The sequence below is a fragment of the Polaromonas sp. genome (assembly GCF_013817205.1).
Lineage (GTDB): Bacteria > Pseudomonadota > Gammaproteobacteria > Burkholderiales > Burkholderiaceae_C > Polaromonas.
The window spans coordinates 1-56,123 of the sequence record NZ_JACDDD010000012.1; the positions used below are offsets into that span (position 1 = coordinate 1).

The following is a 56,123-nucleotide window of genomic DNA, read 5'->3' on the forward strand; positions in this document are numbered from 1 at the left end:
GCCCTGCACCACGCCGCGCATGATCATGAACGCAATTGGCGTGAAGGCAAAGGTTTGCGCAACCCAGACACCGAACCAGCCGTAAAACCAGCGGGATGGCTCAATGCCAAACGCGTACTCCAGAAACTGGTTCACTACCCCCGCGCGGCCAAACAGCAAAATCAAGCCGAGGCCCACCACAAAAGGAGGGGTGATGATGGGCAGCATCGCCAGGATATTTAACGGCTTGGTAAAGCGTTTGCTGGCACGCTCAGACATCAATGCCATCATCGTGCCGAGCAGCACGGTACTGGTGGCTGTCATCAAGCCCAAGAACAAGGTGTTCCAGGCCACCCCGCAGCTTTGCCCATCAGCGAGGCAGCCAAACCCGAAGTTGCGCGCAGTCGCTACGCGATTCCATAACGCCAACGGCGACCAGGTGCCGTCTTCCAGGTAAAAAGCGCCGCTTAACGCCTTGAGAACCGGAAACAAAATAAACAAAGCCAACATCGTGCCGCAGCCCACAACGGCAGCCGACACGAACAAATCCCCTTTGAAATAGCCTCGGCGAGCCACTCCAAAAGCCATCACAACCACCAATGACGCCAACGCAACAAAGCCGCCCCAACCGATGCCAAACTGGCCCTTGCCCAACGCGCCAAATGCATTGCTGAGCGCTTCAAATGACCAGCCTTTGGCGCCTATCGCAAACCCCGACAGCATCAAACCCACAACACCCAGAGCGCCTGCCGCCAGCAGCACCGTACCTTGCTTTTTAGTTGGCAACATACTCGCGCCCAAAGCCGCAAAAGCCAATGCAACGAGGCCTACCCAAAGCCACGGCCGCTGGTATTCGGCTGCCTGCATCAACCCGTTACCGGCTTGCTCGTTTGAAAACACCTGCGGAATCGACAACAGGCCGTTGGTGTCCTGAATGGCATACCAGGGAAAAGCCAAATAGCCTAAAAAACCCAATGCTATGCATGACCAAATACCTGAGTTGAGCCACTGACGGTCTGCTTGTTGGGCCATGTGCGAAGTGGATTTACTTGGCACTGTTAAAAACTTCTTTTTCCCACTTTTCAATGAGCCGGCGACGCTCTGCGCTGGCACCGTACTTTGCCAAGTCGTAATTAATGAACTTCGCCCCTTTGACTTTAGGTGCGCCCTCTGGATCTGGCGTGTTGCGATTCGACGGGAATTGGTAAGAGCGCGACGTTGCCGCAACGCGCTGGCCTGCGGGCGACAATGCCCAATCGTAGAATTTTTTGGCTTCGTTCAAATGAGGCGCGCCTTTGACAATACTCATGGCGCCCACGCTGTAGCCTGTGCCTTCGCAGGGGGCAACATAGGCAACCGGGAACTTTTGTTCGGCTTCTTGCGCCGCGTTGTGTAAAAAGCTGATGGACACTGCGCTTTCACCCTTGGCAACCGCCTTGATCGGGCCCAATCCCTGACGTGAGTATGCGTTCATGTTTTTATGCATGGCCTGCATGAATTTAAAGGCTGCATCTTCACCCATGACCTGTACAAAGGTAGCAATGGCGACATAGCTCGTGCCGCTGGATTGCGCATTGGCCATTTGCAACTCTCCTTTATAAACAGGGTTGACCAAGTCCTTCCAGCACTTGGGGGCTGGCAGCTTCTTTTTGGCCAACAGTTCGGTGTTGTAGGCAATACCCAGCACTTCTGAATACAAACCCACAGTCTTGTAGCCTGATGCCTTGGCCGTGTCTTGCGCCCACGGGTGCAATTGACCAAGCAAAGGCGAGCGGTACTCATCAACCAGTCCGAGCTCTGCCGCCTGAAAATGCGGGTCAGACGTGCCGCCAAACCACACGTCCATTTTCGGCCTCTCTTTTTCGGCCATGAGCTGCGCAAAAGACTCGCCAGTGGGCTTGTTGACAACATTGACTTTGACGTTATTCAAACGCTCGTACACCACTGCCGCATTGCGGCACCACTCGGGGTTCATGCTGCACACCACGTTGACCTGCGCAGCCTGAGCCACGCCCGCAAACGCCAAGCACAGAAACAAACCCGAACGAACGACCTTAAGAAACTTCATCATCTGCCCACAACTTTCAAATAAACAGGACAACCCAAGCACTGAGCGCAGTGTTCAAGCAGTCTACTTTTGTTGATTGAATACTTCTTTCTCCCACTTTGCGATCAGGCGACGTCGCTCAGCACTGGCGCCGTACTTGGCGTAGTCATAGTTGATCAGTTTGATCTTGCTGGGGTTCGTCATGCGCGGGTCAACTGGCACTTTGGCGTTGCTGGGCAACTGGAACTGCTTGGCCGCCAAACCAAACTGTTGCCCGCCAGGGGTTAATGCCCACTCATAAAACTTCTTTGCGGCCTCGGTGTTGGGACCGTCTTTCACAATGCTCATGGAGCCCACCTCGGCACCCGTGCCTTCTATCGGGGTCACTGAAGCAGCCGGAAAACCCTGCGCTGCTTCAGTCGTCACGTCATGCACAAAGCTGATCGACACCGCGGTTTCGCCACGAGCCACAGCTTTAGCCGGGGCCACGCCCGAACGCGTGTAGGTGCTGACGTTTTTGTGCAGCTGCTTCATGTACTCAAACGCCTTGTCTTCACCCATCAATTGCACCAGCGTGGCAATAACGGTGTATGACGTGCCGCTGGACGCGGCATTGGCCATCTGGATTTCGCCCTTGTACTCAGGCCTGAGCAAATCGGCCCAGGATTTGGGAGCTGCGATTTTCTTTTTTGCCAGCAATTCGGTGTTGTAGCCAAAGCCCAAGGGGCCAAGGTACACGCCGACCGTGCGGAATTTTGAGTCCGCAGCCTGCTTTTGCGCCCATGGGTAAAGCGCGCCAAGCTGGGGAGACTTGTACTCAAGCGTCAGGTTTTGCTCTGCTGCCTGCAAGTGGGGGTCCCCCGTGCCGCCAAACCAGATGTCGGTTTTAGGGTTGGCTTTTTCAGCGTTGATTTGCGCCAGCGCCTCACCCGAACCCTTGGCCACCATGTTGACCTTGACGCCGGTTGTTTTGGCATAGACGGTGGACATCAAATTGCACCATTCGGCCTGGACCGAGCAAATGATATTGACCTGGCCCTGAGCAGCCACGCCACCGGACAAACCGGCGAGGAGCACGGCGGTTAAATAAATCTTCATAAGACCTCTGAAATGAGTAACTGGATTACATCGCGAGCATAGCCGACGGGCACACATCGGCCTTTGGGGGAAACACCAACATCTGTCAAAGCGCACCAACGAGAAGATCCTGACACCAGCAAATGATGAAACCAAGTTACAGTTACAACATCCACTTTGTACCTGACCTTGACCCTCAGGATTTCCATGAGCTTTGACCTCGTCTTATTCGGTGGCACGGGTGATCTGACCTGGCGCAAATTGATGCCCGCACTATTTCAAGCTTTCCGGCACGGCTCGCTGCCGCCCGAGGGCCGCATCATCGGCGTGGGGCGTGACAGCATGAGCGATGACCAATACCGCGCCCTGATCCACTCGCGTTTTGACCAGGTGGAGCTGGCCAAGCGTCCCAGCGCCGGCGAGTTCGAGCAGTTTGCCGCCCTGTTGCACTACTTGCGCATGGATCTGTCGCAAGCCGCCGACTATGCACAGCTGGCGGACATCCTGAAAGCCCGCCAGGCCAACACCGTGGTGATGTACCTGGCGACCGCGCCGGCCCTGTTCACCGGCATCTGCGAAAACATGGCGGCCGTGGGACTCAATGGCCCGCAGACCCGGGTGGTGCTGGAAAAGCCGCTGGGCCATGATCTGGCCTCGAATCGCGCCATCAACGAAGCGGTGCTGCGGGTGCTGCCGGAAAGGCAGATCTTCCGGATTGACCACTACCTGGGCAAACCATCGGTGCAAAACCTGTTTGCCATGCGTTTCGGTAATTCGCTGTTCGAGCCGCTCTGGCGCCGCGAAACGATTGCCAACATCCAGATCACGATTGCCGAAGAGCTGGGCGTTGAAAAGCGCGGAGCTTTCTATGACAACACCGGCGCGTTGCGCGACATGGTGCAAAACCATGCACTGCAGCTGCTCTGCGCCATCGGCATGGAGCCACCCATCAACGCCCATGCCGACGCCATCCGCGACGAAAAACTGAAGGTGCTGCGTTCGCTCAAGCCCTGGACACCGGAAACCCTGAAGCAACACGCCATTCGCGGCCAGTACGCCGCAGGCAACATCAACGGCGAAGCGGTGCCCGGCTACCTGCAGGAAAGCGGTGTCCACCCGGACAGCCGGACCGAAACCTTTGTATCGCTGCGTGCCGAGATTGCCAACTGGCGCTGGGCAGGCGTGCCGTTTTACATACGCACCGGCAAACGCCTGGCGGACCGCGATGCACACATCGAGGTCAACTTCAGGCCTACGCCGCACGCCATCTTCAAGTCGCCGCAAGGCGCCGGCAACCGGCTGGTGATCAACCTGCAACCCAAGGACGGGCTGGAGTTGCACCTGTTCGCGCAGGGCCAGGACAACCGCGCAGGTGGACGTGCGGCGGGCCAGACGCTGGCGCCGGTGCAGCTCGACCTTGATTTTGACAAGCGCTTCGGGACCGAACGCGTGGGCGCGTACGAACGCCTGCTACTCGATGTGATCAATGGGCGGCTGAATCTGTTTGTGCGCAGTGACGAGCAGGAAGAAGCCTGGCGCTGGGTCGAACCCATCCTCGACGCATGGAAGCATGACGCAGACGGCCCGCGCCCCTACACGGCCGGCACCTGGGGGCCCAGCGCATCGAGCGCCATGATTGCGCGGGATGACTATTGCTGGAGCGAGGAGTGTTAGCCCCCACGCTTGTCGCTTCGCGTACTGCGCTGCCCCCCGGGGGGGCCGCTGCGCCTGCGGGCTGGCAGAGCCAGACCCGCGGCCCCTGCTTGCAATACGCAATCGGGGATGTGGTGCGCGACGTTTCCGGGGCATCCAGTGCTTGACCGTATAAAGGCTTGTTTACCCTCGCTGGCGCCGGCGGAGCAGCGGGTTGCGCACCTGGTGCTGGGCGACCCGCGGGCATTTGCCAACCTGCCGGTGACGGAGCTGGCCTCGCGCGCGCATGTGAGCAAACCCACGGTGATCCGCTTTTGCCGCAGCGTGGGTTACGACGGCCTGTCGGACTTCAAGCTCAAGCTGGCCGGCAGCGTCAGCGAAGGTGTGCCGTTTATTCACCGCAGCGTGGACGTGGACGACAAGACCAGTGACGTGCTGGTCAAGGTGATTGACAACACCGTGGCGGCTTTCCTGAAATACCGCAATGACGCCAGCTCGGCAGCCATCGAAAAAGCCGCGCTCGCGCTGGCCGCCACTTACAAGACCGGGCAACGCATCGAGTTTTTCGGTGCCGGAAACTCCGGCATCGTCGCGCAGGATGCACAACACAAGTTTTTCCGCCTCGGCGTGCACGCCATCGCTTACAGCGACGGCCACATGCAGGTGATGAGTGCCTCGATGCTCGGGCCGGGGGACTGTGTGGTGATCATCTCCAATTCCGGCCGCACCCGTGACCTGATGGACGCGGAAAGCATCGCTCGAAAGAACGGCGCAACCACCATCGTGATCACTGCAAGTGGTTCACCCCTGGCCTCGGCCGCTCACATCCACCTGGCGGCCGACCACCCGGAAGGTTACGACCGCTACAGTCCCATGGTCTCTCGCCTGCTGCACCTGATGATCATCGACATCCTGGCGACCTGCGTGGCGCTGCGCATCGGTGGCGACAAACTGCAGCCTCTGCTCAGGGAGATGAAGAACAATTTGCGGAACAAGCGCTACGCTTGAGTTTTCCCGTGCTGTGAAGCCTGTAAAAGCCGGGGTTGCCCGGAGGCAACTCTTCCGTGTTGCATCGCCACAAGGAAAGTACGCAAAGAAGAGGCGACCCTGTGGTCCAGGTCCTTCCTCGTCGCTTCAGGCAAGTTCTGGTGCTTGCCGAAAATGTGGAACCTCAGCCAATCGCTCACCCTCTCGCCTTGGGTGAATTGCCGCAAAATACGCCGATGACCTCATCCAGCTCCTTCCCCCGCTTCTGGGCCGACCTCACAAGCCCCGACTTCACGCGCCTCGACGCTGCGGCGACGATTGCCGTATTGCCGGTTGCGGCGATCGAACAGCATGGGCCGCATCTACCGCTCAGTGTGGACACCGACCTGGTCAACGGGGTGATCGCGCACTGCCTGCCGCATCTGCAAAACGTTCCGGTGCTGTTCTTGCCGACCCAAACCACGGGCCGCAGCATTGAGCACATCGCCTTTGCGGGCACGCTGACCCTGGGCGCAGCGACGCTGATTCAGGGCTGGGTAGACATTGGCGAATGTGTGGCACGCACCGGCATCAAAAAACTGGTGCTGCTCAATTCGCATGGCGGCAATGTCTCGACGCTGGACATCGTCGGACGCGAGTTGCGCGCGCGTTTCGGCCTGACGGTGTTCACGGTCAACACCTTCAGCCTGCCCATGCCGGCCGAGGTCAAACAACTGTTTGGCCCTGACGAGGAGCGTTTCGGCGTGCATGGCGGCGATGCGGAAACCTCGATGATGCTGGCGCTGCACCCGCACAAGGTGGACATGGCGCAGGCGCAGAACTTTCATTCGAGCAGCCAGGACCGCGCGCGCCAGCACGTCATCCTTGGCAATGGCAGCAGCGCCAAACTGGCCTGGGCCGCGCAGGACCTGAACCCGCAGGGCGCGGCCGGCAACGCGGCGGCCGCCACTGCGGAAAAAGGGCGGGTCGTGCTGCAGGCCAGCGGGCTGGCCCTGGCGCAGTTGCTGAACGAGGTGGGGCAGCTTGCAACTCTGCCTTGAAGCGCATCTCGCAGCTCTCACAAAAACTGGGGGCATCGGCTGACAAACCCCCATGGGGCAACGGGTGAACAATCGGGCGGATGCGCGCCGACGGCGCGGCCTGAAAACTATTCAAGGACTGATGACCATGCGAGCCCTGCATTTTTCCGTCCCCGCGCCCCGCTGTGCCCTGCTGCCGCTGTGCGCGGTGTTAACCATCGGCCTGGCCGCTTGCGGCGACACCTCCAAGCTGCCACCGGGGGCCGATGTCGGTGCCGCCCCGACTCTTCCGGAGCCGGTTAAATCGCTGATCCCCACGGTGAACATTGCACCGGCCCAGGGCTGGCCCGAAGGCGTGATACCGCAACCGATGGCCGGCATGACGGTCACCGCGCTGGCCTCCGGGCTGGACCACCCGCGCTGGGTTTATACCCTGCCCAATGGTGATGTGCTGGTGGCTGAAAGCAACAAGCCACCCAAGCCCGATGCGGCGTTCAGCATCAAGGGCTGGATCATGGGCAAGGTCATGAAACGTGCCGGTGCCGGCGTACCGAGCGCCAACCGCATCACGCTGTTGCGCGATGTCGATGGCGACGGCAAGGCAGAAATTCGCACGGTGTTCATGCAGGGCCTGTTCTCGCCCTTTGGCATGGCGTTGGTGGGCAAGGAGTTGTTCATTGCCAATGCCGACGCGCTGGTCAAGGTGCCTTATGAAGAGGGCCAGACCACGATCAGCGCCACGCCGGTCAAGGTGGTGGACCTGCCGGCCGGCATCAACCACCACTGGACCAAAAACGTGATTGCCAGCCGCGACGGCAGCAAGCTGTATGTGACCGTGGGCTCCAACAGCAACGTCGGTGAAAACGGTATGGCCGTTGAGGTTGATCGCGCGGCGGTCCACGAGGTCGATCCCAAGGCCGGCACGCGGCGCCTGTTTGCTTCGGGCCTGCGCAACCCTAACGGCATGGGTTGGGCCGCCGATGGCACGCTTTGGACCGTGGTCAACGAGCGCGACGAGATCGGCAGCGACCTGGTGCCCGACTACCTGACCTCGGTCAGAGACGGGGCCTTTTACGGCTGGCCCTACAGCTACTACGGCCAGAACGTCGATGTGCGCGTCACGCCGCCGCGGCCCGACCTGGTGGCCAAGGCCGTCTCACCCGACTATGCGCTGGGCTCGCATGTCGCACCGCTCGGCATGGCGTTTGCCGAGGGCAACAGCTTGCCCCCGTCGCTGGGCAGCGGCGTATTTGTTGGCCTGCATGGCTCCTGGAACCGCAAGCCGCTCAGCGGCTACAAGGTGGTGTTTGTGCCCTTTGCAGGCAGCAAGCCGGTGGGCAAACCCCTCGATGTGTTGACCGGGTTTCTCAGTCCGGACGGCAAGGCCTACGGACGGCCGGTCGGCGTGACCATCGACAAACGCGGCGCGCTGCTGGTGGCCGACGACGTGGGCAATGTGATCTGGCGAGTGGCCGGTGCCCCAGTGCGCCCGTGACTCTGAATCAAATCAGTCTCCAGCCCTCGTCGTTTTTGCGTTAGCAGCTATGAATTTAATAGCAACTTGCGGCGGAGCCAAGTCAGGAATAGGTGATCCAGCTCGCGTGTTCAGGCGCGTCCAGGTGCGGCAGCGTGTTGTAGGTCACCAGCATGTGGCGCTTGGGCGTGAAGGCAAATTCGGTCAGCGAGCAGTTGCGTATGCGCAGGTTCAGTTCTATGGTGGTCTCGGGCGCGGTGCCCAGCACATGGCCGACGGCCGTGGCAATCGGCCCGCCGCTGGAGACCAGCAACACATTGCCGCTGTGATGGCTACGGATGTGGTCCAGCACACCGGTGATGCCGGCCACAAAATCGGTGTAGCTGGGCATACCCTGCGGGCTGACGACGCCGGCCATCCACTGCGCCAGGCCGTCTTTCAGCATGCGGAAGTGGCTGCGGTACATCTCGGGTGAGGTCGGCTTTTCCAGCTTGTGCGGATGGATCGCGCCTATCACCGCTTCGCTGTCGTATTCGTTCAAACCGCGCTGAGCCACCGCTTGCATCAGTGTGCCCATGCCCTCGCAGATGCCCGCAAAGGTTTTCAGCTGCCGCTGCAGCGTGCCGGTGAAAGCCGCGTCAAAGGTGATGCCTTTGTACTTGAGGTATTCACCCAGGCGCACGCTTTGCCGGTAGCCCATCTCGCTGAGCACGTCGTAGTCGTCGGCGCCAAACGAGGCCTGGCCGTGGCGCACGAGGTAAAGGGTTCCCATGCGCAAATTGTGACCAGGCACCGGGCGACGGCCAGTCGCACGGGCGACCGGCACGGTGCGACACTTGAGGGGCTGCGCCGCCAGAGTGGGCCGGAGATACGCGCTCCGACCCGCCCAGAATCCCATTACTCGACCAGCAAGCCGCCATCGACCTGAAGGTCGACGCCGTTGACATAAGACGCTGCCGCAGAGGCAAGAAAGGCAATGGCGTGGGCAACTTCATCAGCGGTCCCGAATCTTTTCAGCGGGTTCGCCTCAAGCTTGGCTTTGCCCACGGCCGCCACGACATCCGCCGGCAGCCCGGTTTTCTCCCAGGCGGGAGTAGCAATCGTGCCTGGACTGACCGTGTTGACACGGATACCCCGGCCGGCCAGTGTCGGCACCAGGCCTTTCGCCATGAGTGTGAGCGCGGCCTTGGTGCCGGCATAAACGGCTGTCGCGGCGCCGCCACGGTGCGCCAGAAAAGAACTCACCATGGTGATACTGCCGCCGTCAGCCAGGCGCTTGCTGAGCGCCTGCACCATGAACCAGGGGCCGCGCGCGTTCACTGCGAAGGCTTCGTCAAACGCCTGCGCTGTCCAGCTGCCGAGTGGTGTGAAAGGCACGATGCCAGCGCTCAGCACGAGTGCATCGATAGGCGGAATTTTCTTGTCGGCCAAGGCGCCGTCCAGCGCCTTGATATCGGTAATCGATGCCGCATCGCTGCGCAGCGCGATAAACCCATGCGCATGGGCGGCTTCGTTGAGCCTTGTGGTGTCTCGCCCTGTAATGATCACCTGCGCGCCGCGCGCCGCCAGCAGCCTGGCGGTTGCCAGCCCAATGCCAGACGAGCCCCCTGTTACCAGCGCTGTTTTACCCTTGAAATCCAAATCCCGACTGACCATGACTTTCTCCTGAGTGTTGACATCGGTACCGGGCCGCCCTGAATGGGCAACCATCTTGTATCGATTGGTCCATGATAGTTTGTTAGACTGCTCAGTGCAAGATAAATTTTTCAGGATGGGGAAATTCCATGAGTGGAGCCAAGCAGTTTGATGAGGCGGCAGCAGTGCTCAGTGCGGCGCACGCCTTCTGGGAAAAGGGTTTTGCGGGCACCTCGCTGTCAGACCTCGAGGCCGCTACCGGCCTGGGCCGGTCCAGCTTGTACAACGCCTTTGGCTCAAAAGAGGCTCTCTATGAACGCGCTCTCAAAAGCTATGCGGACACTTATGCCCGCCCCATCCTGCAGGCGCTGGAGCAAACGGACATCCGCACAGGGATAGGCGAGTTCTTTTCGCTGGCAGTTCAAGCCCTGCTGGACGCCTCCACGCCACCGGGATGTCTGGCTGCCATGGCCTGCCTTGAGACCGGTGGCTCAGAGGGGCCCGGTGCCAAGTTCACGGCGTTTCAGCTGAAGGTGATTGGCTCCTCACTTCGCGCAGCGCTGGACCGGGGTGTTGCCTCTGGGCAGCTCGCCAACAAGACCGACACCGCTTCGCTTGCGCTCACCTATACCGCCTTGCTGCGGGGGCTGGCCTCGCTGCACAAAGGGGGGCAGAGCGCCAAAGAGCTGCAGGCCATCGTGCGGGTCAGTGTTGGCATGTTGCCCCCCGCAGAAAAGAGCAGACAAAAATCCGCCTAAGCGGCGTGGACTTGCGGTGCTACCGGCCCGCTGCCAGCAAGTCGGCAAAAACCATGGCGTCCACATTGCCGCCGCACAGCGTGGTGCCCACCACCTGTCCGCGCAGTTGCTCACGCTCCTGCATCGCAGCTGCAAAACTCGCGGCGCCTGCGCCTTCGGCGACATTGTGTGTGTCGGCATACAAGTCGCGCATGGCCTGCGCCACTTCGCTGTCGGTCACCTGCACGATGTGGTCCAGGTGCGGCGCCAGGATGTCCAGCGCCTTCTGGTCCGCGATGCGGCAGGCCATGCCGTCGGCCAGCTGCGTTGTCACCGGTGCTTCGACCACGCGGCCAGCCGCCAGGGACTCTGCATAGGTGATGGCATGAGCGCTGACCACGCCCACAATGCGCAGCTTGCGTTTTAGCGCCAGCTTGGCGGCAATCGCCGAGCACGCGCCCGAGCCTTGGCCGATCGGCACATACACCACGTCAAGCTGCGGCACAGCCAGCATGAATTCCCACCAGTAGGTGCTGACGCCGCTCAGCAAGTCGGCGTGGAAACTTGGCACCATGTGTGCGCCGCTTTCGCCGGACAGCTGAAGAGCATGCTCGCGGCTTTCCTGGAAGTCTTCGCCGTGTTCCACCAGCGTCACGCCGAGTGCGCGCATGGCGGCATTTTTTTCCAGCGAGTTGCCTCGCGGCACGACGATGGTGCAGGCCACTCCATGCGCGCGCGCGGCCCAGCCCATGCTTTGGCCGTGGTTGCCGCGTGTGGCGCTCACCACCGCAGCTGGCAACTGTCCTCGCGTCTTGAGTGCGTCAAAGTAGGTCAGCCCGCCGCGAATTTTGAACGCGCCAACCGGTGTGTGGTTCTCGTGCTTGATCCAGCAATCGGTGCCCAGCCGCCGGCTCGACAGGCCCCAGCGGTATTGCGGTGTCGCCTGAAACTCGCGATAGACAACACGTGCGGCGTGTTCAATGTCCTGAAGCCCGGGCAGCCCCCTTGGTCGGGTGGCCAATGCAGGTGCTTCTTCTCTTAACACAGCGCTCATGATGCAGTCCTTTTTTCAGTCAGCAGGCGCAGCGCCAGCAGGCCCATGACGGTACCCATGACATAACGCTGAACACGCATCCAGCCGACGTTGCGGTTCAGAAAAACAGACATGGTCGCGGCAAAGAAAATCAGCAAGGTGTTGACAGCCACACTCACGCCGATCTGCACTGCGCCCAGGGTCAGGCTTTGCAGAAACAATCCACCGCGTTCAGGGTGCAGAAACTGAGGGAAGAACGAGAGGTAAAACATGGCCACTTTCGGGTTGAGCAGGTTGGTCAGGAAACCCATCAGAAACAGCTTGCGCGGCGGGTCGTGCGGCAGCGCGCGGGTTTCGAACGGTGAGAGGCCTCCGGGCTTGACAGCCTGCCACGCCAGCCACAAGAGATAGACGGCCCCCGTCACTTTGATGGCAGTAAAAGCCAGAGGTGCTGCCAGCAGCAACGCCGTCAGGCCGAGCGAGGCGCCGAGCAGGTGCACGACAAACCCCAGCGCCACGCCGCCCAGCGACACCATGCCCGCACTGCGGCCCTGGCACAGGGTGCGCGAGATGCAATAAATCATGTTGGGCCCGGGCGTGAGCACCAGTGCCAGCGCGACGAAGGCAAACCAGCCGAGTTCGGAAGTTGTGAGCATCTAGATTCCTTTTGATTCGAGCAAAACCCGCCCGCGCGGTGTGTTCAGCGTGGCGATGAGATTGGGTGGGCCCGGGATGACATCGACGCTGCTCAGGCCGATGGCGGCATAGGCGGTCTGCAGTTGTTCGGGGCGCGGATGGCGCGCCTGCAGCGCCTCCAGCGTCACGCCGGAGGCAGGCATGGCGTCCAGCGGATGCGCGGCACGCGCCGGATCTTCGCCAGCCTCGCCCCACTGGATCAGCGTGGGCAGCGCGCCGTAGAACAGGCGCTGGCCGTCGTCACGCACGGTCATGCGCCAGCTCAGTAAGCCGCCGGCAGTCTGGCGCGAGGCGGGCACCACGGTCCCGCGGTCCAACCCTTGGGTGGCCAGGGCCTTGGCGGCAGAAACCACGCCAGGCACGCTGGCCACAAAATGAACCAGCTGCGGTCCGTCGCTGGCCACGCGTGCCTGGAGCATGGCGTCATCCATGTCGAACCAGCGGTGTTTGCCGCCACCGCGCGCCGGTGTCACGCCGGGCTGGATCGCGATGATCTCGAAATAGGCCCGTGGAAAGGCGGCACTGGCGACACTGAACAGCCGGTTGTGCGTGCCCATCAGCGGGTGTTCGCCGCCCGGTCCGGGGGGGATGCCCAGGGCGCCTTGGCACCACTGGACACCCTGCTCCAGGCTCGTAGCCACCACAACCAGATGATCAACGTGAGCGCTGATCACAGCGTGACCGTCCCGGCTATGCAGGTAACCGATTCGCCGCCCACCCAGACGATGCTTGTGCCGCCCGCGCTTTCGCGCGACAGGTGAACCCGCCCGGCCCGGCCCAGGCAGGTGCCCTGCGCCACGACGTAGTGGTCGGGCGCATGGCCCTCCGCCATCAGCCACTGCGCCAGGCTGGCGTTCAGGCTGCCGGTGACCGGGTCTTCGTTGATGCCTATGGGTGCGGCGAAAGCGCGCACCTCAAAGTCTGCTGTGGGCGTTTCTGCGCGGCCGGCGTGTGTGCTGCCGGAAAAAGCGCGTGCTTCGCGGTTGGCGCGTGCTATCAAAAGAGGAGCTGTTTGCGCTTGATGGGCGCCGGCTACACCCACTTTCAAGTCATACTTTTTGAGTGCGGCGTGATCCGGTTGCAGCTGCAGCACGGTGTCGGCGCTGTCGAGCAGCAAGCCCAGCCACACCGGCCCGTTGTCGAGAAGTTGTGCGGCAAGAATCTGTTGCGCCTTCAGACCGAGAGCGCCGGCCACCTGCGCAAGCGCGACAGGGCCAGGCGCAGAGCGCTTGAGCGGGGGCGCGGCAAAAGCCTGGCGCGGGCCTTCGCGGCGTATGTTCACCAGTCCGACCTGGCACTGTTGCACGATGAGGTCTGTGCGCTTTGGCTTGCCCCCAGCCTGCAGCCAGGCATGGCAGGTGCCCAGAGTCGGGTGACCGGCAAAAGGCAGCTCGCCGCCAGGCGTAAAGATGCGCACGCGGTAGTCGGCCGATGGCTCGGTAGGTGGCAGCACAAAGGTGGTTTCCGACAGATTGGTCCATTGCGCGAAGCGCTGCATGGTCGCGTCGTCCAGGCCACCGCCGTCCAGCACCACGGCCAGCGGGTTGCCGAAATAGGGCAGATCGGTGAACACATCGACTTGTTTGAAAGGTCTGGTTTTCATGGCGTATGGGTTCTTTGGAAAGTGTTCAGGACAGTGGCAAGTCCAGCACGCCGCGTGTTGCTGGGCGCGCAAGTATGGCTTGGTACCAGCGGTCCAGATGTGGACGTGCAAGCCGCGGCTGCGGCAAACCCTGCCAGCGGTGAATCTCGCAGGCCAGTGGAATGTCTGCCATGGTGAACCGGTCTCCACCGGCAAAGGCTTGGCGGGCCAGGTGCGCGTCCAGCAAGGCCAGCAAGGGTTCTGTGGCGGCATTGGATTGCGCAATCAGCGTCGGATCGCGCTGATCGGCCGGTGTACGAATCCACTGAATAAAAGCGTTGCGGCCGGCAGGGTTGAAGGTGGTCTGCTGCCAGTCCATCCACTGCTCGGCGGCAAAGCGCTCAGGCAAGCCGGCGGGGTAAAAATCGCCATGCGAATATTTTGCGCAGAGATAACGCACGATGACATTGGACTCCCAGATACGCACTTCGCCGTCTTCAATCAGCGGCACAAGTGCATTGGGATTTTTCCGCAGGTAGTCCAATTCCTTCACGATGCCAAACTGGCCGCCCGCATCGGTGCGCTGCATGGTCAGGCCAAGCTCTTGCGCAGCCCACACGACTTTGCGTACATTGATGGAGCTGAGGCGTCCCCAGAGATGAAGCATGGGTCAGACTCCTTTGGACGGGCGGTCAAGCAGCAAGAGGCGCAATGCCAACCCGGCCATCACAAATGCCAAAAAACCGGCCTGAAATTTCGCGACACGGGGCCGGGCCTGGAGGCGGCGCCCGATCTGCCCGCTGAAGGCACCCAGAACGGTGTTGAACACCAGCGCCATCACCGACAAAATGGCACCCAGGGCCAGTAGCTGCAGCGTGACGTGGCCGCGCGCCGGCTCAACGAACTGTGGCAGGAACACCATGAAAAAAAGCAGCGCCTTGGGGTTGACCAGATTGTTGAGCAAGGCCATGCGCATGATGCGGGCAAAGCCAGCAGGCTGCGTGTCGGCAGCGCCGCGTGCATCTGCGGGGCGCAGAGCCTGCCAGGCGAGCCAGAGCAGGTACAGCGCGCCCGCATAACGCAGGATGTCGAAAGACGGCGGCCAGGCTGCGATCAGCGCAGTGACGCCGGTCGCGGCACACAGCGTATGCACCAGGTCGGCTGCGGAGATGCCAAGCGCCGCAGCAAAACCACCGCGCACGCCGTGCGCCAGCCCGTGTGACATCACAAATGCCATGTTCGGCCCGGGCGACGCAAACAGTGCCAGCACCGCCAACGCGAACAGCGACAGCGTGCCCGCATCCATCATGCGGCCCGCAGTTCTTCGGCAACGCCGGTCGGCAGCTGCTCACGTATGGCCGCGGCCAGCGCAGTGATGCCGATATTGATCTGTTCAACGCTCGAGGTCACAAATGACAGTCGCAGCGTGCGGGCGTCAGCATGGTCAGCGTAAAACGCCCAACCGGGGACAAATGCCACGTTGCGCTCAACTGCTTTGGGCAGCAAGTCGATGGCGTTCATGCCTTCGGGCAGGCGCACCCACAAAAACATGCCGCCGGCGGGTGTGTTCCAGCTCACGCCTTCTGGCATATCGCGCTGCATGGCGGTCAGCATCGCGTCGCGCTGCGACTTGTAGAGCGCACGTATCGTGGGCACGTGTCGGTCGAGAAAATTGTCCTTCATGGTCTCCACCACCATGCGCTGGTTAAAGCCGGGCGTGTGCAAATCGGCGGCCTGCTTGGCCTGCAGCAGCTTGGGGTAAAGCGCCTTGGGCGCGACCAGAAATCCCAGGCGCAAACCGGGCGCCAGAATTTTGGAGAACGAGCCCATGTACATGCAACCCTCGGGGTTGCGCGCCGTGAGCGGCAGCGGCGGCGGGTTGTCAAACCAGAGGTCGCCGTAGGGGTTGTCCTCAACGATGGGCAAGCCCAGGCGCATCGCTTCGGCACTCAATGCAGCGCGGCGCTCTTCAGACATGGTGCGGCCGGTCGGGTTCTGGAAGTTGGGCAGCACGTAGAAAAAGCGCGCGCCGGCGGCCTTGGAAGCCAGATCGCTGATATCAACACCTTCCTCGTCGCTGGCCACGCCCACCACCTCAGGCTCCATCGGTGTGAAGGCCTGCAGCGCACCCAGATAAGTCGGAGTTTCTACCAGCACCTTGCTGCCAGCGTCGATCAGAATCTTGGCAATCAAGTCCAGCCCCTGCTGCGAGCCGGTGGTGATCAGCACCTGCGCCGGGTCAACCTCCCAGGGCAGCATGGCGGCAACCATCTCGCGCAGCGGGGCGTAGCCTTCGCTGGCGGCGTACTGCAGCGCGGCACTCCCGTCTTCACGCAGCACCTTGTCGCAGGCTTCGCGAAAGGCGGCGACAGGAAAAGTTTTGGGCGAGGGCAGGCCGCCAGCAAAGCTGATGATGCCGGGCTTTTCCGTGACCTTCAGGATCTCGCGGATCACCGAAGGGTTCATTTTCTCGGCGCGTTTGGCCATGGTCCAGTTCATTACTTCTCTCCTCCTTGTGGGCCGTAAAACACAACCCATGTCACAAAATCATTGCTGAAATTTTCAAAGCGGTGCTGCGCTCCCGCCGCTACAAAAAATGCATCGCCGGCAACCGCATCAAAACCTTGTCCGTTGATGATGATCTCACCCCGGCCGCTGTGCACAAAATAGAGTTCATCCTGTGTGTGCGGCTGCTGGCGGTCACGCCTATCCTGGTTGCTGCCGGGTGCGAACACTTCCACGCTCATGCTGCCATGGGCCAGAACCTGTGCAAAGGGCACGCCCTCCGGATAGACGCCGGCCGGCGCGCCGGGCAGGCGTTTCAGGGTTTGGTCAATGGAGGCCTTCAAGCGCTTGCTCCCCGAGTCTGCATGCCATGGATGATCTGGATCGCCTGGGCCGCGACGCCGCGCGGAATTCCCCAGTAGTCAAAGATGCCGCCATCGGCAGAGTTTTGTCCGCAGACCACAAACACGCCTGTGCCCAACTGCTGCTTGAGCTCGCTGGCGAGCCAGCCTACAAAGCCGCTGTTCGGAATATCGGGCGCAAAGTGAACACACACCACCGCGCAACAGTCTTGTGCAGGGGTTTGCGCCGGGGCCGGCAGTAGGGCACTCCAGACGTCCTGGTCGCGTACCAAAGCCAGCGCGCTGCTGGCGAGGCTGGAGGCCAAATGCGCCGGAAACTGCGCCATGGGAAACTCCGCGAAGGTATGGTCACCCGGCAAGACGTCCACACGTGCGTGCGCCATCACGCGCAACAGCCGGCGGCGTGTTTGTTCGGGTGTTTCTGGCGAAATGTCCATGGGGTTCAGTCGTTGGCCCGGCAGGTTCAGGTGGCGCTGGAAGTTTCCAGCGCCACCGCTTGTTCTGGCAAATGCGGGGTGATGTGTGACAGTGCCCGTGCCACGTAGTCTTCTTTCTCACCGACTGGTGCGAAGTAATGCAGCACTTCTGTAGCCTGGGCAATGCCCTTCAGCCGCGCGATCATCCAGCCCGAAATGTATTGGGCCGACAAACAACCGCCGGCCGTTGCCAGGTTGCCGTTTGCAAAAAAAGCCTGGTTCAAAATTTTGACACCCGCCGCTTGCACCCAGGGTTTGCTGGTGGTGTCGGTACATGCCGGTGTTTGGCCAATGAGCCCCAGCTTGGCGAGCAGAAAGGTTCCGGAACACTGCGCCGCAATGAGCTGGCGCTGCGGGTCTAGCTGCAGTTGGCCGAGGATGGACGGGTCGTTGGCGACTTCACGCGTTTTCATTCCGCTGCCTATCAGTACGGCGTCGGCCTGGTTGGCCTCCTTCAGGCCGATGTGGGCGTCGATGGTCAGCCCGTTCATGGAGGTCACGCGTGCGGTGGGGCTGGCAATACTCACCCGCCAGTCGGTATCGCCGATCAATGACAGGCGGCTCAGCATGCCATAGGCAATGAGTGAATCGAGTTCATTGAATCCGTCGAAGGTGAGGATGGCGATGTGCATAAATGCGCTCCGGGGGCGGTTGACAGGGGCTTGGTTGATTGGATGTAGAAGCCGGGACGGAATCAGTCCACGATAAACAGTTTGGCACCCTGGGGCGCGGTCGAGCGGTGCGCTTCGGCCTTGTCCGCCACCTGGTAACTCATGCCGGGCAGCAGCACATGCTGGCTGCCGTCTTCAAGCTCGGTATGCAATTCACCCTCCAGGCAGAGCAGGATGTGGCCCTTGCTGCACCAGTGGTCAGCGGTGTAGTCGGCGCTGTACTCGACCATGCGCACACGGACCTCGCCAAACTTGCGCGTACGCCAGAACGCCCGCCCGGTGATGCCGGGGTGCTCTGTCCGTTCCACGGTGGACCAGTCGGTCGTGCCAAAGGGAATGTTGTCGATCTGCATGGTTTACGCGCTGACCGCCACGATGGCTTCAATTTCCAGCGCAAAGCCGCGCGGCAAAGAGCTGACGCCGACGGTTAAATGTGCGTGGGGGCCTGGCTCCGGTGTCTTGGTCATGCATGAGCCCGCTGGTTGGGGGTGATGTGGCTGATCTTTCCGTCGCCGTACGAACGCAGCACTTGCGAGATAACGATATGAAAGCCCTTGTACCACTGGGTGTACTGGCGTTTGGCTTCCAGATGTTTGGGGTGAGCCGAGAACGCGCGCAGCGACTCTTCGGTCTCCCAGAAGTAGGTGGCGTTTCTGAGCACGGCGTCGGGCGAGAGCCACAACTCTGATCCCAGATAACCGGGCGTGGTCCGCGCGGCTTCTTCGATCAACGCGTCCAGCGCGTGGAAGCGGTCGTCGTAGGTGCCTGGTTCAAACATAAAGGCGGCCGAATACATGGTGTTTTTTTGGAGTTCAAGAGTCAGGTGGACGGATTTTTGAGGCGCAGCAAACTCAGGCCCAGCAGAGCGAACGCGCCACCACACAGGCGGTTGAATATGCGGGCCCGGTGCGGTGTGCCAAACCAGCGCCGGGTGTGGCGCGCCAGCAGCACATAAGCCAGATGCGAAGTCAGCACGCAGGCGGCGAAGGCGCTGGTCAGCGCCAGAAACTGGGGCAGCATGCCAGTTTCGGGCCGGATGAATTGGGGAAACAGCGCGGTGAAAAACAAAATGCTTTTGGGATTGGTCAGTGCCACCAGCAAACCCTGGCGAAAAAGCGCGACATGGCTTTTGACGGATGAGGTCTGCGCGGGCAAAGGGGTGTCAAACATTGAGGTCTTGCTGGTCCACTGCCGCCAGCCGAGGTAAACCAGATACACGGCGCCTGCGGTTTTGAGCGCAGCAAACAGCCAGGCCGAGGTATGCAGCAGGGTGCCCAGGCCTGCCATTGCCGCAGCAGAAACCAAAAACACACCCAGTACATTGCCCGCAGAACTCCACAGCGTCTTGCGCGGTCCCCAGGCCACGGCATTGGAAACGGCCAGCAAAATGCCCGGCCCCGGGCTGAGCGCGGTGACCAGCGAGATGGTGATGAAAAGCAGCCAGGCGGAAGTGGTCATGTGCGTGAAGTAATGAGTGAGTTTTGCGTCGAGGGCTGGATCTGCATTTTCTTGCCGATGAAAACCGTGGCGATCACGGCGATACCAAAACCGACGGTGACAGCGTCCAGGCGTTCACCGAGAAGTGGCACGGCAAACAGCATGGACAAAAATGGCTGCACCAGCTGCACCTGGCTGACGCGCACCGTGCCGCCCAGTGCCAGGCCACGGTACCAGGCAAAAAACCCCAGCCACATCGAAAACACGCCGAGGTAGGCAAAGCCGGCCCAGGCGGTGGCCCGGACCGGCGCTGTGGGCCAATTCAGCCACGCCAGCGGCAGGGTCAGCGGCAGGGAGATCAGCAGCGCCCAACAGATCACGTGTTCGGCCTGCATGTGCTGCGATAGCCGCGCGCCATAGCCGTAGCCGATGGCTGCACACAACATGGCCGCCAGCAGCAACATGTCGGCGAAATGAATCGAGAAACCGGCCGCCCCCGACCGCAGCACCGCGAATGCCACCACCAGTGCGCTGCCGAACGCCGCGCACAACCAGAAACCTGTCGACGGCCGCTGGCGATGCAACACCGCCCCCACCGCAGCGGTGGCCAGCGGAAGCACGCCGACAATCACGCTCGCGTGCATGGCTTCCACATAACGCATGGCGATCGAGGTGAACAGGGGAAAACCAAAAACCACCCCGGCGGCCGTGATCGCCAGCGGCAGCCAGTTTTGGCGCTGCGGCAAAGGTGCCCGGGTCGCCAGCAGAAACAGTGCTGACAACCCTGCGGCGACCACAGCCCGCCCCAGCGCAATGAACATACCCGACATCTGCGGCGCATCGGGCGTGCCCACGGCCAGGCGCGTCATGGGCAGCGTGACGGCGAAAATCACGATGCCCAGCAGGCCCAGCCACAGCCCCTTGTTGATCTGCGCAGAGGTGGGGCTCATAGAAAAAGCATCCAGATGGCGGTGGCCACCAGCACGGCGGCCATCCCCAGGTTGAACCCACGCAGGCGCCTGCCCGTGCCCTGCGGCCCCGACAGCCATTCACGAAGCAGTGAGCCGGCCAGCGCGTACGTCAGATTGCTGGCAAAGGCATAGGCCAGCATCACCGGAAGCACCACGGCAAAACGCAGGCCGGGGTCGCTGCGGCCGGCGATCCAGCCACTGACAATGGCAAGGGCCAGCATCCAGGCCTTGATGTTGACAAACTGCAGTGCTGCGCCCTGCCAGAAGCCGATGTTCATGCGGTCGGCGTCGGCCTGGCTGAGCTGACGCGAACGCGCGATCTTCGAGGCCAGCCAGAACAGGTAGACCACGCCGAGCAACTTGATCGCCAGCCCCAGCAGCGGGATCGCCAGCAGCAGCGCGCCCAGGCCCAGCGCGCACAGGCTCAGCAACACGCCCCAGCCGACCGGCACCGCACAGACGAAGGGCATGGCGCGGCGCAGGCCGTGGTTGGCCGCCAGCGCGGTCGCGAGCGTGGTGTTGGGCCCGGGCGAAAAGCTCATGGCCGTCGCCAGCACCAGCAAAGCGATAAATTCTTGCCAATTCATGCTTCAGACTTTATAGTCCAAACCAGCACATCAACAGTACAGTTGTGAGTACAAAATCTGAAACTGTATTGCCCCGTTTGTCAGCACACCGATTGTCCAAGGCTCGCCCATGTTGATGAAAACCGCCGCCCAGTCGCTGACCGAGCAGCTCAGCGCTCGTTTTGCCGAACGCATACGCGGCCGCCTGCTGGCGCCGGGGGCGCGCCTGCCCTCGGTGCGCCAGTGTGCGCAGCAGCAGGGGGTGAGCGTCTCCACCGTGGTGGCCGCGTATGACCAATTGCTGGCCCAAGGGCTGGTCGAGGCGCGCAAGAACCGGGGCTTTTTTGTGCGGGATGTGACCGCTGCATTTCCCGCCCGGTCCGCCAGCCGACCGGCGGCCGCCCCGACCGGCACCCCGGACTCACCGGTCTGGAGCACCTCGGCCTGGATGGCAACCCGGCAGGCGCCGGTCGATGCTTCGGCGCTGATCCGTGGCATGTTCCATCGCGTCAGCAACAAGCCGCAGCCTGGCATGGGCGTGTTCCCGCCCGAGTGGCTGGACACCAGCTTCCTGCCGGCTGCCGTGCGCAAGGTCACGAGCGGCAGCGCGCTGCGCGATTTTTCGCTGAGTTACGGCGAACCCATGGGCGACAGCGGCCTGCGCCGCGCGTTGTCGCAAAAACTCGGCGTGCTCAATGTGCATGCAGCGCCTGAGCAGATCATTACCAGCGTGGGCGCCACCCACGCGCTAGATATCGTCAGCCGCACCCTGCTGCGCGCCGGCGACTGCGTGATGGTCGAGGAGCCGGGCTGGGCGGTCGAGTTTGCGCGGCTCGATGCTATGGGCATGCGCATCCTGCCGGTGCCGCGGCGTGCCGACGGCCCGGACCTGGAAGTGATGGCGCGTTACTGCGAGGCCCACGCGCCCAAGTTGTTTGTCAGCGTCAGCGTGCTCCACAACCCGACTGGTTATTGCCTGACACCCGGCAGCGCACATCGCCTGTTGCAGCTGGCCAATACACACAACTTCCATATCGTTGAAGACGATACCTATAGCCACCTGGCGCCGGAGCATGCGACGCGGCTGTGCGCGCTGGACGGCCTGCAGCGCACCATTTACGTCAGCGGCTTCGCCAAGATCCTGGCGCCGGGCTGGCGTGTCGGCTTCATGGCGGCGCCGCCAGATCTGGTGCAGCGCCTGCTGGACACCAAGCTTCTGGGCACCTTGACCACACCGGCGCTGCTTGAAAAGGCGCTGGCCTGGTGCATCGACCAGGGTCAGTTGCGCCGCCATGCCGAACGCATACGCACGCAGCTCGCTGCGGCGCGCGCCCGCAGCGTCAAGCTGGCGCTGGCCCACGGCTGCAGCTTCGCGGCCGAGCCGGCCGGCCTGTTCGGCTGGGTCGATACCGGTGTGGACACCGACGCGCTGGCCCAGCGCATGCTCGACGAGGCTTACCTGATCGCGCCGGGTGCGCTGTTCCACGCGGTGCGCACACCGACCACGCTGATGCGCATCAACTTCGCGACCACCCAGGAAGCGGCGTTCTGGAAGGTGTTTGCGCGGCTGCGTAACGCGATGTTGTGATGGCCCCCAATTTCAAGCTTTTTAGGCCTCCAGCCCCCGTTCGATGGGCGCGAGTAGCTATCAAAACAATAGCGAACAACGCCCCCGGAGATGCCGCATGAGCGAAGACGCCACGCCTGCCGCGCGCCGCGCCCGCCGCGGCAGCGGCGCCGTCACACTGCATGAGGTCGCGCGCCTGGCCGGCGTGGCGCCCATCACCGCCTCCCGTGCGCTCAACACGCCGTCGCAAGTCTCGGCCGAGCTGGTGCGGCGCGTCACCGAGGCGGTGGCCAGCACCGGTTATGTGCCCAACCGCGTCGCCGGCGGCCTGGCCTCGGCGCGCAGCCGCTTGGTGGCGGCGATGGTGCCGACGATTTCGGGGCCGGTGTTTCTCGGCACCGTCCGGGCGCTCAACGAGGCGCTGGTCGCCCAGGGCTACCAGCTGATGTTGGGTCAGAGCGGATATGCCGATTCGCGCGAAGACGCGTTGCTGGAAGCCATCATCAGCCGCCGGCCTGATGGCATCGTGCTGACAGGCATCACGCATTCGCCCCTGGGGCGCCGACGCCTGCTGGCCTCGGGCATCCCGGTGGTGGAAACCTGGGACCTGACGTCGACACCCATCGACATGCTGGTCGGTTTTTCGCACAGCGATGTGGGCCGCGCGGTGGTCAACTTCCTCTGGGCCAACGGCCGGCGCCGCCTCGCCATGATTGGTGGCGACGACGAGCGGTCGATGCGGCGCCAGCAGGCTTTTCACACCGCAGCGCAGGCGGCCGGCCTACCGGCCGTGCCCGTGATCACCGTGCCGGCGCCAACCACACTCAAGAGTGGGCGCTGTGCTCTGTCGGAGTTGTTGCTAACTTCACCCGACGTTGATGCGGTGTTCTGCAGCTCTGATCTGCTGGCCTTGGGTGTGATGACCGAAGCCCGGGTGCGCGGCGTGGCGGTGCCCGGCCAGCTGGCGGTGGTAGGTTTCGGCGACCTCGAATTCGCTGCGGACCTGGATCCGGCGTTGACCACGGTACGCATCGACAGCATGGCGATTGGCCGTCAGGCCGCGCAGTTCATCGTGGACCGCGCTGAGGGGCGGGAGGTCACCTCGCGCGTGGTGGACGTGGGCTTTTCCATCGTGCAGCGCGACAGCACCTGAGTTGGCGCTGGCCAAATCAGGTGCTTCTCTGAAATTGACCAAATGCAAAGGTAGCGCTACCATTGCATTTTTTTCCTTTTCCCCTTTTCTTCTGTGCGCGTTTTCCGCCACGCAAGCCAAAATTTCCCCATGTCTGGACATTCCACCCCCCGCATCACCGATCTGCGAGTGATTCCCGTCGCCGGCCGAGACGGCATGCTGCTGAATCTCAGCGGCGCACACGGCCCTTTTTTCACCCGCAACATCCTGATCTTGAGCGACAGCGCCGGCCGCACCGGCGTGGGTGAGGTTCCCGGCGGCGAAAAGATCCGCCAGACCCTGGAGGACGCGCGTGCGCTGGTGGTCGGTCAGGCCATCGGCTCGCACCAGCAGGTGCTGCAGGGTGTGCAGCGCCAGTTTGCCGACCGCGATGCCGGCGGGCGCGGGCTGCAGACTTTTGACCTGCGCACCACCATCCATGCGGTGACAGCCATCGAGTCGGCGCTGCTCGACCTGCTGGGCCAGCACCTGGAGGTGCCGGTGGCGGCCTTGCTCGGTGAAGGTCAGCAGCGCGAGGCGGTGGAGATGCTGGGCTATCTGTTTTTTGTCGGCGACAAGTCGAAAACAAACTTGCCTTACGCCAGTGAGCCGGATGCGCCCGACGCCTGGTCGCGCGTGCGCCACGAGGAAGCCGTGACACCGGAAGCCATCGTGCGCCAGGCCGAGGCGGCGCATGCACGTTATGGTTTCAACGACTTCAAGCTCAAAGGCGGTGTGTTACGTGGCGAGGAAGAGGTCGAGGCGATTCGCGCCCTGCACGAGCGTTTTCCGAAAGCGCGCGTCACGCTGGACCCGAACGGTGGCTGGCTGCTGAAAGACGCGATCCGCCTGATGCAGGGCATGCGCGGCGTGGTGGCGTATGCCGAAGACCCCTGCGGGGCCGAAGACGGATTTTCAGGCCGCGAGGTCATGGCCGAGTTCCGCCGCGCCACTGGCCTGGCAACGGCGACCAACATGATTGCCACCGACTGGCGGCAACTCTGCCACGCGCTGTCGCTGCAATCGGTGGATATCCCGCTGGCCGACCCGCACTTCTGGACCATGGCCGGCTCCGTTCGTGTGGCGCAGACCTGCCGCGACTGGGGCCTGACCTGGGGCTCGCACTCCAACAACCATTTCGACATCTCGCTGGCGATGTTCACCCAGGTCGGCGCCGCCGCACCCGGCCGCGTCACCGCCATCGACACCCACTGGATCTGGCAGGACGGGCAGCGCCTGACCAAAGAGCCGTTGAAGATCGAAGGCGGTTTGGTGCAGGTGCCGAAGACGCCTGGCTTGGGTGTCGAGCTTGACATGGTGGAGGTCGAGAAAGCGCATCAGCTTTACAAGCAGCACGGCCTCGGTTCGCGCGATGACGCGGTGGCGATGCAGAGCCTGATTCCGGGCTGGAAGTTTGACCCCAAGCGGCCGGCGATGGATCGCTGATCGACGGCGCACCACGTCATCCCCGGGCTGCCTCGGGATCCAGGTCGAAAAACCGGGCACCATTCGGGCTGAGCCCAGCCAGTCGGTTTTTTACACTGGTCAAACGTGCGCTCGATTTACGAACAGGAATTGGCCTCCAGCCCCCGTCCAGCAAGGGCCACCAGCTACAAAAATAGTAGCGCTAGATCCGGCCCTCTTCCACCGCATGGCAGGCGATCTTCACGCCCTGGATGCTCAGCAATTGCGGACGTTCGGCGCGGCAGCGGTCGTTGACGTGTGGGCAGCGCGGGTGGAAGGTGCAACCGGTCGGCGGATTCAACGGGTTGGGCACTTCGCCCTGCACCGGCGTGCGGTCGCGCCCGATGTCGTGCATCTTCGGGATCGCGTCCAGCAGCATGCGTGTGTAGGGATGGCGCGGCGCGGCAAACAGCGTTTGCTTGTCTGCCAGCTCGACCAGGCGGCCCAGGTACATCACGCCGACCTGGTCGCTGACGTGGCGCACCACCGCGAGGTTGTGCGAGATAAACAGATAGGTCAGGCCGCGTTCGCGCTGCAGGTCCTTCATGATGTTGAGGACCTGCGCCTGCACACTGACGTCAAGCGCAGAGGTCGGCTCATCGCAAACCAGAAACTCCGGCTGGGTCGCCAGCGCGCGGGCAATCGAGATGCGCTGGCGCTGGCCGCCGGAAAACTGGTGCGGGTACTTCACCATGTCCAGTGGTGACAGGCCAACCGATTTGAGCAACTCCCCGACCTTGTTCTTGAGCTCGGCCCCATCGGTGATCAGCCCGTGCTCGCGCAGCGGCTCGCCGACGACGTCCTCGACAATCCAGCGCGGGTTCAGGCTGGCGTAGGGATCCTGGAAGATCATCTGGATGCGGCTGCGCAACTTGCGGCCCTGCGGCGTCTTGAAAGCCGCATGCGCATCCTGGCCGTCGAAGGTGAGACCGCCACGGGTCGGGTTGTACAGCCCCACCAGCAGCTTGGCCACCGTGCTCTTGCCGCAGCCGGACTCGCCGACCAGTGCCAGGGTTTTGCCTTTTTCGATCTCGAAACTCACACCGTCGACGGCATTGAGCATCTGCCGCGGTTTGCCTTCCAGCACCCGGTTGAGCCAGGGCGGCGACACATCAAAAGTCTTGGCCAGGTCATGTGCCTGAACCAGAGGTCCAGCGCTGCTCATGCGGATACTCCCACGGGAACGTCGTGCAGCCAGCAAGCAGCGCGGGTGGCGCCTGCGGTCAGCAGGTCGGGTCTTTCCTGTCGGCAGCGCTCAAACACCTGGGGGCAGCGCGGATTGTAGGCACAGCCGGGCGGAATCGCATTGAGACGCGGCATGGCGCCGTCGATCTGGTTGAGCCGCTCACGGTCCAGCGTGATGTCCGGAATCGCTGCCATCAGACCGGCCGTGTAGGGATGGGATGGATGGTTGATGACCTCATGCACCGGGCCAATCTCGGCAACCCGTCCGGCATACAGTACAGCCACGCGGTCGCAGGTTTCGGCGATCACGCCCATGTCATGGGTGATCAGCATCACGGCAGCGCCGCGCTTCTTGCAGATGGTCTTGAGCAACATGATGATCTGCGCCTGAATCGACACGTCCAGCGCGGTGGTCGGCTCATCGGCGACGATCAACTTGGGCTCGGCGGCCAGCGCCAGGGCAATCACCACCCGCTGGCGCATGCCGCCGGAGAACTGGTGCGGAAAATGGTCGATGCGCTGTTCGGCCGCCGGAATGCCGGTGTCCTGCAGCAGCGAAATCGCGCGCTGCCGCGCCTCTGCCTGGCTCACCGGCAGGTGCGCCAGGATGGTTTCAATCAGCTGGCGACCCACGGAGTACAGTGGGTTCAGCGAGGTCAGCGGGTCTTGGAAGATGGCGCCAATCTTGCGGCCGCGAATGTGGCGCATCTGCTCATAAGGCAGGTTGTCGATGCGCTGGCCTTCAAGCAGGACCTGCCCACCGCCTATGCGGCCGGGCGGCTCCAGCAGGCCGATGATGGCCGCACCGGTCAGCGACTTGCCGGCGCCGGATTCACCAACCACGCCGAGGATTTCACCGGGCGCAATGTCAAAGGAAATGTCGTCCAGCGCGCGCAGCGTGCCGCGCCGGCCGGGAAATTCGACGATCAGGTTTTGGACTTGTAAAAGGCTCATTCACTACTCACTAAATTCAAGCGGCCACAGTGGAACCGGCTTTGCCGGGCCACAGGTGGCGCCCCCTGGAGGGGCTGAGGACCGCGGCTCCACAAGCCTGCCTGTGCAGGCTTGGACGGCTCCGAAGAGCCACCGGCTCTGGCGGGGGTTCGAGGCGGCCGAAGGCCGCTTCGGGGGTGTCACCGTAACCTCGGATTAAGTGCATCACGCAGCCAGTCGCCCAGCAAATTGACGCTCAGCGAAATCGTGACCAGCATGACGCCGGGGAATACCGTGATCCACCACTCGCCGGAGAACAGGTAGTCGTTGCCGATGCGGATCAGCGTACCCAGCGACGGTGAAGTCGGCGGCGCGCCCACGCCCAGAAAGGAAAGTGTTGCTTCGGTAATGATGGCCGTGGCCACCTGGATGGTCGCCAGTACCAGCACCGGCCCCATCACATTCGGGAGCACATGGCGGCGCATGATGCGCAGCGGCGCCACGCCTGTGACGCGCGCCGCCTGCACATACTCCTTGCTGCGCTCCACCAGCGTCGAGCCGCGCACGGTACGTGCGTACTGGACCCAGCCGGTCAAGGTGATGGAGATGATCAGCACGCCCAGCGCCAGCGAATCCTGCGCATTGGGAAACAGCGCGCGACCGACACCGGCAATCAGCAGCGCCACCAGAATGGCGGGGAATGACAACATCACGTCGCATAGCCGCATCAGGGCCGAGTCGATCCAGCCGCCGTAAAACCCGGCCAGCAGGCCCAGCCCCACGCCGAACAGCACCGACAACACCACGGACGCAAAACCAACGGCCAGCGATATGCGGGCACCGTACATCAACGCGGAAAGAATATCGCGGCCCTGGTCATCCGTACCCAGCAGGTATTTGGAAGAACCCCCTTCCGACCAGGCCGGGGGCAAACGCGCGTCACTGAGTTCCAGTGTCGCCAGGTCAAACGGGTTGTGCGGGGCAACAAAACCCGCAAACACCGAACAAAAAATACAGATCAGGGCGACTGCGGCCGCAGCCATCGCCACCGGGGAGGTGCGAAAGCTGTAGCCGACGTCGCTGTCCCAGAATCGGAAAAGCGCGCTTGTCATCGAGGGATTACTTGTTCAGTTTGACGAATTTCCAGGGCATGCCGTTGTCAGGCCATTGCACCAGCTCGATGTTCTTTTTGGCCGCCCAGTTGATGGCCTGCTGGTGCAGCGGCAAATGGCCGACCTCGTCCTGGTGGATCTTCAGCGCCTCGCGGATCAGCTCCGTGCGTTTCTTGTCGTCAGTCTCTGAAGCGACCAGGTTGGTCAGCTCGTCAACACGTGCGTTGCTGTAGGCCCCGAGGTTGAACTGGCCGCGGCCACCTTCACCCGGTGTCGACATGATGGGATAAAGCACGTTGTGCGCGTCCACCGTGCTCGGCGTCCAGCCCAGCATGTAGAAGCTGGTGTCGCGGCGCAGGACCTTCGGAAAATACGTGCCCTTGGTTTCAGCCTCAAGGTTGATCTTGACACCAATACGCGAGAGGTTGGCGGCAACCGCCTGGCAAATCTCGCCGTCGTTCACATAGCGGTCATTCGGGCAGTTCATCTTGAGCTCGAAACCCGCACCATAGCCGGCGTCGGCCATCAGCTTCTTGGCGGCTTCAAGGTCAAACGGCAGGCGTTTGGCCAGCTCGGGCGCATAACCCCGGATTTCGGGCGCCAGCAGCGTGGCCACAGGCGTGGATGCGCCGCGCATCACACGGTTCTTGATCGCCTCGATGTCGATAGCCTGGTAGAAAGCCTGGCGAACACGTTTGTCCTTGAAGGGATTTTTGCCCTTGACGCTGGAGAACAGCAGTTCATCACGTTTCTGGTCCATGCCCAGAAAAATAATCCGCAGCTCCGGGCCCTGGAATACCTGCAGGTTGGGCGTCGCCTTGATGCGCGGCACGTCCTGCACCGGCACCGGCTCCATCACGTCGATCTCGCCGGACAGCAGCGCGGCGACGCGGGTGCTGTCGTTGCCAATCACGTTGAAAATGACTTCCTCGACATTGCCGTCAATCTTTCCCCAGTAGTTGCCGTTGCGCGCGAAGGTGGTACGCACATTGGGCTGGCGCTCACGCACCCGGAACGGTCCCGTGCCGTTGGCGCGGAAAGAGGCCGCGTTTTCAATGCCCTTGCGGCGGTCCACCGGCTTGGTCGCCTGGTTGGCCTCGGACCACTTCTTGCTCATCATGTGCCACTGCGTAAACAACTCAGGCAGGATGGGAAAGGGGTTGTTCAAGACGAAATCAAGGGTGTGGTCGTCGATTTTTCTGATTTCCTTGATCTGGCCGACATAACTTTTCATGTCCGAGCCATCACCTTTGGCACGCTCGTAGCTGAAGATCACATCGTCGGCGGTGAAGGGGGTTCCGTCATGGAACTGCACGCCCTTGCGCAGATTGAAGCGCCAGACCGTCGGCGAGGTCTGCTTCCAGTCGGTGGCCAGCGAAGGCGCCAGTTTGTAGTTGCGGTCGCGCGTGACCAGCGGCTCATAGATGTTGCCCACCACCGTCAGCTGCAGCGATTCATTGAGCGAATGCGGATCCAGCGACAGGGCATCCCCCTGGTTGCCGACCCGCAGCGTCACTGCAGATGCTACAAAACTGGTAGCTGCCAGCGCAGAACCGATAAGGGCCAGGCTCGTTTTTCTCTTGAAACTCATGGGATTCTCCTGTTGGTGGAAATGTCTTGGGACTACACGGTTAAAGGCATGGACTGCTCCACCAAGCCAGCATGCAATGCGGCGCCCAGCGGCAGGATGTCATCATTGAAGTCGTAGCGGGAGTTGTGCAGGAAGCAGCTGCCGACGCCATTTTCGGCACCCTGCCCGATGCGCAGGTAGGCACCTGGCTTGACCTGCAGCATGAAGGAAAAATCCTCCGCGCCCATGCTGGGCGCCATGTCGCGCACGACATGGTCGGCACCGACCAGTCCCTCGGCCACATCGGCGGCAAACATGGCCTCATCGTAAGAGTTGATGGTGGCCGGGTAAATACGTTCGTAGTGCACTGCCGCCGAGGCGCCGAAACCCAGCGCCACGGCACCGCACAGTTCGCTGAGGCGGCGCTCCACCATGTCCTGCACGTCGGGGCTGAAGGTGCGCACCGTGCCCACCAGTGAGGCTTTGCCAGGCACCACGCTGAAGGCGCCCATGTCGCCGGCGTGCATGGCACAAATGCTGACCACCGCGCTGTCTATCGGATTGGCGTTGCGCGACACGATGCTCTGGATCGCCGTGATGATGTGCGCCGACACCACGACCGGGTCCACCGTCATGTAGGCATGCGCCCCATGGCCGCCGCGCCCGGTGATGTCGATGGTGACACGGTCTGCCGCAGCCATCATCGGGCCGGGCCGGATACCAATGGTGCCCGGCCGCATGGACGGCCAGTTGTGCATGCCGTACACCGCCTGCACCGGAAAGCGGTCAAACAGGCCGTCCTCGATCATGATGCGTGCGCCGGCAAAACCCTCTTCACCGGGCTGGAAAATCAGCACTGCCGTGCCGTCGAAATTGCGTGTGGCTGCCAGATAACGCGCGGCACCGACAAGCATGGTGGTGTGGCCGTCGTGGCCGCAGCCGTGCATCAGACCGACCTTGGAGGACTTCCAGGCGAACTCGTTGTGTTCGGTCATTGGCAGCGCATCCATGTCGGCACGCAGGCCGATCATGCGGCCGCTCTTGCTTTGCCGGCCTCGGATGACGGCCACCAGGCCGGTCTTGCCGATGCCCGTGTGGATCTCGTCGACACCACAGCGCTCCAGCGCCTCCCGCACGCGCGTGCCTGTATAAACCTCTTCAAAACCAAGCTCGGGATGGGCATGCAGGTCGCGGCGAAAGGCCGTCAGTTCCGGATGGAATTGGGCAATCTGGGCGAACACGCGGCCGTTGGCCCTGAGCGTCGGCGCGGGGCGCGGAGCCAGCATCAGTGCCCCCCGGCGTTGCTCGCGCGCAGGCGGGGATCAACGGCAAAATAAAGCAGGTCCACCACCAGATTGATGACCACGAAGATCAGCGCAATCAGGCACAGGTAGGCGGCCATCACCGGAATATCGGCAAAGGTCACGGCCTGGATGAACAGCAGGCCCATGCCCGGCCACTGGAACACGGTCTCGGTGATGATGGCGAAAGCGATCAGGCCACCGAGCTGCAGGCCGGTGATGGTCATCACCGGAACCAGCGTGTTCTTCAGCGCGTGACCGAAATGAATGGCGCGATTGGACAAGCCACGGGCACGCGCGAACTTGATGTAGTCGGTGCGCAGCACCTCCAGCATCTCGGCGCGAACCAGCCGCATGATCAGGGTGAGCTGAAAAATAGCCAGCGTCACGGCCGGCAGCACGATGTGGTGCCAGCCTTTGGCGCTGAGCAAGCCGGTCGTCCACCCGCCTATGTGCGTCACCTCACCACGGCCAAAGCTGGGGAACCAGCCCAGGCCCACCGCAAAAACCAGAATCAACAAAATACCGATCAGAAAAGTCGGCAGCGACACGCCCAACAACGACACCGTCATCAGCACCTGGCTGAAAAACGTGCCGCGCCGCAAGGCTGCGTAGACCCCCATGGGCACGCCGATCACCAGTGCCAGCAGGGCCGCCACCAGCGCCAGTTCAAGCGTCGCGGGAAAGCGCTCGGCAATCAAGCGCGACACCTTCGCGCCCTGGCGCAGGCTCAGGCCAAACTCACCCTGCACGGCATTGAACAGAAAATGGCCAAACTGCACGAAAAAGGGCTTGTCCAAGCCCAAGTCGGCGCGGAGCTGGCGAATCTGGTCGGGCTGCGCATCCTGACCCAGCAAGAACACCACCGGATCGCCCACGTACTGGAACAGCATGAAAGCCAGGAAGGCGACTGTGATCATCACGATCACTGCCTGGAACAGGCGACGGAGAATGAATGCGAGCATCGAATGGGATTTTTAGTCGAGAGCCGATGCTAGCAGAGCAAACTGCCTGCCGACATCGGGTTTACTTTAGGTTTAAAGAAAATTATCACCGGCAAAAAAAGAGCCCCGGGGGGGCTCTTGGGACCTTGCTCAGCCGCCGCGATCAGTTGACCTTGATCAGGCGCCAGTCCAGACGGTTGTCGGCGCGGTGTGTCACCTCAATGTTTTTCTTCATCGCCCAAGGGATGATCTGATTGTGCAGTGGCAGGTGCGACACGGTGTCATTGCTCAGTTGCAGGCCCTCGGTCAGGAAGCGGTTGCGCACCGGCAGATCGGTCTCGGTCTTGACGCGGTCCACCACGATGTCCATGCGCGGGTTGCTGTAACGGCCGACGTTGTAGTTGCCGTCGCCGCCCGTGCCCACGCTGCGTGTCAGAGACTGCAGGCTGTACAGCGCGTCAAAGGTCGGCACGCCCCAGCCCAGCATGTAGATGCTGGCTTCGTAGCGCTGGATCATCGGGAAGTAGGTCACCAGCGGCATCGTACGCAGCTTGGCCTTGACGCCGATACGCGACCACATGGCGGTTACCGCCTGGCAGATTTCCTCGTCATTGATGTAGCGGTTGTTCGGGCAGGCAAAATCCACCTCGAAACCCTGCGGATAACCGGCGTCAGCCAGCAGCTTTTTGGATGCTTCCGGATCAAACGGGAACCGCTTGTGCACCGCCTCGGTCCAGCCATTGACCTGCGGCGCCACCAGAGTCCCGGTCGCCTGGCCCAGGCCGCGCAGGGTCACGCGGACAATGCTGTTGATGTCGATGGCCTGGTACAGCGCCATGCGCACCCGCTGGTCTTTCAGCGGGTTCTTGCCCTTGACATTGGAGCCAGGTAGTTCATCCCTGAACTGGTCCATTCCAAAGAAGATGGTCCGATTTTCGATGCCGTCGATGACCTTGAGGTTGGCATTGCTGCGCAGACGCGCCAAGTCCTGCGGGCTCGGGTCCAGCACAAAGTCGACTTCTCCGGACAGAAGCGCAGCCACGCGCGTAGCTTCGGACTTGATCGGGGTGTAAATGATCTCGGTCACGTTCGTCGGGACGGTGCCCCAGTAGTTCGGGTTCTTCACCATCACCAGCTTCTGGTCAGGCTGCCACTCCTTGACCATGTAGGGGCCAGTGCCCATGGCGTTGCGGTGCGCGAAGGTTTCGTCCTTGGCGCGAATGTCTTTCGGCTCAACAGACTTGTTTTTCTCGGCCCAGGCCTTGCTCATGATGCGCAACTCGGTGAGTTGGTTGAGCAACACAGGATTGGAGCCCTTCATGATGAAGTCGACGGTGTTGTCGTTGACCTTCACCACGCGGTCGATGCCCTGGGTGTAGACGGCGTAGTTCGAGGTCTTGGCCATGGCCCGGGTGATGGAATACACCACGTCGTCGGCCGTTAACGGCGTGCCGTCGCTGAATTTCACGCCCGAGCGCAGGGTGAAGCGCATTTGCGTTGGCGAGATTTCGCGCCAGGCCGTCGCCAGTTGCCCTTCGGGCTTGAAGGTCTGGCTGTTGTAGTAGACCAGTGCGTCGTAAATCGCGGCGTGCACGCCGTTACCCAGGGCATTGTTCTGGGAATGGATGTCCAGTGTAGGGATATCGCTGGCGCTGGACCATTTGAACGGCTTGGCGTGCAGCACCGGGGCAGTCGCCATCACCGCTAGGGTGGCAGAGACCCAAGCAAGCTGTTTGAATTTCATGAAAACTCCTCATCGATTGAAAGACCACTACTATGCAATAAGCGGGCCGGGTCGTTTGCAGGGGTTTTCCTTCACAAACGTCGCCAAGTAACTACTTGTGACGCCCGGCTGTCCCCAAGGTGACAGGTCCGTACCAGGCCTGGGCCGTGCTGCGGGTGTTGTCGCTGTCAGTCATGATGGCGATGCCCACAAGCGCTCCGGGGGCTTCGCCGAATACTTTTTCATAGTCCGCACGGATGTTGCGCTCGTAATCCACCCACTGCTGGAGCCGGCTGGTGCCGGACTCCACCACCAGCTTTCGTATGCGGTCGGTACGGGCATTAAGCATCACCGAACCGGCAGGCCGCGTGTTGCACCACACATACATCAGGGTCGCGTAAGGAAGCTCTTCCCCGGTCAGGGCACGCGCCATCTCGGAAAGCATGGCATTTTTGGCGGAAAAAGTGCTCCGGTCACCCTCGAACATCAACACGACGCGGACCGGCGAATCATCTGCTTCACGCAAAGCCATATCGGCCTGAGCTATCAATTCAGGAACTTTCCAGGAAAACCGCACCGCATCCAACTCTCCTGGCTCGATGCGGATCACCTTCCGCAGCATGCTTGCAGAAGACCGGGAAGTGGCAGCCATTGCATCGCGGCCATCCTTGCGTACATAACGAAACTGGTTAGGCCGCTTACCCGGTAAAGAATGATGCTTCCACACCGGGACAGGCGCAGACACGGCTGCTGATTCACTGCTCAAGGCCGCGGCAGCCCATGGGGTGGCGCTCACAAACTCTTCCGGCGCCATTTCTACCGGCGACGGCTTGATGGAACCACAGGCAAGCAGTTGCAGCATCACAACCAGCGCCACCGCACTCTTTATTCCTGTCCACGCAGGTTTCTTCATCTATTTCTCCGAGCAGCGAACAATCTGCAATTTCCATAAAAAAAGCCGCCCGAAGGCGGCTTTTTGACTTTCTTCATAGAAGCTGACCTGGGCCAGCTGCCAATTAGAAGGAGTGCTTGATACCGAAGTTGACAGCGCTGACCTTCTGGTTGAAGGTAGTCACGGACGTGCCAGTCAGAGCGCCGGTCACAGCAGCGAACGATGAACCGCGTGTGGTGGTGTCATTCTTGAAACGGCCAATGTTGGCTTCCAGCAGAGTGCGCTTGGACAGTGGGTACTGAACACCGATCTGGGCCGCTTTCTCTTTACCGTCGAGGTTAGAGACAGCAGTATTGACCGCACCATTTGCTGTGCGGCTACCTGCCGTCGTCTTCGAGACGCCGTACGAAGTGATCAGCGTGGCAGCGCCGATAGGAGCGCGCAGACCGATGGTTGTTGCTTTTTCACGACCATCGGTGAAGCCGGCAGTAGCTACACCAGCACCAGGGGTGGTGACGTTGGAACCATCAACACGCGCACGTGTGTGGTTGATGAAAGGCTTGACCACGCCGAAGTCAAAAGCCGCACCCAGGGTGTACTGCTTGCTACGTGCGCCGGCATTGACCAAGGAATTCCCAGCGCCAGCCACACCGTTGTTCGAGTCAGAGTTGTTACCACCACGGTTGTAACCAAAACCAACGTACAGAGGACCATTGCCGTACTCAAGCGCCAGATCGAGTCCGGTCTTGGCTTTGGCATTAGTCGTAGCTGTAACAGGGATCACACCAGGAGCGAAGGCAGCAGTGGTGGAAGTGTTGGTATTGCCAGCAATTTCAGGCGCAGCCAGAGTCACGGTCGCCTGGAAACCACCCATGTTGGGGGACAGGTACTTGACGGCGTTGGAGAAACGCACGCCGCCCATCAGAGGGGACACAAGCGCACCTGGCTCATACAAACCATTGCTCGAACCGCCTGCCCAGCTCTTGGCTTGCACGCCGAAAGAGCCCAGAACTTGACGACCGAGGCGAACTTCACCCAGGCCACCCTGGATACCGAGCCATGCGTTACGGCCGAACAGGTTGCCACCGGAAGCGCCGGAGGAGCAAACATTGCCAGAGCCGTTGGTCACGCAACCGTCATCAACGCGCAGACCCATTTCCAGCTGGAACTTGGCTTTCAGACCGCCGCCCAGATCTTCCGTACCCAACCAGCCGATACGCGAAGTGCCGGTACCTTGGTCGTTACCGTCATTGACACGGAAACCAGGCTTGTACTCGGTGCTAGCCATCGTTGTGCTGGCCAACGCGCCTGTAGGCGTGAAGGTTTGCGTCATTGTGTTGGTTCTGTTCTTGTAACCAAAGTCAACGGTAGGCTCAACAGCACCGTACATGGTCACAGAAGATTGTGCAGAAGCTGCGCCAATAACGGCCAGTGCAGCCAAAGCGACTAGGGATTTTTTCATTGCGAGTTTCTCCAAGGTTAAACATAGGGCTCCAGGATTTTGGATCCCCGGGCCAACCTCCATTTAGGAAGTTGTGTGTATTGCACCAGAGGCCGGCTGCTTTCGCAAAGGAATTAGCCCGATAAATGTATTTCCGTTGCACCCCTGCAACAAATTCCTTTTCACTTTCCCGGGCGCTTTCGGGTCACTGAGCCTCTCAGAGACCAGCTCTTTGTACTACAATTTGTAGTACATCAATCAAGGGGCTTGTTTGACACAATGAAGCAGCCCTTTTCGCCTCGTTTTCCACCCTTGTCGCTCCGACGCTGCAATGAAACAACAGAACATCTCCCTGCGCGACGCCAATCAGAATTTCTCCCGCCTGATTGCGGCTGTCGAGCGCGGGGAAACCTTCTGCATCACGCGCAGGGGGCACGAAGTTGCGCGGCTGCTGCCCTCCTCCCCAGACAGCAACCCCGACGCCCGCTACAGAAATAGCCCTTCAGACAAGGCCCTGCCAGCTGGGCCCCTACCCGCACAGGGCACGACCCTTGACGAACGCCTCCTTCGGCTTGAAGCCCGGGTGGATAAACTTTCAGCTGCAGCTACTGCCGCAAACCACCCCTCATCAGCAAGCCATCAAACACCTGAAACAGAACACCATGGACGCCCTGCTCAAGATCGCTGACGGCGCGCTGCGCACCCTTTTTGCAAAACCACGCGCCAGCCGAAGTTGCCCGACCCTTGCGGGGGAAATCACGGCGTTGAGCGCTTCAGACAAGGCGCTGGCCGGTGCCCTGATGCGTGTCAACCACGTTGGCGAGGTGTGCGCGCAAGCGCTTTACGCCTCGCAGGCCCTGAGCACGCGCAACCCCGTGTTGCGCCAGCAGTTTCTGGAAGCCAGCAAGGAAGAAGGTGACCACCTGGCCTGGACACGCGAGCGCCTGGACGAACTGGGCGCACGGCCTTCCCTGCTTAATCCGCTTTGGTATGCGGGCGCCTTCGGGATGGGTTTGCTGGCGGGAAGGCTGGGCGACCGGGTGAGCCTGGGGTTTGTGGTGGAAACCGAGCGGCAGGTTGAAGCGCACCTGGTCAGTCATCTCGAACGTTTGCCCGAGGGGGACCACGCATCTCGCGCCATCGTGGCGCAAATGAAAGACGACGAAGCACGTCACGCGGTGGAAGCAGAGGGCGCCGGAGCACTGGCCCTGCCTGCACCCGTGAAGGCCTTGATGCGCAGCGCAGCCAAGGTCATGACGACCACCGCCCATTACATTTAGCTATTGTTTTTATAGCGTCTTGCGCTTTACCCACAAGGGCAAGCGGCCAATCTTCATCTGCAAAAAAATCAGACGTCCACAAGCTCGAAGCTGGTAGTGATGTCTGCCGTTTTGCCGAGCATGATGGTGGCTGAGCAGTATTTGTCGTGGCTCATGGCGATGGCGCGCTCCACCGCACTGGCCGCCAGGTTTTTGCCGGTGACCACAAAATGCATATGAATTTTGGTGAACACCTTGGGGTCTGTGTCAGCGCGCTCTGACGTCAGCTTGACCGTGCAGCCACGCACGTCGTGACGGCCCCGTTTGAGGATCAGCACCACGTCGTAGGCGGTACAGCCCCCGGTACCTGCCAGCACCGTCTCCATGGGTCGCGGCGCCAGGTTGGCGCCGCCGTTTTCCGGCTTGGCGGCGTCAGGCGCGCCGTCCATCACCAATGTATGGCCGCTGCCTGTCGTGGCCAGAAAACTCATCGCCGAGCCAGAAGTACTGTTTCCAGCGGCCTCCTTGGCGCCTGTCCAGCTCACCGTGCATTCCATAAATTGCGCGCCCTTCCAAGCAGAAATACTGTCGAAAAAAAGAGGTTTTGTTTATTATTCGCAACAAATCATATTGCAGTGCAACATGCCTCCGCTATACTGAAATCATCGCATGAACGCAGCCTTGTTTCATGCCACCGCTTGTCTCCTCCATCCCTGAAAGGGTGGATTTACAGGCCCAGACCGCAAGGTCTGGGCCTTTTTTCTTGCCCACTATGATGTCGGGCTGCGAGAAAGACACATGCCCGCCTCTTCAAAACCCGCCCCACCCTCCAAGCCAGGGACCTCCCGGCCTGTACCCGCGCGCGCGCTGCAGCCCGCTGATTACCTGAAAAAAATTCTCACTGCACGCGTTTATGACGTGGCTGTCGAGTCCGCGCTGGAGCCGGCCAAAAACCTCAGCCGGCGTCTGCACAACACGGTGTTGCTCAAGCGGGAAGACCAGCAACCGGTGTTCAGCTTCAAGCTGCGCGGCGCGTACAACAAGATGGCGCACCTGAGCGCGGCCCAGCTGAAGAAGGGCGTGATTTGCGCCTCCGCCGGCAACCATGCGCAGGGGGTCGCGCTGGGCGCGCACAAACTCGGCACGCGTGCGGTGATCGTGATGCCGGTCACCACACCGCAGGTCAAGGTCGATGCCGTTCGCGCGCTGGGCGGTGAGGTGATCCTGCACGGTGACAGTTATTCCGATGCCCATCTGCACGCGGTCGCGCTGGAGAAAAAAAACGGGCTGACCTTTGTGCACCCCTTTGACGACCCCGACGTGATCGCCGGCCAGGGCACCATCGCCATGGAAATCCTGCGGCAGATCCAGACCATTGGCAAAGGCTCGCTCGATGCGGTGTTTGTGGCCATAGGCGGCGGCGGCCTGATCTCTGGCGTGGCCAATTACATCAAGGCGGTGCGGCCCGAGGTCAAAGTCATTGGCGTGCAGATGAACGATTCCAACGCCATGGCCCTGTCCGTAGGCGCAGGCAAGCGGGTGACATTGCCTGACGTGGGCCTGTTTGCCGACGGCACGGCGGTCAAGCTGGTCGGTGAGGAAACCTTCCGCATCAGCCGCGAGCTCGTTGATGAATTCATCACAGTGGACACCGACGCCGTCTGCGCCGCCATCAAGGATGTCTTCATTGACACGCGCAGCATCGTCGAGCCTTCAGGCGCCATGAGTGTGGCGGCCATCAAGCAGTACGCGGCTACCCACAAAACCAAAGGCGAGACCTACGCCGCCATTCTGTGCGGCGCGAATATGAACTTCGACCGCCTGCGTTTTGTTGCCGAGCGGGCCGAGGTCGGCGAAGAGCGGGAAGCCCTGTTTGCGGTGACGATTCCCGAAGAGCGCGGCAGCTTCCGCCGCTTTTGCGAGCTGATCGGCGAATTGCCGGGTGGCCCGCGCAGCGTGACCGAGTTCAACTACCGCATCAGCGACGCCAGCCAGGCCCATGTGTTTGTCGGGCTGACCACACATGGCAAAGGCGAGAGCCTGAAGATCGCCAACAACTTCAGTAAACACGGCTTCAAGGCACTGGACCTGACGCACGACGACCTGGCCAAGGAACATATCCGCCACATGGTCGGCGGCCACACCGCGCTGTCGAAAAACGAACGCCTGCTGCGTTTTGTTTTTCCCGAGCGTCCGGGCGCACTGATGAAATTTTTGTCCACCATGCAGCCCGGCTGGAACATCAGCTTGTTCCACTACCGCAACCAGGGCGCGGACTATGGCCGCATCCTGGTCGGCTTGCAGGTGCCCAAGGCCGACAACAAGGCTTTCAAGGCCTTTCTGGACACCCTGGGCTACCCGCACGTGGAAGAGACCGACAACCCGGTTTATCGGCTGTTCCTACAGGCCTGAGGCCAGCAATCCATGACTGCTGCGCCGTCCAATTCAGTCTGCCCACGCTGCGGCGCAAGTTTTCGCTGTGGCATGGTCAGCGGGGACGCCGAATGCTGGTGCGTCAGGCTGCCCCACATCATGCCGGTCCCGTCCACCACACCTTCCCCAGCAGGGACACCACAAGCCTCCTGCTTTTGCCCCGCCTGCCTCCAGCAAATCACCGATGAACGACAACACAAGCCTTCACCTGCCAGCGATTGAACCGACTGCCAACGCCGCGCTGGCGGCACGGCTGCAGCAGCGCATCGATAACAAAACAAAACCCCTGGGCGCACTGGGCCGGCTCGAAACCCTGGCGCTGCAGCTCGGCCTGATCCAGCGTAGCGAGGCCATCACCTTCCAGTCGCCGCAGATGGTGGTCTTCGCCGCTGACCACGGCATTGCCAGCGAAGGCGTGTCGGCGTTCCCGCAGGCGGTCACGCTGCAAATGGTCGGCAACATGCTGGCCGGCGGCGCCGCCATCAATGTGTTTGCGCGCCAGCACGGTTTTGAGCTGCAGGTGGTGGACGCCGGGGTGGCCGGGGAATTGGCTGCGCACCCGCAACTGCTGCAGCGCAAAGTCGCCCCAGGCACGGCCAATATTTGCGAAAGCCCCGCGATGTCGATGGCGCAAGCAGTGCAGGCGCTACACACCGGCATGGCGGTGGTGAAGGATTTGCCCGGTAATGTGGTCGCCTTTGGCGAGATGGGCATCGCCAACACCTCGCCCGCCGCGCTGCTGTTGGCCCGGTTGGCGGGACTGCCGGTATCAGAGGTGGTCGGACGCGGTACCGGTCTGGACGATATCCAACTGGCGCACAAGCAAGTGGTGCTCAAGCGGGCGTTGGCACGACATGCCGATGTGCACGAACCGCTGGCCGTGTTGGCCTCGCTCGGCGGCTTTGAGATCGCCATGATGACGGGCGCCATGCTGCAGGCGGCGAGCGAACGCCGCGTGGTGCTGGTTGATGGTTTTATCGCCGGCGCTGCCGCGCTGGTGGCCTGTGCCCTGCAGCCGGCCGCGAAGGACTACCTGGTGTTTTGCCACCGTTCGGCAGAACGCGGCCACCACCTGCTGCTGGCGTACCTGCAGGCTGCACCGCTGCTGGATCTGGACATGCGGCTCGGTGAAGGCACGGGCGCACTGCTGGCCTGGCCGCTACTGCAGTCGGCGTCGCTGTTTCTGGCAGAAATGGCGAGTTTTGATTCGGCCGGGGTTAGCGGAAAAGCCGAGGCCCCCACGCTTGTCACTGCGTGTACTTCGCTGCCCCCCGAGGGGACGCATTTCGCCTTGGGGCGGCCCGGCGGCGAAACCTTGGCCCCCACGCTTGTCACTGCGTGTACTTCGCTGCCCCCCGAGGGGGCGCATTTCGCCTTGGGGCGGCCCGGCGGCGAAACCTTGGCCCCCACGCTTGTCACTGCGTGTACTTCGCTGCCCCCCGAGGGGGCGCATTTCGCCTTGGGGCGGCCCGGCGGCGAAACCTGACGTTGCAAACATGTTGCAGTTCATCCGCCATTTCCTGCTCGCCGTACAGTTTTTCACCCGGATTCCTGTCACCGGGCGCTTGGCCGAATGGGTGGGCTACAGCCCGGCCATGCTGCGCGCCAGCGCTGCGCATTTTCCCGGCATCGGCTGGCTGGCTGGCACCGTCGCTGCGGGCGTATATGCCTTGCTGGTGGCGGTGCTGCCGCCGAGCTTGTTCACGCCCCTGGTTGCTGCGGCGCTGTCCACCGTCGCCACAGTGCTGCTGACCGGCGCTTTCCATGAAGACGGCCTGGCTGATGTCAGCGATGGCTTGGGCGGCAGCAGCGATGCGCCGCGCGCGCTGGAAATCATGAAGGACTCACGCGTCGGCGCTTTCGGCGCGCTGGCGCTGACGTTGGCCCTGGGCTGCAAGCTGGCGCTGATCGCCTTGCTCGGTTCACTCGAAACCGGGGTGCGGGACAGCGACCCCGTGGCATTTGAACTGGACCCCTGGCTGGTGCCCGCCGCATTGCTGGCCGCCCACGTGGTCTCGCGCGGCCTGCCCTTGCTGCTGATCCGCGTGTTGCCACATGTGGGCGACACCGCAAGCTCAAAATCCAAACCACTGGCGGACCAGATCACGCTGGGCAGCCTGGGCGCTGCATTTTTATGGTGTTTTGTGGCCCTGGCCCTCGCCAGTTATGCGCTGAATGCTATCGCTTTGATAGCGGCATGCAGCTTTGCCGTGATTGCCTTGCTGTGGATGGGCCGGCTGTTCACGCGCCGCCTGGGCGGTTTCACTGGCGATGGCCTGGGCGCCACCCAACAGGTTTGCGAAATCGCTTTCTACCTTGGCCTGGCCGTCGGGTTGTCATGAAACTCTGGCTGGTGCGCCACGCGCCGGTGCTGCTGGCGCCCGGAAGTTGCTATGGCGCGCTGGATGTGCCGGCCGACGATGACGCAACCCGCGCGTGCGCCGCAGCTTTGGCTGACGTGCTGCCGCGCGGCCTGCGGGTCAGCAGCTCCCCGCTACAAAGATGTGAGCAGCTTGCGCAGGTACTACAAGGGCTGCGGCCCGATTTGGCTGTTGAAAGTGATGCCAGGCTGCGCGAGATGAACTTCGGCAGCTGGGAAGGCAGGCATTGGGACGCGATTGCCCAGAGCGAGTTCGATGCCTGGACCGCCGATTTCGCCGGCCATGCCGTGGGCGGACATGGCGAGACCGTGCGCGCAGTGATGCAGCGTGTGGGGCAGGCCTTCGACGAACTGGGCGAGGCCGACGCCGTGTGGATCACGCATGCGGGCATCATCCGCGCAGCGCAGTTGCTGGCGCGCGGCATCCGCGAGGTCGACCGCGCCGACCAGTGGCCGCTGGAGGCCACAGCCTGCGGCCAATGGCGCACACTCGAGCTATCGGTGAACAAACCCTCCTCAAGGTAACCATGGCAGCAACTCTGGACGGACAACTGGTGGTGGCGATTTCTTCGCGCGCGCTGTTCGACTTTGAAGAAGAAAACCGCGTCTTCGAGGACGGCATGGGGCAGCCGCCCGCACCGGGCGCCAAAAAAGACGCGGCCTACATGCAGCTGCAGCTGGACCGGCTCGACGTACCAGCAAAGCCCGGCGTGGCCTTTTCGCTGGTCAAGAAGTTGCTGGCCTTTAACGAAGCCCCTGATGCCCTGGACGACGCTTCCCCTGCCGCAAAACTGGCGCAGCGCGTCGAGGTCGTCATCTTGTCGCGCAACGACCCGGTCTCGGGCATGCGGGTGTTCCGCTCGGCCCAGCACTACGGCCTGAACATCCAGCGCGGCACCTTCAACCGCGGCGAGGCGCCCTGGCGTTACCTCAAGCCGCTGCACGCCAACCTGTTTTTGTCGGCCCACCTGAGCGACGTGCGTGACGCGCTGGCGGCCGGCGTGCCGGCCGCGCAGGTCTACCCACAATCAGCCCATGCCAGCGACAAACACCCGAACGAGGTGCGCATCGCCTTCGACGGCGACGCGGTGATTTTTTCGGACGAGGCAGAACGTGTCTTCCAGGCGCAGGGCCTGTCTGCCTTCCAGGCGCATGAACGCGACAAGGCCGCGCAGCCGCTGCTGGCCGGGCCCTTCAAACCGTTGCTGGAAGCGCTGCACCGCTTGCAGAGTGTCGGCACCTCGCGCATGCGCATACGCACCGCGCTGGTCACGGCGCGCAGCGCGCCGGCGCATGAGCGCGCGATCCGCACGCTGATGGACTGGAACATCGAGGTCGATGAAGCGATGTTTCTGGGCGGCCTGCCCAAGGGCGAGTTTTTGCGCGAGTTCGAACCCGACTTCTTCTTCGACGACCAGACTGGCCATGTCGATTCGGCCTCGCAGCATGTGCCCTCGGGCCATGTGGTCAGCGGCGTGTCGAATCAGTTGTCCTAAAGCCGGGCTGCGGCTTTAGCGCCCCTGAAACTTCGCCGGCCGCTTCTCGACAAACGAGCGCACACCTTCGGCGGCGTCTTCGCTGCGCGACAGGCCTTGCTGCACCGTGATGAAATCCTGCATGGCGACCAGCGGGCCTTGCTCCACCGCCTTGAGTGCATTTTTTCGCGTCGACACAACGGCCAGCGGCGCCTGCGCGGCGATCGCTTCGGCAATGCGCAAGGCTTCGTCCAGCAGCTGCGCGGCGGGCACCACTTTTTGCACGAAGTTCAGCCGCAGGGCTTCGGTGCTGCCGAACTCGTCGCCGGTCAGCAAATGCAGCAATGCATTGCCCAGACCGGCACGTTCGGCCATGCGCAGGGTCGCACCGCCGGTCGCCATGATGCCGCGCTTGACTTCCAGCTGTGAGAAGCGGCAGTCATCCGCGGCCACCACGATGTCGGCGGCCAGCATCAGCTCGATGCCCAGGGTGTACGTGATGCCCTGCACCGCGACCACCATGGGTTTGCTGCGGCGCCGGTAACCGTCCATGCCAAGGTTGAGCGGGTCGACCAGACCCAGCGGCACCGCCTTTTCACCGCGCTGCATCAGCGGCGCAATCGTCGGCAGGTCCAGCCCGGCGGTGAAATGGGCGCCCAGCGCGTGCAACACGCCCACGCGCAGCGCCGGATCATCGTCCAGCCGGGTGTAGGCCTCGCCCAGTTCGCGGAACATCTTCGGCGTGAAGCCATTGCGTTTGGCCGGTCGGTTGATGGCGATCAGCAGCAAGGGGCCTTGCACGGTGCAATCAATGCTTCCCTCGGCGGCCGGGAGGGATGGAGAGATGTTCATGGAACCATCCTAGCGCTGCTACCTCACACAGCGGTTCACCGACGCGACAGCCTGCCCCACTACACTCCGTCCATCCCGCTCAAGAAGGACAACACCCCATGGTCACGACCCCTCCGGCTTCCACCACGTCCGGCAAAATCGCATCCTTTCAGGATTTCTGCCGCAAGACCTGGGCGCTGACGCGGCCCTACTTCCAGTCAGAGGAAAAATTGAAAGCCCGCGGCCTGCTGCTGGCCATCGTGCTGCTCAACCTGGCGGCGGTTTACATGCTGGTGCTGCTCAACGAGTGGAACCGGGTATTCTACGACGCGGTGCAGGAAAAGAACCAGCCAGTGTTCTGGGAGCAGTTGGGCCGCTTCACCTATTTGGCCTTTGCCTTCATCATCATCGCGGTTTACCGCTTTTACCTGACGCAGCTGCTGGAGATCCGCTGGCGCGCCTGGATGACGGCGCACTACCTGGAGCGCTGGCTTGCCAACAAGGCCTTCTACCAGATGGAGCTGGCGCGCTACGCTGGCACCCCCGGCAGTGACCCGGCAACGCCGGACAACCCGGACCAGCGTATCCAGGAAGACCTGAACCTGTTTACCAGCTACACCATCTCACTGAGCATGGGCCTGCTCAATGCCGTGGTCACGCTGCTGAGTTTTGTCGGCATCCTGTGGAGCCTGTCCGGGCCATTTGCCTTCACGCTGGGCGGCAACAGCTACAACATTCCCGGCTTCATGGTCTGGATGGCAGTGCTCTACTGCACGGTCGGCAGCATCATTACCCATTACATCGGCCGGCCGCAGATCCGGCTCAACTTCCTGCAGCAGCGTTACGAGGCCGACTTCCGCCACCATTTGGTGCGCGTGCGCGAGTACAGCGAATCGATTGCGCTGGACAAAGGCGAAGCCGTCGAACGGGTGCAACTGGACAGCCGCTTTGCCACCGTGCTGGCCAACTACCTGACGCTGATCAAAAAGCAGAAAAACCTGATCTGGTTCACCAACTTCTTCGGCCAGGCGGCAGTAGTCTTCCCTTTCATCGTCGCCGCACCGCGGTTTTTCAGCGGCGCCATCCAGCTCGGGCAGCTGATGCAAATTGCGTCGGCCTTCGGCCGGGTACAGGACTCGCTGAGCTGGTTTGTCGACAACTACAGCAGCCTGGCGGCCTGGCGCGCCACCACCGACCGCTTGACCGGATTTGAAGAGAGTTTTGTGGCTCTGGCCCAATCGCAGCGGGCGCAAGCAGCTATCAATTCAGTAGCAACCGGCGAAACTGCCGGTGGCCTTGAGGCGCAGCATCTCACTGTGGCGCTTCCGGGTGGCGCGGTTCTGCTGGCAGACCTGTCGCTGCATGCCGCAGCCGGTGAAAACGTGCTGATCAAAGGCCCGTCGGGCAGCGGAAAGTCGACACTGTTCCGCTCCTTCGCGGGGATCTGGCCCTTCAGCCGTGGCCGGACCACTCTGCCGGCCAACGCCATGTTCATCCCGCAGCGCCCCTACTTTCCCAACGGCAGCTTGCGTGACGCGCTGGCCTACCCGCAGCCGGCGGCCACCTACAGCGACGCGCAACTCCGGCAGGCGCTGGAAGACGCCCTGCTGCCGAAGCTGACCCACCGGCTGGACGATGAAGACAGCTGGGGCCAAAAGCTTTCTGGCGGCGAACAGCAGCGCCTGGCGATTGCCCGCGTGCTGCTGAAAAAGCCGGCCTGGCTGTTTGCCGACGAAGCCACCAGCGCGCTCGATGAAGCAGCCGAAAAAACACTGTATGAACGGCTGGTAGCCCAGACACAACAAGCAGGAGGCGCTATCGTTTCAATAGCGCACCGGCCGACAGTCGCAGCATTTCACAGCAAGCGCTGGGAGCTGGAAAAGCAGCCTGAAGGCTCGCCGGCGCTGTACCAGCTCAAGGAGACAAGCGCATGATTGCCACCACACCACCTGCCCCTTATTACGCCGTGATCTTCACCTCAGTGCGCACAGATGTCGACCAGGTTATGGCGACATGGCCGACCGCATGCTCGAGCTGGCGGCGCAGCAGCCCGGGTTTCTGGGCGTGGAGTCTGCCCGCGATGGCGTGGGCATCACGGTGAGCTACTGGCGCCATCTGGAATCCATCAAAGCCTGGAAAGCCAATGCCGAGCACCTGGTGGCCCAACAGACAGGGCGGGCCGACTGGTACCGCCAGTACAAGACGCGCATTGCCCGCGTCGAACGCGACTACGGTTTCGACAACGCAGCCGCGTAGGCAGCGTAGCCGCGCAGCCGCAACGCGCAGGCCGGACACTGGCCGCAGCCATAACCCCAGGCATGGCGGTGTTCACGGTCGCCCAGGTAGCAGGTGTGCGTGTGCTCGATGATCAGATCTACCAGCGCTTGGCCACCCAGCGCCTCGGCCAGCGCCCAGGTGGCCGCCTTGTCTATCCACATCAGCGGTGTGTCGATCAGGAAGCGTTTGTCCATGCCCAGCGACAAAGCCAGTTGCATGGCTTTCATGGTGTCATCGCGGCAGTCGGGGTAGCCAGAAAAATCGGTCTCGCACACACCTGTCACCAGAACCTGCAGGTCGCGCCGGTAGGCCAGCGCCGCAGCCAGCGTCAAAAACAGCAGGTTGCGGCCAGGCACAAAGGTATTCGGCAAGCCCGAGCTTTCCATTTTGAACGCCGTATCGCGCGTCAGCGAGGTCTCGCTGACCTGGCCCAGCACGGCCAGATCCAGGAAATGATCCTCGCCCAGCTTGTGCGCCCACTGCGGGAACTGCGCCCTGATTTCGCGCAGCACCACCAGTCGTGCCTGCAGCTCCACGCTGTGCCGCTGGCCATAATCAAAGCCCACGGTTTCCACACGTTCGTATTTGGACAGCGCCTGGGCCAGGCAGGTGGTGGAGTCCTGGCCTCCGGAGAACAGAACAAGGGCGGTGGTGTGCATGGCGTAAAAATCGGGCAGCGGCAAAGCGGCTATTGTGCCCGCGCACCGCTTTAAAAGCGGTAACTGGCCGACAGCGACAGCACGTAATTGCGGCCGGCGGCCGGCTCGAAGTAGCGGCCATTGCCCTCGTTGACGATGACCGAGCCGGCGTATTTGCGGTCAGCGATGTTGTCGACCCGGGCGGTCGCGGCGACATTCCAGCGCGCCAGGTCGAACACATAGCCCACATGTGCGCCCAGCGTGACAAACGACGCGGCGGCATCGGTGTTGAAGTCGTTGACCGCGACCTTGCCCAGGTAACGCGCATCGACACCGCTGCGCCAGCCGGTGGGCGGACGCCAGCCCAGTTCCATGGCCAGGGCGTTGCGCGCTGTACCGGGAAGGCGCTTGCCGGCCGGCACCTGCGGCGCGGGGCATAAGGTGGCCGCACCGACACAGGCAAAAGCGTCGCGGTAACGCGCATCGAGCAGAGTGTAGGAAAACTGCGCCAGCCAATGCCGCGCCGGTGCGACACTGGCCGCCAGTTCGAGGCCCCGGCGCCGCGTGGCGCCGGCGTTGCGGAAGGTGCTGCGCCCGCCGGTGTTGCTTTGCGTGACGATTTCATCTTGCGTTGCCGTATGGAACACCGCCGCTGTCCATTCGGCGCGCATCGCAGCGCCCTGCGCGCTGCGCCACTTCACGCCGGCTTCGAGGTTGTCGCTGCGCGAAGGCCGCAGCGCGAAATTGAGCCCGCTGCCTGCGGCGCGGTAAGCGAGTTCGTTGAAGGTCGGCGTCTCAAAACCGCGCCCGGCGGCCACGTACACCCGCCATTGTTCTGAGGGCGCAAAGCTCACGCCAGCTGCCGGCAGAGTGGCGCTGTAGGTCACGCTGCCGCTGTCGTTGCCATTGGCGCCCACGACGAAGTTGTCGGCTGATTCGAAATTCACCCGGCTGTGGCGCACGCCGGCGTTGAGGGTCCAGCGCGGGTCCGGCTTCCAGGTCGCCTGCACATAAGGGTCCAGGCTGGTGACACGGTTGTCCTCGTCGCGCCGCAAAGCGCCCTGCACGCCCAGCGTTGCGCCCCGAAAGTTCTGCCAGCCGCGTCGCCGCTCATTCATGCTGTCATAAGCCAGGCCGCCGACAACTTCCAGCGGACGCTGCGCCAGTGTGGTGCGTGTGGTCCAGCGCACATCCAGCCCGCCGTAGTTGCGGTCCAGGCCGATCACACCGCCCGGGTGCTGCGGGCCGGCCTGCACTGCCACCGGGATAGCCTGAAACTGCGTGGTCGCGCGTTCACCGCCATAAAGCATTAGGCGCAGCTGGTTGTCCGCATCGACCTTGCGCTCGTAGACCGCACCGATCTGCTGCTGGCTGACCGTCTTGCGGGTGTTGAAGGTGGTCGCCGCCGGGTCGGCGCTGCGCGGTGCGGTATCGAATTGCGCGCGGCTCAGGCCCAGCGGGTCCAGGGCCTCCACCTTCACAGAATTGGCCAGCAGGGTCAAGCTGCTGTCGCCCGCCAGCGCCCAGTCCAGCCGCATGTTGGCGCCTTCGCGTTCGGCCGCGCTGTGTGCGCGAAAGCCCTGGGTGCTCAAACGGCCGGCGCTCAGCACATAACCCATCGGCCCGGCGGCGCCGCTGGCCTTGACGTCGGCGCGCCGCAAGCCATAAGAGCCGGTTGCCACGCTGCCGCCCAGCATTGGAGAGCCCTGCCCCTCCTCAGTGAACACCTGCATCACGCCACCCGAGGAGTTGCCGTACAGCACCGAGAAAGGGCCGCGCAGGACTTCCAGCCGGCCCACCGAAGCCAGGTCGATATGCGAAAGTTGTCCCTGGCCGTCGGGCATGGTGGCCGGGATACCGTCCACGTACAGGCGCACGCCGCGCACTCCGAAGGTCGAGCGCGCGCCAAAGCCTCGCACCGAGAGCTGCAGGTCCTGCGCCTGGTTTTGCCGGTCGCGCGCCAGCAAACCCGGCAACAGCGACAGGCTTTCCGACAGATTGAGCTGCGCACGGCCGTCGCTGCGCATGCGCTCGCCGTCGAGCACGTCCACCGAAGCCGGCACATCGAAGGGCACTTGTTCCGTGCGCGTCGCCGTGACGGTCACGGGCGCCAGGGTTTGCGCGCCAACCACGCCTTGCGCGGCACATGCAAGGCCCAACAGGGTGGCAGGAACGGCGGAAAGGAAAGAAAAGGGTTTCACGGACAGGCCAGCGTTTTGGTTGCACTGATTCTGCCCGCAGCCGTGATGCCTGGGGTGCAACGCGCCAATAGACGCCGCCTGCTGCGGGGTATCAGCCTGTTGTTACCGAATGGTCGGTGCCAGGAGTCCTCCTTGGCTATGGGACAAAAAGACGGTGAAAAGGGAACCGCTGTGGTCGATTTTCACCCGACGATTCCCAAGCCCAACAATCCCTTAGGGTGACCCAAGAAAGCCGAACTTCAGTGCGGGGCGCTGGCCATCAATCAACTCGGCCATCGCCTTGCCCGAACCGGCGCCATGCGTCCAGCCCAGTGTGCCGTGGCCAGCGTTGACCCAAAGTTTGCCAACGCTGGTCTTGCCAATGTAGGGAATGTTGGTAGGGGTGGCTGGTCGGAGGCCGGTCCAGAAGCCGGGTTCACCGCCCTGCGCTTCATTGCGCGTGTCGCACACACCGGGCAGGACCTGCTCGATACGGTCGGCCAGCATCTGGCAACGGGCTTTGGCCAGGGGTGTGTCGAGCGACATCCCGTAGCCACCCACTTCAATGGTGCCGGCGACGCGCAAAGTGTCGCCCAGCCGGCTGATGGCGCATTTGACTTCGTCGTCAATCGCGCTCACCCAAGGGGCCAGTGCCGGTTTGAGCAGCTTGAAGGTGGCACTGTAGCCTTTGCCCGGATAGATCGATAAATCGACACCCGCCGTGCGCAGCAGGGGCGCCGACCACGATCCGCAGGCAACCACAAAAGCATCGGCTGTCCAGTGCATGGCTTCACCGCTGCTGCGCTTGCGCAGGTGTACCGAGCCAATTTCATCGCCGGCCTTTTCAAGCCGCACGATGTCGTGACCATAAACAAACTGCACACCGGCCGCTTCGCACCTTTGCGCCAGTTCCTGCGTGAAGACGCGCGCGTCACCGCTTTCGTCACTGGCGGTGTACGTGCCGCCCACAATGTGGTCCGCAAAAGAGCTGTAAGCGGGTTCGATCTCGAAAAGTTCGCTGCGGCTGACCACCCGGCGATTGACGCCGAAGTCGCGCATCAGAGCCGCTGCCCCGGCTGCGGAGTCAAACGACCGCTGGTCGGTGTAGTAATGCGCGATGCCGCGCTCCAGCCGGTTGTAGCTAATGCCGGTGCCCTGAACAATGTCTTTGAGCGCTTCGTGGCTGTACGCACCCAGCGCCACGATCTGCTCGACGTTGCGGCGAAAAGCTGCGTCAGTGCACTGGCTCAGAAACTGCAGGCCCCAGCGCCACTGGCGCCAGTCGAGCGTGGGCCGAAACAGCAGTGGCGCATCGTTGCGGAACATCCACTTGAGCAGCTTGGCGGGCGCCTCGGGGTTGGCCCAGGGCTCGCAGTAGCTCACGGAAATTTGCGCCGCATTGGCAAAACTGGTTTCCATGGCGGCGCCAGCCTGCCGGTCGACCACGGTCACCTCGTGCCCCCGCTGGACCAGATGCCAGGCGGTACTAACGCCGATGATGCCGGCACCCATCACAATGATTTTCATGGGCGCTAGTCTGTACGAGCTTGCTGCAAGTTAACAGCTTCGTTAAACTCTTTATAAAAGCATTAGGAAGGCTAATACATCATGTATGACCCCCTCGCCCTGGAGTGTCTGGCCGCCATTGTGGAAGAAGGCGGCTTTGAACGCGCCGCCCAGCGCCTGAACGTCACCCAATCGGCCATCTCGCAACGACTGCGCGTGCTGGAGGGTCAGGTCGGCGCCATCCTGATTGTGCGCAGCCGGCCGTTGAAGGCCACCTCTGCAGGGAAACTTCTGCTCAAGCACACGCGCCAGCTGCGCCTGATACGCGCCGACCTGGAGCGCGACCTGAAAGAGCTGGCGCCGGGCCTGTCGGGCGGTGTCCGCGAAGAAGAGCGCATCTCGATTGCCGTCAACGCCGACAGCATTGCAAGCTGGGCGCTGGACGCCCTGACCGGACTGGTGAAGCAGGGCCTGCCCATCGAAATCATTGTTGACGACCAGGACTTCACGCACGACTGGCTGCGCCAGGGCCACGTGCTGGGCTGCGTGACCACCCTGAAGCAGGCCCTGCGCGGCTGCAAGGTGGCGCACTTGGGCGCCATGGATTACGTGGCCGTGGCCGAGCCGGCGTATGCGAAAACGCATCTGCCGGGCGGGCTGGATGCCTCCAACTTTCGCAACGTGACCTACGTGGCCTTTAACCGCAAGGACGACGGGCAAAGCGAATTTGTCGCCAAGGCGGTGGGGCTCAAGCGGGTTGCCCTGTGCCAGCTGTTCGTTCCCAGCTCCGAAGGCCAGTTGCACGCGGCGCGCGCAGGATGGGGGGTGAGCGTTCTGCCAGAGCTGCTGGTTCGCGGCGCGATCAAAAGCGGCGAGCTGGTCAATGTGGCCCCCAAACACGCGCTGCCTGTACAGCTGTTCTGGCATTGCTGGAACCTCGAATCGGCGGTACTGGACTCGATTTCAGCCGCGCTGTCCGCAGAGGCGGCCAAGCTGCTCACCTGAGACCTCCCGCCAACACCCGGCTTTGACCTTTGCGCGAGAATGGCGCCTTGCTGCAGTCTTCATATATTCCCAACTCCTACACTCCCATGAACATCGAAAAAGACACTGCCGTGACCCTGCGCTTCAAGGTTTCCGAAATCCAGGGCAAGCTGATTGAAGAAGGCAAGGAGCCCATGGTTTACCTTCACGGCGGCTATGGCAACACCTTGCCCAAGATCGAAGAAGCGCTGGACGGAAAAACGCGCGGCTACCAGACCACACTTGAGCTGCAGCCCGAAGATGCCTTCGGCGTGCGCGATGAAGGCCTGCTGCGGACAATCCCCAAAAGCCAGTTTCCCCCGGGCGTGAAAGTGGGCGGCCAGCTTGAAGGCCGCGACAACGACGGCAAACCGCATGCCTTCACCGTGACAAAAATCAAGGGCGACACCGTCCTGCTGGACGGCAACCACCCGCTGGCCGGCAAAGCCCTGCGTTTCAGCCTGACCGTCACCAACGTGCGCAAGGCCAGCGAAGAGGAGATTGCGCACCGCCACGTGCATGGCGAACACGGGCATCACCACTGAGGCTTGCTGCTGCAATTTTTGGAGGCCCAAAATTCTGGCCCTTGGGTTTTCTGCGCTGACAGCGCGCCAGGTTGTATGTTTTTGGCGACACCCTGTTCAGCCCTTTCGGAGTTCAGTTTTCGCGGCTAATTCCCTCACTCCTCTCTGAAAATTGCTATTTAGATTAATAAATACTCTTATCATATGTTTACATATGCTTTAACGGCATAAGTAACAGGCGCGAAAACTCGCCGTTTTCCTGCTCGTCCGCCATAAGATCGCCCCCCATGTCAGGCTGTTTTCCCTATTCTTGGGAAAATAGTTATAAAAAACAAGCACTTGGGAGCGTCATCATTCATCCATTCATGTCGCCCGGCCGGCCAGGCCTCGCCGCTGCGTGGCGCAAATCCTGGCGTTCAGGGTTTACCTCTAGTGTTGTCGGAGGAAGCGTTGCGCTGCTAACTGCATCGAACGCCTTTGCCCAGCCTGCCCCGACAGTGGACGCGGCCCAGGAGCAGCGTCGGGCGCAGGAGCGGGAAAAAGCTCTGCGCGAGCAACTCGAAGCAACACCCGACGTGCGCTTGCGCGGCGAGCCCGAGAGCGGGCAAGCCCGCTTGCCAGCCTCCGAAACTCCATGTTTCGAGATCCGAAGCATCACCTTGCGCGGCGAAGGTACGGCGCCCCAGCAGTTTGACTGGCTGCTCGGCACCCTCGCCGGCCCCGCCACTGACGATTCGCCTCTTGGGCGCTGCATGGGCGCGCAGGGTATTCAGTTGGTGCTCAAGCGCGCGCAGGACGCGCTGGTGGCCCGGGGCTTTGTCACCTCGCGCGTGCTGGCCGAGCCGCAAGACCTCAAAAGCGGCAGCCTCGCACTGACCGTACTTCCGGGCAGCATTCGCGCCATCCGTTCCGCCCCGGGGAGCAACGCCAACCCGGTGCCGCGAAACACCGCGCCGGTGGAACCCGGCACCGTGCTGAACCTGCGTGACGTCGAGCAGACCCTGGAGAACCTCAAGCGCGTCCCGACCGCCGAAGCCGACATCCAGATCGAGCCGGCCGAACTGCCCGGTCAGAGTGATCTGGTGGTCAGCTACAAACAGGCCTTTCCGCTGCGGCTGTCGCTGTCGGCTGATGACAGCGGCTCCAAAGGCACCGGTAAATACCAAGGCGGCCTGGCACTGTCCTGGGACAACCCGCTGGGCCTGAACGACTTGTTCTATGTGTCGTTCAATGGTGACCTGGGCGGCGGCGACGCAGGCGATCGCGGCACCCGGGGGCGCACGCTGCACTACTCAGTTCCCATGGGCTACTGGCTGCTGGGCGCCACCGCCAGCAAGAGCCGTTACTGGCAATCCGTTGCGGGTCTGAGCCAAAGCTATGTTTACCGCGGCACCAGCCACAACGCCGAGCTCAAGCTGTCGCGTCTGGTCTACCGCGACGCCGTGCGCAAGACCACGCTGTCTATGGGCGCGTTTTACCGCAGCTCCAACAACTACATCGACGACACCGAGATTGAGGTGCAGCGGCGCAAGGTCGGTGGCTGGCAGGCTGCACTGCACCACCGCGAGTTCATTGGCCAGTCCACGCTGGACACCACCCTGGCCTACAAGCGCGGCACCGGTGCCTTTCATGCCCTGCCGGCACCGGAAGAAGCTTTTGGCGAGGGCACGTCGCGTTTCAAGCTGGTCACGCTCGATGTCGCCCTCGCCGCGCCATTTCAGTTGGCTCAACAAAAGTTCAGGTACAACGCCAGCGTTCGGGCGCAGGCCAACCGCAGCCCCTTGAGCCCGCAAGACCGCTTTGCCATTGGCGGGCGCTACACCGTGCGCGGTTTTGACGGCAACTCCAGCCTGGTTGCAGAGCGCGGCTGGTTGCTGCGCAACGACCTGGGTGTGGCGCTGGGCAACAGCGGCCAGGAGTTGTATGCCGGACTTGACCACGGCGAGGTCAGCGGTCCCTTGGCCGAATTTCTGTCAAGCCGTCGCCTGACCGGCGCTGTACTGGGCCTGCGCGGCAGCTTCAAAGCCCTGACCTATGACTTGTTTGCAGGCCGCCCCCTGGAGAAGCCCCAAGGCTTCGTCACTGCCCGCAACACGGTCGGCGTGAGCCTGAACTACAGCTTCTGATTTTATTTGAGATCTTCGAGAAAAGCCGCATCATGAACAAACACCTGCACCGCATCATCTTCAACGCCAAACGGGGCCAGCGCATGGCTGTGGCAGAAAGCGCCAGTAGCTGCGGCAAGGCAACGGGGTCCACGCAGTCTTGTGCAGCGTCGCGGTCCGCCTCACTGTGCGGCGCAACTTTCCCCAGCCTGAAGGCGCTCAGTGTTGCCGTGTTCTGCGCCCTTGGCGGGTTTGCGCAGTGGTTGCCGGTGGCCCAGGCCCAAGTTGTGGCTGACCCCAGCGCACCCGGCAACCAGCGCCCCACGGTGCTGACGGCGCCCAACGGCGTGCCGCTGCAGAACATCACCACGCCTTCGGGCGCCGGAGTGTCGATCAATCAACTGAGTTTGTTCAACGTGGGCCCCCATGGCGTCATCCTCAACAACAGCCGCACCAACGCCCAGACCCAACTGGGCGGCTGGGTGCAGGGCAACCCCTGGCTGGCAACGGGCTCTGCGCGCAAGATCGTCAACCAGATCAACTCCAGCAGCCCAAGCTACATCAACGGCTATATCGAGGTAGCAGGCCAGCGCGCTGAGGTGATCATTGCCAACCCGTCCGGCATCAACATCAACGGCGGCGGCTTCATCAACGCCAGCCGCGCCACCTTGACTACCGGCACGCCCATCATCAAGGCTGGCAACTTGGAAGGCTATGTGGTCCAGAAAGGCCTGGTCCGCATTGACGGCGCCGGTCTGGACAGCAGCCGCACCGACTTCACCGGCATCATCGCCCGTGCAGTCGAAGTCAATGCCGGCATCTGGGCTAACGATTTCAAAGTCACCACCGGGGCCAACCAGGTCGATGAGGCGCAGACATCTGCCACGCCCATCGCCGGCAGTGGCGCGGCCCCTGCATTTGCACTCGATGTGGCGCTGCTGGGCGGCATGTATGCGGGCAAGATCACCCTGGTAGGCACTGAGGGCGGGGTAGGCGTGCGCAACGCAGGCGTCATAGGCGCCAGCGCCGGAGACTTGGTGCTGCAAACGAACGGCTGGCTCACCAACAGCGGCAGCATTCAGGCCAGCGGCAACGCCCAAATTCAAAGCAGCGGCAGCATGGCCAACAGCGGGCTCGTGAGCGCCAGCCAGACGCTCGCGCTCGCAACGCCAGGCGCGCTGGACAACAGCGGCGGCACCTTGAACGCCCAACGCCTGGATGTCAGCGCCGCAAGCCTTGGCAATCGAGGCGGCACCATTGAGCAAACCGGCATCCAGGCCCT

53 protein-coding genes and 3 pseudogenes (1 of these 56 running past the window's edge) are annotated in these 56,123 nt (G+C 62.3%); 22 read left to right on the forward strand and 34 right to left on the reverse strand.

The features are described from left to right. The 3 genes and pseudogenes from H0W47_RS04535 to H0W47_RS04545 all read right to left on the reverse strand — a co-directional run. Positions 1–1,011, reverse strand: a pseudogene (locus H0W47_RS04535) (iron ABC transporter permease); the annotation flags it as partial. A gap of 13 nt (positions 1,012–1,024) precedes the next feature. Then, on the reverse strand, positions 1,025–2,047 hold the full coding sequence (locus H0W47_RS04540; protein ID WP_296921294.1) for an ABC transporter substrate-binding protein: 1,023 nt from the start codon (positions 2,045–2,047) through the stop codon (positions 1,025–1,027). Between the two features lie 63 nt (positions 2,048–2,110). Continuing rightward, on the reverse strand, positions 2,111–3,124 hold the full coding sequence (locus tag H0W47_RS04545; RefSeq protein ID WP_296921297.1) for an ABC transporter substrate-binding protein: 1,014 nt from the start codon (positions 3,122–3,124) through the stop codon (positions 2,111–2,113). A 186-nt stretch (positions 3,125–3,310) separates the two neighbouring features. On the opposite strand from H0W47_RS04545, the gene zwf reads away from it, so the two are divergent. From zwf to H0W47_RS04565, 4 genes are all read left to right on the forward strand, one after another. Beyond that, on the forward strand, positions 3,311–4,777 hold the full coding sequence (gene zwf, locus H0W47_RS04550; protein WP_296921299.1) for a glucose-6-phosphate dehydrogenase: 1,467 nt from the start codon (positions 3,311–3,313) through the stop codon (positions 4,775–4,777). Between the two features lie 138 nt (positions 4,778–4,915). Further along, positions 4,916–5,764, forward strand: a complete 849-nt coding sequence (locus H0W47_RS04555) for a MurR/RpiR family transcriptional regulator (RefSeq protein ID WP_296921302.1) — start codon at positions 4,916–4,918, stop codon at positions 5,762–5,764. 215 nt (positions 5,765–5,979) lie between these two features. Further along, positions 5,980–6,783 carry a creatininase family protein gene (locus H0W47_RS04560; protein WP_296921304.1) on the forward strand — a complete coding sequence of 268 codons (804 nt, stop codon included), beginning with the start codon at positions 5,980–5,982 and terminating at the stop codon, positions 6,781–6,783. Positions 6,784–6,910: 127 nt separating this feature from the next. After that, positions 6,911–8,257, forward strand: a complete 1,347-nt coding sequence (locus tag H0W47_RS04565) for a sorbosone dehydrogenase family protein (RefSeq protein WP_296921306.1) — start codon at positions 6,911–6,913, stop codon at positions 8,255–8,257. 82 nt (positions 8,258–8,339) lie between these two features. Here H0W47_RS04565 and H0W47_RS04570 read toward each other — a convergent pair whose 3' ends face one another. Continuing rightward, on the reverse strand, positions 8,340–9,008 hold the full coding sequence (locus H0W47_RS04570; RefSeq protein WP_296921308.1) for a histidine phosphatase family protein: 669 nt from the start codon (positions 9,006–9,008) through the stop codon (positions 8,340–8,342). Between the two features lie 125 nt (positions 9,009–9,133). Further along, entirely contained in the window at positions 9,134–9,892 is a 759-nt protein-coding gene (locus tag H0W47_RS04575; RefSeq protein WP_296921310.1) for an SDR family oxidoreductase, read from the reverse strand. Between the two features lie 128 nt (positions 9,893–10,020). Here H0W47_RS04575 and H0W47_RS04580 point away from each other — a divergent pair, with 128 nt between their 5' ends. Further along, positions 10,021–10,629: a TetR/AcrR family transcriptional regulator gene (locus H0W47_RS04580; RefSeq protein WP_296921312.1), complete on the forward strand. Its 609-nt coding sequence runs from the start codon at positions 10,021–10,023 to the stop codon at positions 10,627–10,629. Between the two features lie 19 nt (positions 10,630–10,648). Here H0W47_RS04580 and H0W47_RS04585 read toward each other — a convergent pair whose 3' ends face one another. The 15 genes from H0W47_RS04585 to H0W47_RS04655 all read right to left on the reverse strand — a co-directional run bounded on the left by H0W47_RS04585 (position 10,649) and on the right by H0W47_RS04655 (position 20,928). Further along, positions 10,649–11,662 (reverse strand): threonine dehydratase, encoded by a 1,014-nt coding sequence (locus H0W47_RS04585; protein WP_296921314.1) that lies wholly within the window; start codon positions 11,660–11,662, stop codon positions 10,649–10,651. Further along, the gene (locus H0W47_RS04590) at positions 11,659–12,297 is read right to left on the reverse strand and encodes a LysE family translocator (protein ID WP_296921317.1); all 639 of its coding nucleotides are present in this window, start codon (positions 12,295–12,297) and stop codon (positions 11,659–11,661) included. The genes H0W47_RS04585 and H0W47_RS04590 overlap by 4 nt, the downstream gene beginning before the upstream one ends. After that, a complete protein-coding gene (locus H0W47_RS04595) occupies positions 12,298–13,008 on the reverse strand; it encodes a VOC family protein (protein ID WP_296921397.1) in 711 nt (236 codons plus the stop codon). Next, complete coding sequence (locus H0W47_RS04600; protein WP_296921319.1) at positions 13,008–13,940, reverse strand: PhzF family phenazine biosynthesis protein; 933 nt, start codon at positions 13,938–13,940, stop codon at positions 13,008–13,010. The genes H0W47_RS04595 and H0W47_RS04600 overlap by 1 nt, the downstream gene beginning before the upstream one ends. A gap of 25 nt (positions 13,941–13,965) precedes the next feature. Then, on the reverse strand, positions 13,966–14,586 hold the full coding sequence (locus tag H0W47_RS04605) for a glutathione S-transferase family protein (protein ID WP_296921322.1): 621 nt from the start codon (positions 14,584–14,586) through the stop codon (positions 13,966–13,968). Between the two features lie 3 nt (positions 14,587–14,589). After that, the gene (locus H0W47_RS04610; RefSeq protein WP_296921324.1) at positions 14,590–15,228 is read right to left on the reverse strand and encodes a LysE family translocator; all 639 of its coding nucleotides are present in this window, start codon (positions 15,226–15,228) and stop codon (positions 14,590–14,592) included. Further along, positions 15,225–16,418, reverse strand: a complete 1,194-nt coding sequence (locus H0W47_RS04615) for a PLP-dependent aminotransferase family protein (RefSeq protein WP_296921326.1) — start codon at positions 16,416–16,418, stop codon at positions 15,225–15,227. The genes H0W47_RS04610 and H0W47_RS04615 overlap by 4 nt, the downstream gene beginning before the upstream one ends. Further along, complete coding sequence (locus H0W47_RS04620; protein WP_296921328.1) at positions 16,418–16,768, reverse strand: cupin domain-containing protein; 351 nt, start codon at positions 16,766–16,768, stop codon at positions 16,418–16,420. The genes H0W47_RS04615 and H0W47_RS04620 overlap by 1 nt, the downstream gene beginning before the upstream one ends. Continuing rightward, entirely contained in the window at positions 16,765–17,223 is a 459-nt protein-coding gene (locus H0W47_RS04625) for a DUF6196 family protein (protein ID WP_296921330.1), read from the reverse strand. The genes H0W47_RS04620 and H0W47_RS04625 overlap by 4 nt, the downstream gene beginning before the upstream one ends. A 26-nt stretch (positions 17,224–17,249) precedes the next feature. After that, positions 17,250–17,894, reverse strand: coding sequence for a DJ-1/PfpI family protein (locus tag H0W47_RS04630; RefSeq protein ID WP_296921332.1), 645 nt, complete (start codon positions 17,892–17,894; stop codon positions 17,250–17,252). A gap of 62 nt (positions 17,895–17,956) precedes the next feature. Continuing rightward, on the reverse strand, positions 17,957–18,286 hold the full coding sequence (locus H0W47_RS04635) for a DHCW motif cupin fold protein (protein WP_296921334.1): 330 nt from the start codon (positions 18,284–18,286) through the stop codon (positions 17,957–17,959). A 110-nt stretch (positions 18,287–18,396) separates the two neighbouring features. Further along, positions 18,397–18,729 carry an antibiotic biosynthesis monooxygenase gene (locus H0W47_RS04640; RefSeq protein WP_296921335.1) on the reverse strand — a complete coding sequence of 111 codons (333 nt, stop codon included), beginning with the start codon at positions 18,727–18,729 and terminating at the stop codon, positions 18,397–18,399. A 23-nt stretch (positions 18,730–18,752) separates the two neighbouring features. Beyond that, positions 18,753–19,391 (reverse strand): LysE family translocator, encoded by a 639-nt coding sequence (locus H0W47_RS04645; RefSeq protein ID WP_296921337.1) that lies wholly within the window; start codon positions 19,389–19,391, stop codon positions 18,753–18,755. Beyond that, positions 19,388–20,320: a DMT family transporter gene (locus H0W47_RS04650; protein WP_296921339.1), complete on the reverse strand. Its 933-nt coding sequence runs from the start codon at positions 20,318–20,320 to the stop codon at positions 19,388–19,390. The genes H0W47_RS04645 and H0W47_RS04650 overlap by 4 nt, the downstream gene beginning before the upstream one ends. Then, complete coding sequence (locus H0W47_RS04655; protein WP_296921341.1) at positions 20,317–20,928, reverse strand: LysE family translocator; 612 nt, start codon at positions 20,926–20,928, stop codon at positions 20,317–20,319. Before H0W47_RS04655 ends, H0W47_RS04650 begins: the two co-directional genes overlap by 4 nt. Before the next feature lie 109 nt (positions 20,929–21,037). On the opposite strand from H0W47_RS04655, the gene H0W47_RS04660 reads away from it, so the two are divergent. The 3 genes from H0W47_RS04660 (at position 21,038) to gudD (ending at position 25,091) form a co-directional block, all read left to right on the forward strand. Beyond that, a complete protein-coding gene (locus tag H0W47_RS04660; RefSeq protein WP_296921343.1) occupies positions 21,038–22,495 on the forward strand; it encodes a PLP-dependent aminotransferase family protein in 1,458 nt (485 codons plus the stop codon). 97 nt (positions 22,496–22,592) lie between these two features. After that, complete coding sequence (locus tag H0W47_RS04665; RefSeq protein WP_296921344.1) at positions 22,593–23,627, forward strand: LacI family DNA-binding transcriptional regulator; 1,035 nt, start codon at positions 22,593–22,595, stop codon at positions 23,625–23,627. Between the two features lie 129 nt (positions 23,628–23,756). Beyond that, positions 23,757–25,091 (forward strand): glucarate dehydratase, encoded by a 1,335-nt coding sequence (gudD, locus tag H0W47_RS04670; protein WP_296921346.1) that lies wholly within the window; start codon positions 23,757–23,759, stop codon positions 25,089–25,091. 181 nt (positions 25,092–25,272) lie between these two features. On the opposite strand, the gene H0W47_RS04675 is transcribed toward gudD, so the two are convergent. From H0W47_RS04675 to H0W47_RS04715, 9 genes are all read right to left on the reverse strand, one after another. Continuing rightward, positions 25,273–26,274, reverse strand: coding sequence for an ABC transporter ATP-binding protein (locus H0W47_RS04675; protein ID WP_296921348.1), 1,002 nt, complete (start codon positions 26,272–26,274; stop codon positions 25,273–25,275). Next, a complete protein-coding gene (locus tag H0W47_RS04680) occupies positions 26,271–27,248 on the reverse strand; it encodes an ABC transporter ATP-binding protein (RefSeq protein WP_296921350.1) in 978 nt (325 codons plus the stop codon). The genes H0W47_RS04675 and H0W47_RS04680 overlap by 4 nt, the downstream gene beginning before the upstream one ends. Positions 27,249–27,427: 179 nt before the next feature. Next, complete coding sequence (locus tag H0W47_RS04685; RefSeq protein ID WP_296921352.1) at positions 27,428–28,339, reverse strand: ABC transporter permease; 912 nt, start codon at positions 28,337–28,339, stop codon at positions 27,428–27,430. Between the two features lie 7 nt (positions 28,340–28,346). Beyond that, on the reverse strand, positions 28,347–29,930 hold the full coding sequence (locus H0W47_RS04690) for an ABC transporter substrate-binding protein (RefSeq protein WP_296921355.1): 1,584 nt from the start codon (positions 29,928–29,930) through the stop codon (positions 28,347–28,349). A gap of 32 nt (positions 29,931–29,962) precedes the next feature. After that, positions 29,963–31,195: a M20 aminoacylase family protein gene (locus H0W47_RS04695; RefSeq protein WP_296921357.1), complete on the reverse strand. Its 1,233-nt coding sequence runs from the start codon at positions 31,193–31,195 to the stop codon at positions 29,963–29,965. Further along, positions 31,195–32,175 carry an ABC transporter permease gene (locus tag H0W47_RS04700; RefSeq protein WP_296921359.1) on the reverse strand — a complete coding sequence of 327 codons (981 nt, stop codon included), beginning with the start codon at positions 32,173–32,175 and terminating at the stop codon, positions 31,195–31,197. Before H0W47_RS04700 ends, H0W47_RS04695 begins: the two co-directional genes overlap by 1 nt. A gap of 142 nt (positions 32,176–32,317) precedes the next feature. Beyond that, the gene (locus tag H0W47_RS04705; protein ID WP_296921399.1) at positions 32,318–33,853 is read right to left on the reverse strand and encodes an ABC transporter substrate-binding protein; all 1,536 of its coding nucleotides are present in this window, start codon (positions 33,851–33,853) and stop codon (positions 32,318–32,320) included. 136 nt (positions 33,854–33,989) lie between these two features. After that, positions 33,990–34,790: a DUF3047 domain-containing protein gene (locus tag H0W47_RS04710; protein ID WP_296921361.1), complete on the reverse strand. Its 801-nt coding sequence runs from the start codon at positions 34,788–34,790 to the stop codon at positions 33,990–33,992. A gap of 103 nt (positions 34,791–34,893) precedes the next feature. Then, positions 34,894–36,231 carry a porin gene (locus tag H0W47_RS04715; protein WP_296921363.1) on the reverse strand — a complete coding sequence of 446 codons (1,338 nt, stop codon included), beginning with the start codon at positions 36,229–36,231 and terminating at the stop codon, positions 34,894–34,896. Between the two features lie 310 nt (positions 36,232–36,541). Between H0W47_RS04715 and H0W47_RS18625 the strand changes: the two genes are divergently transcribed. Next, positions 36,542–36,898, forward strand: a complete 357-nt coding sequence (locus H0W47_RS18625) for a type II toxin-antitoxin system Phd/YefM family antitoxin (protein WP_367265083.1) — start codon at positions 36,542–36,544, stop codon at positions 36,896–36,898. Then, positions 36,873–37,490: a 2-polyprenyl-3-methyl-6-methoxy-1,4-benzoquinone monooxygenase gene (gene coq7 / locus H0W47_RS04720; protein WP_296921401.1), complete on the forward strand. Its 618-nt coding sequence runs from the start codon at positions 36,873–36,875 to the stop codon at positions 37,488–37,490. The genes H0W47_RS18625 and coq7 overlap by 26 nt, the downstream gene beginning before the upstream one ends. 68 nt (positions 37,491–37,558) lie before the next feature. Here the strand turns inward: coq7 and H0W47_RS04725 are convergent, their stop codons facing one another. Next, positions 37,559–38,026 carry an OsmC family protein gene (locus H0W47_RS04725; RefSeq protein ID WP_296921365.1) on the reverse strand — a complete coding sequence of 156 codons (468 nt, stop codon included), beginning with the start codon at positions 38,024–38,026 and terminating at the stop codon, positions 37,559–37,561. Positions 38,027–38,267: 241 nt separating this feature from the next. Between H0W47_RS04725 and ilvA the strand changes: the two genes are divergently transcribed. From ilvA to H0W47_RS04755, 6 genes and pseudogenes are all read left to right on the forward strand, one after another. Next, a complete protein-coding gene (gene ilvA / locus H0W47_RS04730; RefSeq protein ID WP_296921367.1) occupies positions 38,268–39,881 on the forward strand; it encodes a threonine ammonia-lyase, biosynthetic in 1,614 nt (537 codons plus the stop codon). A gap of 12 nt (positions 39,882–39,893) precedes the next feature. Next, a complete protein-coding gene (locus H0W47_RS04735; protein WP_296921369.1) occupies positions 39,894–40,124 on the forward strand; it encodes a cysteine-rich CWC family protein in 231 nt (76 codons plus the stop codon). Next, positions 40,087–41,130 (forward strand): annotated as a pseudogene (cobT, locus tag H0W47_RS04740) (nicotinate-nucleotide--dimethylbenzimidazole phosphoribosyltransferase); the annotation flags it as partial. The gene H0W47_RS04735 and the pseudogene cobT, both read left to right, overlap by 38 nt. 268 nt (positions 41,131–41,398) lie before the next feature. Continuing rightward, positions 41,399–42,244, forward strand: coding sequence for an adenosylcobinamide-GDP ribazoletransferase (locus H0W47_RS04745; protein ID WP_296921371.1), 846 nt, complete (start codon positions 41,399–41,401; stop codon positions 42,242–42,244). Continuing rightward, a complete protein-coding gene (locus H0W47_RS04750) occupies positions 42,241–42,807 on the forward strand; it encodes a histidine phosphatase family protein (RefSeq protein ID WP_296921374.1) in 567 nt (188 codons plus the stop codon). Before H0W47_RS04745 ends, H0W47_RS04750 begins: the two co-directional genes overlap by 4 nt. Positions 42,808–42,809: 2 nt before the next feature. After that, positions 42,810–43,778, forward strand: coding sequence for a 5'-nucleotidase (locus H0W47_RS04755; RefSeq protein ID WP_296921376.1), 969 nt, complete (start codon positions 42,810–42,812; stop codon positions 43,776–43,778). A 15-nt stretch (positions 43,779–43,793) separates the two neighbouring features. Here H0W47_RS04755 and H0W47_RS04760 read toward each other — a convergent pair whose 3' ends face one another. Further along, positions 43,794–44,609, reverse strand: coding sequence for a crotonase/enoyl-CoA hydratase family protein (locus tag H0W47_RS04760; RefSeq protein ID WP_296921378.1), 816 nt, complete (start codon positions 44,607–44,609; stop codon positions 43,794–43,796). A gap of 98 nt (positions 44,610–44,707) precedes the next feature. On the opposite strand from H0W47_RS04760, the gene H0W47_RS04765 reads away from it, so the two are divergent. After that, positions 44,708–46,522 (forward strand): ABC transporter ATP-binding protein/permease, encoded by a 1,815-nt coding sequence (locus H0W47_RS04765; RefSeq protein ID WP_296921380.1) that lies wholly within the window; start codon positions 44,708–44,710, stop codon positions 46,520–46,522. Then, positions 46,519–46,844 (forward strand): annotated as a pseudogene (locus H0W47_RS04770) (antibiotic biosynthesis monooxygenase). The gene H0W47_RS04765 and the pseudogene H0W47_RS04770 overlap by 4 nt, the downstream one beginning before the upstream one ends. Here H0W47_RS04770 and queC read toward each other — a convergent pair. The 3 genes from queC to H0W47_RS04785 form a co-directional block, all read right to left on the reverse strand. Continuing rightward, positions 46,817–47,524, reverse strand: a complete 708-nt coding sequence (queC, locus tag H0W47_RS04775) for a 7-cyano-7-deazaguanine synthase QueC (RefSeq protein ID WP_296921382.1) — start codon at positions 47,522–47,524, stop codon at positions 46,817–46,819. The pseudogene H0W47_RS04770 and the gene queC sit on opposite strands and share 28 nt — an antisense overlap. A gap of 50 nt (positions 47,525–47,574) precedes the next feature. Further along, positions 47,575–49,704: a TonB-dependent receptor family protein gene (locus H0W47_RS04780; RefSeq protein ID WP_296921384.1), complete on the reverse strand. Its 2,130-nt coding sequence runs from the start codon at positions 49,702–49,704 to the stop codon at positions 47,575–47,577. A 213-nt stretch (positions 49,705–49,917) separates the two neighbouring features. Then, complete coding sequence (locus H0W47_RS04785) at positions 49,918–51,210, reverse strand: D-amino acid dehydrogenase (protein ID WP_296921386.1); 1,293 nt, start codon at positions 51,208–51,210, stop codon at positions 49,918–49,920. 81 nt (positions 51,211–51,291) lie between these two features. Here H0W47_RS04785 and H0W47_RS04790 point away from each other — a divergent pair, with 81 nt between their 5' ends. From H0W47_RS04790 to H0W47_RS04805, 4 genes are all read left to right on the forward strand, one after another. Next, positions 51,292–52,194, forward strand: a complete 903-nt coding sequence (locus H0W47_RS04790) for a LysR family transcriptional regulator ArgP (RefSeq protein WP_296921388.1) — start codon at positions 51,292–51,294, stop codon at positions 52,192–52,194. An 86-nt stretch (positions 52,195–52,280) separates the two neighbouring features. Next, complete coding sequence (locus H0W47_RS04795) at positions 52,281–52,757, forward strand: peptidylprolyl isomerase (RefSeq protein WP_296921390.1); 477 nt, start codon at positions 52,281–52,283, stop codon at positions 52,755–52,757. A gap of 476 nt (positions 52,758–53,233) precedes the next feature. Continuing rightward, entirely contained in the window at positions 53,234–54,862 is a 1,629-nt protein-coding gene (locus tag H0W47_RS04800) for a ShlB/FhaC/HecB family hemolysin secretion/activation protein (RefSeq protein WP_296921393.1), read from the forward strand. Between the two features lie 32 nt (positions 54,863–54,894). After that, positions 54,895–56,123 carry part of the coding region annotated (locus H0W47_RS04805) for a filamentous hemagglutinin N-terminal domain-containing protein (protein WP_296921395.1) on the forward strand (this coding region is incomplete at its 3' end). 730 nt of the annotated region lie beyond the right edge of the window, so 1,229 of the 1,959 annotated nt are shown.

Excerpts from the sequence above, each read along its gene's own strand:
- H0W47_RS04575 (WP_296921310.1), bottom strand. The coding sequence starts at position 9,892 with ATGGTCAGTCGGGATTTGGATTTCAAGGGTAAAACAGCGCTGGTAACA.
- H0W47_RS04655 (WP_296921341.1), bottom strand. The coding sequence starts at position 20,928 with ATGAATTGGCAAGAATTTATCGCTTTGCTGGTGCTGGCGACGGCCATG.
- H0W47_RS04760 (WP_296921378.1), bottom strand. The coding sequence starts at position 44,609 with ATGAACATCTCTCCATCCCTCCCGGCCGCCGAGGGAAGCATTGATTGC.
- H0W47_RS04750 (WP_296921374.1), top strand. The coding sequence starts at position 42,241 with ATGAAACTCTGGCTGGTGCGCCACGCGCCGGTGCTGCTGGCGCCCGGA.
- ilvA (WP_296921367.1), top strand. The coding sequence starts at position 38,268 with ATGCCCGCCTCTTCAAAACCCGCCCCACCCTCCAAGCCAGGGACCTCC.
- H0W47_RS04715 (WP_296921363.1), bottom strand. The coding sequence starts at position 36,231 with ATGAAAAAATCCCTAGTCGCTTTGGCTGCACTGGCCGTTATTGGCGCA.
- H0W47_RS18625 (WP_367265083.1), top strand. The coding sequence starts at position 36,542 with ATGAAACAACAGAACATCTCCCTGCGCGACGCCAATCAGAATTTCTCC.
- gudD (WP_296921346.1), top strand. The coding sequence starts at position 23,757 with ATGTCTGGACATTCCACCCCCCGCATCACCGATCTGCGAGTGATTCCC.
- H0W47_RS04675 (WP_296921348.1), bottom strand. The coding sequence starts at position 26,274 with ATGAGCAGCGCTGGACCTCTGGTTCAGGCACATGACCTGGCCAAGACT.
- H0W47_RS04645 (WP_296921337.1), bottom strand. The coding sequence starts at position 19,391 with ATGACCACTTCCGCCTGGCTGCTTTTCATCACCATCTCGCTGGTCACC.
- H0W47_RS04610 (WP_296921324.1), bottom strand. The coding sequence starts at position 15,228 with ATGATGGATGCGGGCACGCTGTCGCTGTTCGCGTTGGCGGTGCTGGCA.
- H0W47_RS04690 (WP_296921355.1), bottom strand. The coding sequence starts at position 29,930 with ATGAGTTTCAAGAGAAAAACGAGCCTGGCCCTTATCGGTTCTGCGCTG.
- coq7 (WP_296921401.1), top strand. The coding sequence starts at position 36,873 with ATGGACGCCCTGCTCAAGATCGCTGACGGCGCGCTGCGCACCCTTTTT.
- H0W47_RS04590 (WP_296921317.1), bottom strand. The coding sequence starts at position 12,297 with ATGCTCACAACTTCCGAACTCGGCTGGTTTGCCTTCGTCGCGCTGGCA.
- queC (WP_296921382.1), bottom strand. The coding sequence starts at position 47,524 with ATGCACACCACCGCCCTTGTTCTGTTCTCCGGAGGCCAGGACTCCACC.
- H0W47_RS04545 (WP_296921297.1), bottom strand. The coding sequence starts at position 3,124 with ATGAAGATTTATTTAACCGCCGTGCTCCTCGCCGGTTTGTCCGGTGGC.
- H0W47_RS04615 (WP_296921326.1), bottom strand. The coding sequence starts at position 16,418 with ATGAACTGGACCATGGCCAAACGCGCCGAGAAAATGAACCCTTCGGTG.
- H0W47_RS04605 (WP_296921322.1), bottom strand. The coding sequence starts at position 14,586 with ATGCTTCATCTCTGGGGACGCCTCAGCTCCATCAATGTACGCAAAGTC.
- H0W47_RS04745 (WP_296921371.1), top strand. The coding sequence starts at position 41,399 with ATGTTGCAGTTCATCCGCCATTTCCTGCTCGCCGTACAGTTTTTCACC.
- H0W47_RS04755 (WP_296921376.1), top strand. The coding sequence starts at position 42,810 with ATGGCAGCAACTCTGGACGGACAACTGGTGGTGGCGATTTCTTCGCGC.
- zwf (WP_296921299.1), top strand. The coding sequence starts at position 3,311 with ATGAGCTTTGACCTCGTCTTATTCGGTGGCACGGGTGATCTGACCTGG.
- H0W47_RS04560 (WP_296921304.1), top strand. The coding sequence starts at position 5,980 with ATGACCTCATCCAGCTCCTTCCCCCGCTTCTGGGCCGACCTCACAAGC.
- H0W47_RS04565 (WP_296921306.1), top strand. The coding sequence starts at position 6,911 with ATGCGAGCCCTGCATTTTTCCGTCCCCGCGCCCCGCTGTGCCCTGCTG.
- H0W47_RS04600 (WP_296921319.1), bottom strand. The coding sequence starts at position 13,940 with ATGAAAACCAGACCTTTCAAACAAGTCGATGTGTTCACCGATCTGCCC.
- H0W47_RS04640 (WP_296921335.1), bottom strand. The coding sequence starts at position 18,729 with ATGTATTCGGCCGCCTTTATGTTTGAACCAGGCACCTACGACGACCGC.
- H0W47_RS04630 (WP_296921332.1), bottom strand. The coding sequence starts at position 17,894 with ATGCACATCGCCATCCTCACCTTCGACGGATTCAATGAACTCGATTCA.
- H0W47_RS04660 (WP_296921343.1), top strand. The coding sequence starts at position 21,038 with ATGTTGATGAAAACCGCCGCCCAGTCGCTGACCGAGCAGCTCAGCGCT.
- H0W47_RS04580 (WP_296921312.1), top strand. The coding sequence starts at position 10,021 with ATGAGTGGAGCCAAGCAGTTTGATGAGGCGGCAGCAGTGCTCAGTGCG.
- H0W47_RS04765 (WP_296921380.1), top strand. The coding sequence starts at position 44,708 with ATGGTCACGACCCCTCCGGCTTCCACCACGTCCGGCAAAATCGCATCC.
- H0W47_RS04680 (WP_296921350.1), bottom strand. The coding sequence starts at position 27,248 with ATGAGCCTTTTACAAGTCCAAAACCTGATCGTCGAATTTCCCGGCCGG.
- H0W47_RS04650 (WP_296921339.1), bottom strand. The coding sequence starts at position 20,320 with ATGAGCCCCACCTCTGCGCAGATCAACAAGGGGCTGTGGCTGGGCCTG.
- H0W47_RS04735 (WP_296921369.1), top strand. The coding sequence starts at position 39,894 with ATGACTGCTGCGCCGTCCAATTCAGTCTGCCCACGCTGCGGCGCAAGT.
- H0W47_RS04685 (WP_296921352.1), bottom strand. The coding sequence starts at position 28,339 with ATGACAAGCGCGCTTTTCCGATTCTGGGACAGCGACGTCGGCTACAGC.
- H0W47_RS04625 (WP_296921330.1), bottom strand. The coding sequence starts at position 17,223 with ATGGACATTTCGCCAGAAACACCCGAACAAACACGCCGCCGGCTGTTG.
- H0W47_RS04695 (WP_296921357.1), bottom strand. The coding sequence starts at position 31,195 with ATGCTGGCTCCGCGCCCCGCGCCGACGCTCAGGGCCAACGGCCGCGTG.
- H0W47_RS04665 (WP_296921344.1), top strand. The coding sequence starts at position 22,593 with ATGAGCGAAGACGCCACGCCTGCCGCGCGCCGCGCCCGCCGCGGCAGC.
- H0W47_RS04705 (WP_296921399.1), bottom strand. The coding sequence starts at position 33,853 with ATGGCGACTGCCCCGGTGCTGCACGCCAAGCCGTTCAAATGGTCCAGC.
- H0W47_RS04570 (WP_296921308.1), bottom strand. The coding sequence starts at position 9,008 with ATGGGAACCCTTTACCTCGTGCGCCACGGCCAGGCCTCGTTTGGCGCC.
- H0W47_RS04790 (WP_296921388.1), top strand. The coding sequence starts at position 51,292 with ATGTATGACCCCCTCGCCCTGGAGTGTCTGGCCGCCATTGTGGAAGAA.
- H0W47_RS04540 (WP_296921294.1), bottom strand. The coding sequence starts at position 2,047 with ATGAAGTTTCTTAAGGTCGTTCGTTCGGGTTTGTTTCTGTGCTTGGCG.
- H0W47_RS04710 (WP_296921361.1), bottom strand. The coding sequence starts at position 34,790 with ATGAAGAAACCTGCGTGGACAGGAATAAAGAGTGCGGTGGCGCTGGTT.
- H0W47_RS04635 (WP_296921334.1), bottom strand. The coding sequence starts at position 18,286 with ATGCAGATCGACAACATTCCCTTTGGCACGACCGACTGGTCCACCGTG.
- H0W47_RS04795 (WP_296921390.1), top strand. The coding sequence starts at position 52,281 with ATGAACATCGAAAAAGACACTGCCGTGACCCTGCGCTTCAAGGTTTCC.
- H0W47_RS04725 (WP_296921365.1), bottom strand. The coding sequence starts at position 38,026 with ATGGAATGCACGGTGAGCTGGACAGGCGCCAAGGAGGCCGCTGGAAAC.
- H0W47_RS04585 (WP_296921314.1), bottom strand. The coding sequence starts at position 11,662 with ATGAGCGCTGTGTTAAGAGAAGAAGCACCTGCATTGGCCACCCGACCA.
- H0W47_RS04700 (WP_296921359.1), bottom strand. The coding sequence starts at position 32,175 with ATGCTCGCATTCATTCTCCGTCGCCTGTTCCAGGCAGTGATCGTGATG.
- H0W47_RS04785 (WP_296921386.1), bottom strand. The coding sequence starts at position 51,210 with ATGAAAATCATTGTGATGGGTGCCGGCATCATCGGCGTTAGTACCGCC.